Origin of the sequence: Sulfurospirillum halorespirans DSM 13726, assembly GCF_001723605.1 — a bacterium.
GTDB classification, from domain to species: Bacteria; Campylobacterota; Campylobacteria; order Campylobacterales; family Sulfurospirillaceae; genus Sulfurospirillum; species Sulfurospirillum halorespirans.
On record NZ_CP017111.1, the window covers coordinates 286,914 to 344,584 of the forward strand.

Annotated in this window: 54 protein-coding genes and 1 riboswitch (2 of these 55 cut by a window edge); of the genes, 39 read left to right on the forward strand and 15 right to left on the reverse strand. The window is 41.2% G+C overall.

Translation table 11 applies throughout. The features are described from left to right. The 7 genes from lpxC to ribD form a co-directional block, all read left to right on the forward strand. On the forward strand, positions 1-513 hold the 3' portion of the coding sequence (gene lpxC, locus SHALO_RS01465; RefSeq protein WP_069477054.1) for a UDP-3-O-acyl-N-acetylglucosamine deacetylase. The gene continues 372 nt to the left of window position 1, outside the view; 513 of the gene's 885 nt are visible here — the last part of the coding sequence; its start codon lies off the left edge, out of view; its stop codon occupies positions 511-513. A gap of 92 nt (positions 514-605) precedes the next feature. After that, positions 606-968 carry a hypothetical protein gene (locus SHALO_RS01470; RefSeq protein WP_238585270.1) on the forward strand — a complete coding sequence of 121 codons (363 nt, stop codon included), beginning with the start codon at positions 606-608 and terminating at the stop codon, positions 966-968. A 9-nt stretch (positions 969-977) separates the two neighbouring features. Then, positions 978-1,862, forward strand: coding sequence for a homoserine kinase (gene thrB, locus SHALO_RS01475; RefSeq protein ID WP_069477056.1), 885 nt, complete (start codon positions 978-980; stop codon positions 1,860-1,862). A 279-nt stretch (positions 1,863-2,141) separates the two neighbouring features. Continuing rightward, on the forward strand, positions 2,142-4,799 hold the full coding sequence (gene infB / locus SHALO_RS01485) for a translation initiation factor IF-2 (RefSeq protein WP_069477058.1): 2,658 nt from the start codon (positions 2,142-2,144) through the stop codon (positions 4,797-4,799). Then, entirely contained in the window at positions 4,796-5,173 is a 378-nt protein-coding gene (gene rbfA, locus SHALO_RS01490; protein WP_069477059.1) for a 30S ribosome-binding factor RbfA, read from the forward strand. Before infB ends, rbfA begins: the two co-directional genes overlap by 4 nt. Next, positions 5,166-5,594 carry an LSm family protein gene (locus SHALO_RS01495; protein WP_069477060.1) on the forward strand — a complete coding sequence of 143 codons (429 nt, stop codon included), beginning with the start codon at positions 5,166-5,168 and terminating at the stop codon, positions 5,592-5,594. Before rbfA ends, SHALO_RS01495 begins: the two co-directional genes overlap by 8 nt. Next, positions 5,588-6,601 carry a bifunctional diaminohydroxyphosphoribosylaminopyrimidine deaminase/5-amino-6-(5-phosphoribosylamino)uracil reductase RibD gene (ribD, locus tag SHALO_RS01500; RefSeq protein ID WP_069477061.1) on the forward strand — a complete coding sequence of 338 codons (1,014 nt, stop codon included), beginning with the start codon at positions 5,588-5,590 and terminating at the stop codon, positions 6,599-6,601. The genes SHALO_RS01495 and ribD overlap by 7 nt, the downstream gene beginning before the upstream one ends. Positions 6,602-6,605: 4 nt before the next feature. Here ribD and SHALO_RS01505 read toward each other — a convergent pair whose 3' ends face one another. Both SHALO_RS01505 and SHALO_RS01510 read right to left on the reverse strand, forming a co-directional pair. Then, positions 6,606-6,920 carry a DUF309 domain-containing protein gene (locus tag SHALO_RS01505; protein ID WP_069477062.1) on the reverse strand — a complete coding sequence of 105 codons (315 nt, stop codon included), beginning with the start codon at positions 6,918-6,920 and terminating at the stop codon, positions 6,606-6,608. After that, the gene (locus tag SHALO_RS01510; protein WP_069477063.1) at positions 6,907-9,429 is read right to left on the reverse strand and encodes an EAL domain-containing protein; all 2,523 of its coding nucleotides are present in this window, start codon (positions 9,427-9,429) and stop codon (positions 6,907-6,909) included. Before SHALO_RS01510 ends, SHALO_RS01505 begins: the two co-directional genes overlap by 14 nt. Positions 9,430-9,616: 187 nt before the next feature. Here SHALO_RS01510 and SHALO_RS01515 point away from each other — a divergent pair, with 187 nt between their 5' ends. After that, entirely contained in the window at positions 9,617-9,832 is a 216-nt protein-coding gene (locus SHALO_RS01515; RefSeq protein ID WP_025343528.1) for a cold-shock protein, read from the forward strand. A 3-nt stretch (positions 9,833-9,835) separates the two neighbouring features. Here the strand turns inward: SHALO_RS01515 and SHALO_RS01520 are convergent, their stop codons facing one another. The 3 genes from SHALO_RS01520 to SHALO_RS01530 are packed head-to-tail and all read right to left on the reverse strand — an operon-like array spanning position 9,836 to position 12,637. Continuing rightward, positions 9,836-11,005, reverse strand: coding sequence for a sensor histidine kinase (locus SHALO_RS01520; protein ID WP_069477064.1), 1,170 nt, complete (start codon positions 11,003-11,005; stop codon positions 9,836-9,838). Then, positions 10,995-11,654: a response regulator transcription factor gene (locus tag SHALO_RS01525; RefSeq protein ID WP_025343530.1), complete on the reverse strand. Its 660-nt coding sequence runs from the start codon at positions 11,652-11,654 to the stop codon at positions 10,995-10,997. The genes SHALO_RS01520 and SHALO_RS01525 overlap by 11 nt, the downstream gene beginning before the upstream one ends. Further along, on the reverse strand, positions 11,651-12,637 hold the full coding sequence (locus SHALO_RS01530; protein ID WP_069477065.1) for a cache domain-containing protein: 987 nt from the start codon (positions 12,635-12,637) through the stop codon (positions 11,651-11,653). Before SHALO_RS01530 ends, SHALO_RS01525 begins: the two co-directional genes overlap by 4 nt. 80 nt (positions 12,638-12,717) lie before the next feature. Between SHALO_RS01530 and SHALO_RS01535 the strand changes: the two genes are divergently transcribed. From SHALO_RS01535 to mnmL, 3 genes are all read left to right on the forward strand, one after another. Then, positions 12,718-13,713, forward strand: a complete 996-nt coding sequence (locus SHALO_RS01535) for a c-type cytochrome (RefSeq protein ID WP_069477066.1) — start codon at positions 12,718-12,720, stop codon at positions 13,711-13,713. Between the two features lie 131 nt (positions 13,714-13,844). Beyond that, entirely contained in the window at positions 13,845-14,192 is a 348-nt protein-coding gene (locus SHALO_RS01540) for a nitrous oxide-stimulated promoter family protein (protein ID WP_069477067.1), read from the forward strand. Beyond that, entirely contained in the window at positions 14,081-15,880 is a 1,800-nt protein-coding gene (gene mnmL / locus SHALO_RS01545) for a tRNA modification radical SAM protein MnmL/YtqA (protein ID WP_238585271.1), read from the forward strand. Before SHALO_RS01540 ends, mnmL begins: the two co-directional genes overlap by 112 nt. 50 nt (positions 15,881-15,930) lie before the next feature. On the opposite strand, the gene SHALO_RS01550 is transcribed toward mnmL, so the two are convergent. Then, a complete protein-coding gene (locus tag SHALO_RS01550) occupies positions 15,931-16,791 on the reverse strand; it encodes a hypothetical protein (RefSeq protein ID WP_069477069.1) in 861 nt (286 codons plus the stop codon). A gap of 504 nt (positions 16,792-17,295) precedes the next feature. Here SHALO_RS01550 and phsA (SHALO_RS01555) point away from each other — a divergent pair. The 10 genes from phsA (SHALO_RS01555) (at position 17,296) to SHALO_RS01600 (ending at position 30,632) form a co-directional block, all read left to right on the forward strand. After that, positions 17,296-19,587, forward strand: coding sequence for a thiosulfate reductase PhsA (gene phsA / locus SHALO_RS01555; protein WP_069477070.1), 2,292 nt, complete (start codon positions 17,296-17,298; stop codon positions 19,585-19,587). A gap of 15 nt (positions 19,588-19,602) precedes the next feature. Beyond that, positions 19,603-20,175 (forward strand): 4Fe-4S dicluster domain-containing protein, encoded by a 573-nt coding sequence (locus SHALO_RS01560; RefSeq protein WP_025343539.1) that lies wholly within the window; start codon positions 19,603-19,605, stop codon positions 20,173-20,175. Beyond that, the gene (gene nrfD, locus SHALO_RS01565) at positions 20,172-21,137 is read left to right on the forward strand and encodes an NrfD/PsrC family molybdoenzyme membrane anchor subunit (RefSeq protein ID WP_069477071.1); all 966 of its coding nucleotides are present in this window, start codon (positions 20,172-20,174) and stop codon (positions 21,135-21,137) included. Before SHALO_RS01560 ends, nrfD (SHALO_RS01565) begins: the two co-directional genes overlap by 4 nt. Before the next feature lie 129 nt (positions 21,138-21,266). Beyond that, positions 21,267-24,068 carry an EAL domain-containing protein gene (locus SHALO_RS01570; protein WP_069477072.1) on the forward strand — a complete coding sequence of 934 codons (2,802 nt, stop codon included), beginning with the start codon at positions 21,267-21,269 and terminating at the stop codon, positions 24,066-24,068. Between the two features lie 45 nt (positions 24,069-24,113). Next, positions 24,114-26,399 carry a thiosulfate reductase PhsA gene (gene phsA / locus SHALO_RS01575; protein WP_069477073.1) on the forward strand — a complete coding sequence of 762 codons (2,286 nt, stop codon included), beginning with the start codon at positions 24,114-24,116 and terminating at the stop codon, positions 26,397-26,399. 9 nt (positions 26,400-26,408) lie between these two features. Further along, positions 26,409-26,975, forward strand: a complete 567-nt coding sequence (locus SHALO_RS01580; protein WP_069477074.1) for a 4Fe-4S dicluster domain-containing protein — start codon at positions 26,409-26,411, stop codon at positions 26,973-26,975. Next, positions 26,972-27,940 (forward strand): NrfD/PsrC family molybdoenzyme membrane anchor subunit, encoded by a 969-nt coding sequence (gene nrfD / locus SHALO_RS01585; RefSeq protein ID WP_069477075.1) that lies wholly within the window; start codon positions 26,972-26,974, stop codon positions 27,938-27,940. Before SHALO_RS01580 ends, nrfD (SHALO_RS01585) begins: the two co-directional genes overlap by 4 nt. A gap of 10 nt (positions 27,941-27,950) precedes the next feature. Beyond that, positions 27,951-28,619 (forward strand): response regulator transcription factor, encoded by a 669-nt coding sequence (locus SHALO_RS01590; protein ID WP_069477076.1) that lies wholly within the window; start codon positions 27,951-27,953, stop codon positions 28,617-28,619. Further along, the gene (locus SHALO_RS01595; RefSeq protein ID WP_069477077.1) at positions 28,606-29,787 is read left to right on the forward strand and encodes a sensor histidine kinase; all 1,182 of its coding nucleotides are present in this window, start codon (positions 28,606-28,608) and stop codon (positions 29,785-29,787) included. Before SHALO_RS01590 ends, SHALO_RS01595 begins: the two co-directional genes overlap by 14 nt. Next, a complete protein-coding gene (locus SHALO_RS01600; RefSeq protein WP_069477078.1) occupies positions 29,784-30,632 on the forward strand; it encodes a cache domain-containing protein in 849 nt (282 codons plus the stop codon). The genes SHALO_RS01595 and SHALO_RS01600 overlap by 4 nt, the downstream gene beginning before the upstream one ends. Here the strand turns inward: SHALO_RS01600 and SHALO_RS01605 are convergent. After that, positions 30,622-31,887, reverse strand: coding sequence for a coproporphyrinogen III oxidase family protein (locus SHALO_RS01605; RefSeq protein ID WP_069477079.1), 1,266 nt, complete (start codon positions 31,885-31,887; stop codon positions 30,622-30,624). The genes SHALO_RS01600 and SHALO_RS01605 overlap by 11 nt on opposite strands. Positions 31,888-32,304: 417 nt before the next feature. On the opposite strand from SHALO_RS01605, the gene SHALO_RS01610 reads away from it, so the two are divergent. The 6 genes from SHALO_RS01610 (at position 32,305) to xseA (ending at position 37,576) form a co-directional block, all read left to right on the forward strand. Continuing rightward, a complete protein-coding gene (locus tag SHALO_RS01610) occupies positions 32,305-32,781 on the forward strand; it encodes a hypothetical protein (RefSeq protein ID WP_145923210.1) in 477 nt (158 codons plus the stop codon). Positions 32,782-32,885: 104 nt separating this feature from the next. After that, entirely contained in the window at positions 32,886-33,803 is a 918-nt protein-coding gene (locus SHALO_RS01615) for a manganese-dependent inorganic pyrophosphatase (RefSeq protein WP_069477081.1), read from the forward strand. 10 nt (positions 33,804-33,813) lie between these two features. Further along, positions 33,814-34,593: a hypothetical protein gene (locus SHALO_RS01620; protein WP_069477082.1), complete on the forward strand. Its 780-nt coding sequence runs from the start codon at positions 33,814-33,816 to the stop codon at positions 34,591-34,593. An 89-nt stretch (positions 34,594-34,682) separates the two neighbouring features. Continuing rightward, positions 34,683-35,453: a complement resistance protein TraT gene (gene traT, locus SHALO_RS01625; RefSeq protein WP_069477083.1), complete on the forward strand. Its 771-nt coding sequence runs from the start codon at positions 34,683-34,685 to the stop codon at positions 35,451-35,453. Between the two features lie 189 nt (positions 35,454-35,642). After that, the gene (ubiE, locus tag SHALO_RS01630) at positions 35,643-36,323 is read left to right on the forward strand and encodes a bifunctional demethylmenaquinone methyltransferase/2-methoxy-6-polyprenyl-1,4-benzoquinol methylase UbiE (protein WP_069479282.1); all 681 of its coding nucleotides are present in this window, start codon (positions 35,643-35,645) and stop codon (positions 36,321-36,323) included. Next, positions 36,323-37,576: an exodeoxyribonuclease VII large subunit gene (gene xseA / locus SHALO_RS01635; protein WP_069477084.1), complete on the forward strand. Its 1,254-nt coding sequence runs from the start codon at positions 36,323-36,325 to the stop codon at positions 37,574-37,576. The genes ubiE and xseA overlap by 1 nt, the downstream gene beginning before the upstream one ends. Here xseA and SHALO_RS01640 read toward each other — a convergent pair. Next, the gene (locus tag SHALO_RS01640; protein WP_069477085.1) at positions 37,573-37,761 is read right to left on the reverse strand and encodes a CCE_0567 family metalloprotein; all 189 of its coding nucleotides are present in this window, start codon (positions 37,759-37,761) and stop codon (positions 37,573-37,575) included. The two genes, xseA and SHALO_RS01640, sit on opposite strands and share 4 nt — an antisense overlap. Before the next feature lie 159 nt (positions 37,762-37,920). On the opposite strand from SHALO_RS01640, the gene SHALO_RS01645 reads away from it, so the two are divergent. Then, entirely contained in the window at positions 37,921-38,973 is a 1,053-nt protein-coding gene (locus SHALO_RS01645) for a GGDEF domain-containing protein (protein WP_069477086.1), read from the forward strand. 103 nt (positions 38,974-39,076) lie between these two features. Next, complete coding sequence (locus SHALO_RS01650; RefSeq protein ID WP_069477087.1) at positions 39,077-41,455, forward strand: diguanylate cyclase domain-containing protein; 2,379 nt, start codon at positions 39,077-39,079, stop codon at positions 41,453-41,455. Here the strand turns inward: SHALO_RS01650 and SHALO_RS01655 are convergent. Further along, positions 41,452-42,444, reverse strand: coding sequence for an adenosine deaminase (locus SHALO_RS01655; RefSeq protein WP_069477088.1), 993 nt, complete (start codon positions 42,442-42,444; stop codon positions 41,452-41,454). The genes SHALO_RS01650 and SHALO_RS01655 overlap by 4 nt on opposite strands. Positions 42,445-42,579: 135 nt before the next feature. Here SHALO_RS01655 and SHALO_RS01660 point away from each other — a divergent pair, with 135 nt between their 5' ends. The 3 genes from SHALO_RS01660 to ribB all read left to right on the forward strand — a co-directional run bounded on the left by SHALO_RS01660 (position 42,580) and on the right by ribB (position 45,322). Next, positions 42,580-43,332, forward strand: a complete 753-nt coding sequence (locus SHALO_RS01660) for an SDR family NAD(P)-dependent oxidoreductase (protein WP_069477089.1) — start codon at positions 42,580-42,582, stop codon at positions 43,330-43,332. 36 nt (positions 43,333-43,368) lie between these two features. Beyond that, positions 43,369-44,268: an AraC family transcriptional regulator gene (locus tag SHALO_RS01665; RefSeq protein WP_069477090.1), complete on the forward strand. Its 900-nt coding sequence runs from the start codon at positions 43,369-43,371 to the stop codon at positions 44,266-44,268. Positions 44,269-44,441: 173 nt separating this feature from the next. Then, positions 44,442-44,595: riboswitch (FMN riboswitch) on the forward strand. Between the two features lie 91 nt (positions 44,596-44,686). After that, positions 44,687-45,322: a 3,4-dihydroxy-2-butanone-4-phosphate synthase gene (gene ribB / locus SHALO_RS01670; RefSeq protein WP_069477091.1), complete on the forward strand. Its 636-nt coding sequence runs from the start codon at positions 44,687-44,689 to the stop codon at positions 45,320-45,322. 19 nt (positions 45,323-45,341) lie between these two features. On the opposite strand, the gene SHALO_RS01675 is transcribed toward ribB, so the two are convergent. Further along, complete coding sequence (locus tag SHALO_RS01675; protein ID WP_069477092.1) at positions 45,342-46,232, reverse strand: LysR family transcriptional regulator; 891 nt, start codon at positions 46,230-46,232, stop codon at positions 45,342-45,344. Between the two features lie 103 nt (positions 46,233-46,335). Here SHALO_RS01675 and SHALO_RS01680 point away from each other — a divergent pair, with 103 nt between their 5' ends. Further along, the gene (locus SHALO_RS01680) at positions 46,336-47,364 is read left to right on the forward strand and encodes a YeiH family protein (RefSeq protein WP_069477093.1); all 1,029 of its coding nucleotides are present in this window, start codon (positions 46,336-46,338) and stop codon (positions 47,362-47,364) included. On the opposite strand, the gene SHALO_RS01685 is transcribed toward SHALO_RS01680, so the two are convergent. The 4 genes from SHALO_RS01685 to SHALO_RS01700 form a co-directional block, all read right to left on the reverse strand. Beyond that, entirely contained in the window at positions 47,359-47,637 is a 279-nt protein-coding gene (locus tag SHALO_RS01685) for a hypothetical protein (RefSeq protein ID WP_084010650.1), read from the reverse strand. The two genes, SHALO_RS01680 and SHALO_RS01685, sit on opposite strands and share 6 nt — an antisense overlap. An 801-nt stretch (positions 47,638-48,438) precedes the next feature. Beyond that, positions 48,439-49,299, reverse strand: coding sequence for a metallophosphoesterase (locus SHALO_RS01690; RefSeq protein ID WP_069477094.1), 861 nt, complete (start codon positions 49,297-49,299; stop codon positions 48,439-48,441). A 27-nt stretch (positions 49,300-49,326) separates the two neighbouring features. Beyond that, positions 49,327-49,941: a metallophosphoesterase family protein gene (locus tag SHALO_RS01695; protein WP_069477095.1), complete on the reverse strand. Its 615-nt coding sequence runs from the start codon at positions 49,939-49,941 to the stop codon at positions 49,327-49,329. A gap of 120 nt (positions 49,942-50,061) precedes the next feature. Next, complete coding sequence (locus tag SHALO_RS01700) at positions 50,062-50,760, reverse strand: type 1 glutamine amidotransferase (protein ID WP_069477096.1); 699 nt, start codon at positions 50,758-50,760, stop codon at positions 50,062-50,064. A 208-nt stretch (positions 50,761-50,968) separates the two neighbouring features. Here SHALO_RS01700 and SHALO_RS01705 point away from each other — a divergent pair, with 208 nt between their 5' ends. Genes SHALO_RS01705 through SHALO_RS01730 form a run of 6 tightly spaced genes read left to right on the forward strand, consistent with a single transcriptional unit; the run spans position 50,969 to position 57,240 of the window. Next, complete coding sequence (locus SHALO_RS01705; protein WP_069477097.1) at positions 50,969-53,113, forward strand: TonB-dependent receptor plug domain-containing protein; 2,145 nt, start codon at positions 50,969-50,971, stop codon at positions 53,111-53,113. Beyond that, positions 53,110-54,093, forward strand: coding sequence for an ABC transporter substrate-binding protein (locus SHALO_RS01710; protein WP_069477098.1), 984 nt, complete (start codon positions 53,110-53,112; stop codon positions 54,091-54,093). Before SHALO_RS01705 ends, SHALO_RS01710 begins: the two co-directional genes overlap by 4 nt. Further along, positions 54,090-54,494, forward strand: a complete 405-nt coding sequence (locus tag SHALO_RS01715) for a hypothetical protein (RefSeq protein WP_069477099.1) — start codon at positions 54,090-54,092, stop codon at positions 54,492-54,494. Before SHALO_RS01710 ends, SHALO_RS01715 begins: the two co-directional genes overlap by 4 nt. A 9-nt stretch (positions 54,495-54,503) precedes the next feature. Beyond that, on the forward strand, positions 54,504-55,286 hold the full coding sequence (locus tag SHALO_RS01720; protein ID WP_069477100.1) for an ABC transporter permease: 783 nt from the start codon (positions 54,504-54,506) through the stop codon (positions 55,284-55,286). After that, positions 55,274-56,011, forward strand: a complete 738-nt coding sequence (locus SHALO_RS01725) for an ABC transporter ATP-binding protein (protein WP_069477101.1) — start codon at positions 55,274-55,276, stop codon at positions 56,009-56,011. The genes SHALO_RS01720 and SHALO_RS01725 overlap by 13 nt, the downstream gene beginning before the upstream one ends. Beyond that, positions 56,008-57,240, forward strand: a complete 1,233-nt coding sequence (locus SHALO_RS01730) for an NnrS family protein (RefSeq protein WP_069477102.1) — start codon at positions 56,008-56,010, stop codon at positions 57,238-57,240. Before SHALO_RS01725 ends, SHALO_RS01730 begins: the two co-directional genes overlap by 4 nt. Positions 57,241-57,296: 56 nt before the next feature. Here SHALO_RS01730 and SHALO_RS01735 read toward each other — a convergent pair whose 3' ends face one another. Beyond that, a protein-coding gene (locus SHALO_RS01735) for a nitrous oxide reductase accessory protein NosL (RefSeq protein WP_069477103.1) crosses the window boundary here: on the reverse strand, positions 57,297-57,671 show its 3' portion. Its footprint extends 96 nt past the window's final position; 375 of the gene's 471 nt are visible here — the last part of the coding sequence; its start codon lies beyond the right edge, outside the window; its stop codon occupies positions 57,297-57,299.

The window sequence follows — 57,671 nt, forward strand, 5'->3', positions numbered from 1 at the left end:
GTCTTGATCATCAAAAAAGAGGTTGAAGTTGCCGATGGTAAAAAATTTGCACGCGTAACGCCGAGTCTGAAACCTACCTATAACTTTATGATTGAATTTGCGCATCCTTCCATTGGAAAACAAGAGTATCACTTTGAATTTAGCAAGAAAAATTTTATTGAAGAGATAGCGCGTGCACGTACGTTTGGTTTTATGAAAGATGTACAAATGCTACGTGCTCGCGGCCTTGGGCTTGGAGGCTCTTTGGATAACGCGGTTGTTTTGGATGAGACGAAGATTCTCAATCCTGAGGGGTTACGTTTTACCAATGAATTTGTCAGACACAAGATTTTAGATGCGATTGGCGATTTATCACTCCTCGGAGCTCCTTTTTTAGGAGACTACACCTCCTTTGCAGGAAGTCATAACTTAAATCATGAACTAACCAAAGCGATTTTAAGAGATCCAAGCAATTATGAAATTCGCACGCTAAGTGTTGAGAGAGCCCAAGAGTTTGAGAAGGTGTACGCATAAAAACTGCTGTTGATATTGTTGTTATAACGCTTACTTCGCCTTTACATGTAGGCATTTATGAAAATAACCAACTCATTAAAACGTATGAGACAGTGGATCAAACAAGTGAAGTTTTGCCCTTGCTTTTTGAGACTATTTTAAAAGAGTATCACCTTGTACGTCTCTTTTTTGCGAGAGGTCCTGGAAGTTTTATGGCGATTAAAATTACCTACATTTTTTTAAAAACGCTGAGTATTACACTGAACATTCCTCTTTTAGCCTGCGATGGATTTGCTTTTAATGAAGGAAGAGCGATTCGTGCGATGCGCAATCTCTATTTTATAAAAGAAGCAGAAGCGATTACCACGGTGCGTTTGGAAAGTCCTGTGGAGCAACATTTTACATTACCGAAAGTTTTAGATGAAACCCTTTTTACGAACGAAATTGAACCACTTTATATGTTACCAGCAGTTTAGGAGCGATGTGTGAAGATAAAGATACCAGCGACTAGTGCCAATTTAGGACCCGGATTTGATTGTTTAGGTCTTGCCATCGCACTGTACAATGAAGTTTGCATTAAGCCTTCAAGTTACCAAAGTATCTCTGTTAAAGGAGAGGGTGAAGAGAATGCAAAACTGAAAAAAAACAATATTTTTGTCTCCATTTTTTACGATATTTATCAAGAATTAGCGGGTAAAAAAGATCCTTTCAGGTTTGAGTTTTTTAATGCAATCCCTTTTTCAAGAGGGCTTGGAAGCAGTTCCGCCGTCATTGTTGGCGCCATTGCCAGTGCTTATGAGATGGCGGGTGTGAAAGCAAGTCGTGAGACTATTTTAAACAAAGCCATCTTATATGAAACGCATCCTGATAACATTGCCCCAGCCGTTTTTGGAGGCTTTACCAGCTCAGTAGTTGAAAGTGGAAGAGTAAAAACATTGAAAAAAGTGCTTGGAGAGAAGCTTAAAGTGGTGATGGTGATTCCTGATCGCCCTATGTCCACAGCGCATTCGAGGACACTACTTCCTAAATCGTACCCCATGAAAAATGTGGTGTACAATCTTTCGCGTGCATCTTTGCTAACGGCAGCATTTTTTAGCGAAAATTGGGAGTTTTTAAGAGTGGCATCCAAAGATTGTATGCACGAACATCGTCGTATGAAGCAGATGAAAGAACTTTTTGAAGTACGTGAGATTGCTTTAAGAAGTGGTGCCTTAATGAGTACACTCTCAGGAAGTGGCTCATCGTTTTTCAATCTCGTTAAGGCGGAAGATGCTCCAAAGGTTGCAATAGCCCTTAAAAATGCGTTTGGAATGTTTAGAGTAGAAATCTTTGAATTAGATAATAACGGTTTTGAAATCGTAAAAAGCTGAAAGACAGCTAAAATTTGATATAATCAGGCGCAAAAATGAGTCAACCCATACGAATGTGCATTGTTTGTAGAGAAAGATCTTTACAACACAGTTTACAAAGATTGCAGATTGTAGATGGAGAGCTCATGCTCTTTTCCAAAGTTGGAAGAAGCTTTTATATCTGCAAGGCATGTATGACAAACAATGAAAAGAAAGTTGTAAAAATACTCAACAATAAATGCAAAACAAATCACAAAGCAATGATGGAATTTGGTAAAATTTTTAAGGAGATAGGGTCGAATGGATAAAGTTCGTATAACCGAAATAGCAAAAGAACTGGGCATGAAGAACAAAGAGATCGTTGATAAAGCGGTAGATCTTGGTCTTGATGTCAAAGGGCACTCAAGTTCAATTAGTACAGAAGATGCCGAAAAACTCATGAATTACGTCTTAAGCGGAGAGACTGCACAAGCAAGTAAGCCGTCCCCTCAACCTAAAGCTCCAGAGATTAAAAAAGTTGAAGTCGTAGAGACTCCACCGCCTGTCGTTGAAAAACCAAAAGTACCTGAAGTTGCTGCTCCTAAAACAAAGACATTGAAAGAAAAAGAGCTTGAAACGGGTCATACCGCTCAAACTCCCCCTCAAAAAGAGCTGGTTGAGAATACAGTATCAGATGTAGCTGAAGATAAAGCAGACACAGTAGACAAAGTAGATCCAACCAATGTACAAAAGCGCAGAGGTTTGGTTATTGTTAAAAAGAAACGACCTGAAGTCAAAGAGGTCGAAGTTGAAGTAAGACAAAGCCCATCGTCGTTTTATGGTTCACGCGAGAGTACACCTTCAAGAAGTATGGAGTCCATGTTTGCTACGTCTAACAGTGCAAGCGAACTTCAGAAAAAGAAAAAGAAGCTTAAAAAAATACCTGCTGAGAAAAAATCCACGACAGAAAAATTGGATATTGCTTTAAATATTGAGATGGCAGATAACCGTATTGATACGGAAGAAGAGGATATGATTGTCCTTCCCGATCTTAATGTTGGTCTCTTGGTGAATGAAGAAGCCAAAAAGAAAAAACAGATCGATCCAAGCCAAATTAGAACCACTAAAAAAACCAATTTCGTCATGCAAGGTATTCAAAGAGTTGGTCGAAAGCGTAGACGCCGTCCAGTGCAAGTGCAAGAATCCGAAGCGATTAGTGCGATTGAAATTCCTGAAGAGATTAGGGTGTATGAGTTTGCTGAAAAGATCAATAAACCGGTGAGTGAAGTCATTAAAGAGCTTTTCTCGTTAGGTGTTATGTTTACCAAGAACGACTTTTTAGATAAAGATTCGATTGAAATTTTAGCAGAGACCTTTGGCATCAATGTGACAACGGTTAATGATCAAGAAGCGTTTGATTATGTTAAAGCGTACGATGATGAAGGTGAAGCTAGCGATCAAATTCTTGTTGAGCGTGCTCCTGTTATCACCATCATGGGTCACGTTGATCATGGTAAAACATCCCTCTTAGATTACATCAGAAGTGCCAAAGTCGCTGCAGGTGAAGCAGGTGGCATTACCCAACACGTGGGTGCTTATATGGTAGAGAAAAATGGTCGAAACATTACCTTTATCGATACTCCAGGTCACGAAGCCTTTACTGAAATGCGTTCACGTGGTGCGAAAGTGACCGACATTGTTATTGTTGTTGTCGCTGCAGATGATGGTGTTAAACCTCAAACCAAAGAGGCGATTGAACATGCAAAAGCGGCCAATGTTCCTATTATTATTGCCGTCAACAAAATGGATAAAGAAGCCGCCAATCCTGATCTTGTCAAAGCACAACTCGCAGAGCTTGGTATTACCCCTGTTGATTGGGGTGGAGAGCATGAATTTGTACCTGTATCTGCTAAAACAGGTATGGGTATCGAAGACTTGCTTGAGACTATTTTATTGCAAGCAGATCTTTTAGAGCTCAAAGCAGATCCTAGTCGTGAAGTGAAAGCCACCGTTATTGAAAGCTCCCTCGAAAAAGGGCGCGGTCCTGTCGCAACCGTTGTTGTTGAAGATGGTACGATGCGTGTGGGCGACATTGTGGTTGCTGGTGTTGCCTTTGGTAAAGTTAAAGCATTGCTCGATGATCTTGGACGCTCTGTCAAAGAAGCACTTCCTGGTGAGCCAGTTGTTGTTCTTGGACTGAGTGAAGTACCAGGTGCAGGCGATACGCTGATTAGCGTTAAGACAGATAAAATTGCACGTGAATATGCGAAGAAAAAAGCAGAATACCTCCGTCAAAAAGAGCTTTCTAAAACGACTAAAGTAAGTCTTGATGATCTAAGCGCGATGATTGCAGAGGGTGCTTTAAAAACACTACCTGTTATTATCAAAGCAGATGTTCAAGGAAGTCTTGAAGCGATCAAGGGAAGTTTGGAAAAAATCAGAAACTCTGAAACCAAAGTTAACATCGTGAGTGCAGGTATTGGTGGCATTACGGAGAGTGATGTCGCGATCGCGAGTGCGAGTTCAGACTGTATCATTTTAGGTTTCCATGTACGACCTACAGGTGTGGTTAAAGAGAAAGCAAAAAGTGCTGGTGTTGAGATTAAAACGTACAATATCATCTATGATTTGATTGATGATGTCACCAACATTGTAACAGGCCTTATGGCTCCTGTTATTCGTGAAGAGAATATCGGTCAAGCAATGGTTAGAGAAGTATTCCCTGTGCCAAAATTGGGACACATTGCGGGTTGTATCGTAACGGATGGAACCATTAACCGTGGTGTTAAAATCAGGGTTATTCGTGATGGCGTTATCATCTATGAAGGCAGTGTTTCATCCCTTAAACGTTTCAAAGAGGACGTTAAAGAGGTGGGTAAAGGGTTTGAGTGTGGTGTAGGTATCACAGGATACACGGATATTAAAGTGGGCGATTATATCGAGAGCTTTAAAGAGGTTGAAGAAAAAGCGAAACTATGATAGACAAAAGTATTAAAATCCAGAGAACCCAAAGCGTTTTAAGAGAACTTATTCCTGAAGCGCTTTCAACATTAGAAGATGAACTGCTTCGTGGGGTTTGTGTGATCGATGTTGAGTGTAGCCGTGGAAAATACGATGCGAACGTCTATTTAGATGGTTCTGTGTATGATGAAAAAGAGAAAAATTACATTCTTTCACGATTGGATCGCGTTCAGCGTCATATTCAAACCCACTGCATGCAAGCAGAAGGTTGGTTTCGCTGTCCCCATTTCACATTTTATTTCGATGATAGCTTAGAGCGCCAAAATAAGATGGATGCTCTGTTTGCAAAAGTGGAAGAAGAGCTCAAAAAAGGTAAGAATAACGATGCTTGATCAAGAAAAAATTGTAAAAATTGTAGAGAGCTGCGGTGTCTCTTTCTACGATACCGAAGTAGCAAACGAATTTGATAAAAGAATTTTTCGTCTTTACATTACGTCAAAAGAGGGCATTAGCCTTGATAAATGCGCAGAGATTAGCCGTATTTTATCCCCTATTTTTGATTTAGAGCCACCACTTGAGGGTGAGTATCTTTTCGAAGTCAGTTCTCCTGGCATTGAGCGAAAACTCACTAAGCCTGAGCATTTTACAGCTTCTATTGGTGAAAAAGTCAAAGTCAAGCTGAACAGTAAAGAGAAATTCATCGGGCTTCTTGAGAGCTTCGCTGACAATGTTGCCTTTGTTCGCGTTGAAAATGAACTCAAACAGATTTCACTGAATGAGATAGAAAGTATCCGAACTTATTTTGAATGGTAAGCGCGTTTGACACTCTTTTAATGCAAAAAGCACTTGATGCCGCTTGGGCGTATCAGGTGCTAACGTTTCCAAACCCTGCGGTTGGAGCAGTTGTGAGCAATGACCAAGGCGATATTTTGGGGGTTGCGGCACACCAAAAAGCGGGATATGCTCATGCTGAAGTGCTTGCAATTAAAGCAGCTTACGAAATACTCACAGAAGATAGACGCATCAGCGACATCGAAGATGCGAGCGAACTCCACACCTTTTTAAAAAAACATCACACCCATCTTTTCCACAATCTCTCTTTACATGTAACCCTAGAGCCGTGTCATCATTTTGGCAAAACTCCTCCATGCTCCTCCTTGATTGAAGCGCTTCATTTTAAACGGATTGTTATTGGCTCGTATGATGAAACTCAAGCACAAGGCGGTGGGGCGTATCTTCAAAGCAAAGGGATGGAGGTGCATTTTGGATGTCTGAAAAAGGCATGCGATCTGCTTTTATCTCCTTTTACATGTAAGGAAAACAAAGAGCCGTTTCTCTTTTTTAAACTCGCACTGAGTGCGAATGGTGTGGCTACGGGTGGGATAATTACGTCGCTTGATTCACGCGTTATGGTGCACCGTTTACGAGATCGCTGCGATCTTTTAGTTATCGGAGGCAATACGGTTCGAGTTGATCGTCCCATTTTAGATGCAAGGCTGTGTGATGGTAAAGCACCTGATGTGCTTATTTACTCTCATCACAACGATTTTGATCGCACCATTCCTCTGTTTGATATCCCTCATCGCTCGATCACGGTTGCTTCTGATCTTAATCATGTCAATGAGTACGAAATGGTGATGGTTGAAGGAGGGCAAGGGCTTTTGGATGCTCTTTCAAATGAAATCAAGTGGTATTTGATCTTTGAATCACCGCATGAAAAAGAGGGGAAGACGATCGTTTTACCCACAGGATTGCAAAAGATTTTTTCTCAAAGAGTGGGCGAAGATACGATGAGTTGGTATTTTAAACACACCGTCTAAACGGTTACATGTAAAGTACGTATTTGCGTAACAAAAGTGCCTGAGCCTCTTCGTAGCGTGCGGTGAGCGATGAAGGTGTTGAGGCAATCAGTGGGGCGTATTTTTCATACGTTTGCCACACGCGTAAAGCGCCCTCTTTTTTCCCTTTGCACGCCAAAGCTAAAGCGGTAGAGGCGTTGATCAGTCCTTTAAGGATTTTGGCTTCATCGGTGTGCTCTGGAAGTTTTTTCAAACGATGCCACTCCACTTCCAATACTTCGTGTCCTTCAACAAACTCATCACGTTCAACGACGTTCAAAAATGCTTCAATGGCTAACATAGTGACTCTTTATTTTTGTTTTTGGGGAAGGCTCATGCAGATAGAACCCTTGTGCAAAGTCAATGTCAAGCTCTTTGACTTTTTCCAAGATCTCTTTTTTATGAACAAATTCAGCTACGACTAAAATGCCTAAGTTTTTAGCAAAATGGGTAATCGTTTTCACCGTTGCATACGCATTGGCATCGGTGTCAAGGTTTTTAATCAGTGAACCATCGATTTTGATGAAATCCACATTGAGGCGCAGTAAGTATTCAAAGTTAGAATACCCTGCACCAAAATCATCAATCGCAAGCAAACAACCGTATGTGCGTATCTGTTGCAAAAACGTTTGCACTTCTGTGGAGTCTTCAATGCCCTCTGATTCGACGAGTTCTAGGGTGATGTGCCCTTGCAGTGTGGGGTATTGGTGCAACATATCCATCAAAAATGCCGTTGTTTCTTGGTTCATAATATCTTCTTTGGTGATGTTGATCGAAATATCACAATGCAGCTCCAAAGCGGCTCGCAACCCCTCTTGAATGACAAAACGCGTCAGTTGATCGTACAAGTGCATGCGTTTGGAGAGGTCAATAAAATGAAAAGGCGAGATAATGCGTCCATCGGTATCAATGAGGCGAATCAGTACCTCATACTTTTTGCGCGCGTTCTTCTTTACATGTAAAGGAACAATTTCCTGCAAAAAGATCGTAAAACGGTTCTCTTTAAGCGCACTCATAATGGTTTCATTCCACTGAATGTCTTTTTGCAAACGTTCTTCAAAGCCTTTATTGTCATCGTAAACCACGAAATTTTTGCGAGATTCGCGTGCCTCTTTCATGGCGATCTCCGCACGGTTGTAAAGATACCCAACCCCGTTGGCAATGCCAAAACGAAGGGTGAGTGGGTAATATGTCTGTTGAATGAAAAGCCCTTCATGCGAGAGAATGGCAAGAATGTGTTGGCATTCATTGTTAAAGGCTTGGTCAAGAAGTGGTGCGTCGCAAAAGAGGGCAAATTCATCGCTTTGGAGATGAAAGAATTGCCATGTTTTTGGCATAAGCTGTTTGATTTTAAGGGTTAAATGGCGCAGATAGAGGTCTCCAAAGGCTTGCCCATGCAGAGTATTGATGTCACGAAACCCACAAATATTAAGAATGGCTAAGTGCGGTGCTTGGGTGCGTTCAATGGCTTCAAAGAGAAACTTGCGACTGGGAAGCTCAGTGAGCTTCTCTTTGCGCAGGTGTTCCACTTGTTCAAACAGCTCACTGACATCGTAACGAATTGCAATGTACTCATGAATCGCTCCTTGCTCGTCAAATAGTGGCATAATCACCGATTTAACGTAGTAAGCACTGCCGTCTTTGCGGCGGTTTTTCACAACACCTTTCCAAGTATTTCCCTCTTTTAGGGTTTCCCACATCTCTTTAAAGAAGTTTTGAGGGTTGTCTGGATGGCGGACAATGTTATGGGGTTTGCCTAAAAGTTCCATTTCGGTGTAGCCTGAGATAGCCATAAATTGAGTATTGGCATAGGTAATAATGCCTTTAGCATCGGTTTTGGAGACAATCGTATTTTCATCAATCGCCTCTTTGTAGTGTTCTAAGAGGTGAGATTGTTTTTCATGCTCACAAATCAGATGCGCAATTTCACCCAGTTCATGTTCTTGACGTGAAAGTGCTGCAATGTAATTGAGATTGTGGCTTTTAAGTGCCATAGAGATGTATCGAATTGGTGTGAAGATAATCTTATAGGTAAGGGAATGAAACAGTACAATGCCCCCTAAAACAATGATAAATCCTGCAAAGAGTAGAAAGTTTTGCATTTCAGCCATAAAAAGAAGCATCGAGGAGGTGTAGTAAAAATCAAGATAACCGATCACGTCATCCTGCAAAGAGTGAAGTGGAATCTCAAAGTGCTCTTCTAAGGTAGGATGATCACTCGCAGAAAAAAGTGACGCTGTTCCAAGGCTCACATGTCCCATACTTTTTAGAAAAGCATCATCAAAAAGTCGTCCTAAAACCAAAAAGCCCTTTGGTTCACCCGTACGTTTCAAATCAGCCGAGGTATGAATGGGCGCTAAAAAAAATTGGATAAACGCACCATCTTCGTAGTGGTAAAATTCTTTAAAAGAGGACTTTGAGGCATCAAAAGAGGATAAATCAAAATTTATGGTTTGAACGTCGTTACTTTTATGGCGATAAACCAGCTTTTTAGAAGCATCAAAGATAAAAATATAATGAAGCCCAAATGTGGGAAGCAGAGGCTCTAAATTATCCTTGCTCCAGCTTAAATCTTGGGTGTTCACAAACGTTGCCATTTCATCCCAGCGCGAGTAGTTAAGGCTCATTTGCCTCAGAGGAGTCTTTTCAAGATTTAAGACGGCTTTGTAGCGTTCAAACACACTACTTTGCTCGTGTGCGATCTGTCTTTGCTCTTGCGTTTTTTTACTAAACCAGACACTTGTCATTAAGATCAGTGTGCAAGAGAGGATGATTGTGCTGTAAAGTGCATATGTTTTTGCTATTTTCATGTCTCAGTATAGTTAAAAGCGATTTAAATTTGCTTTATTTTAAAAAATAAGATACACTATTTTCCTAGAAAGATGAGGTTCGAGTTCATCTTTGGTAGTTTTTTGATACGTGACCTTTAGTTAGCATCCTAAAATACTCCAAAAATACTCAATTTTCTACTTTTCGATTTTATAACAGGAGCATACGATGGCTTTATTAGAGGGAACCGTTAAATGGTTTAACAATGAAAAAGGTTTTGGATTTATCCAACCAAACGATGGCGGAAAAGATGTATTCGTACACTTTCGTCAAGTAAATAGATCAGGTTATGGTCGTGTATCTTTGGCAGAAGGCCAAAAAGTCACTTATGAACTAGGCGAAGGTCCAAAAGGCCCACAAGCTGAGAACGTAACAGCACTATAATTTTTAGGAGGAGATTTTCTCCTCCTTTTCCTCTTTTCTAAACCAATAGCTAAATTCACTTCCTTTTTTCTCTTCTGATTGCACTTCAATCACAACACCATACTTATCACAAATACTTTTCACAATACTAAGCCCAATTCCAAAGCCACCTTTGTAGATGTCCCCTCGGTAATGGCGCTCAAAAATCTTTTCGACCTCCTTAATTCCCACCCCTTGATCTTTGACTTTAAAACAGAGTCTATCGTTGTCTGCGTTTAATGTGACTTCGATGATGGTTTGCGTGGGCGAATATTTGATTGCATTGGTGATATTGTTATCAATAATGCGTTGAAGCTCAATACGGTTGATGCGCACATAAAGTTGAGACTCGATGTGTGAACAAATCGTAATCTCTTTTGAAGCGCTTAGGGCTTCAAAGTACGCAATGCGATCTTCCAAAAACGTCGAAAAATTGAGTAGTTCGGTTGTGTAGGTGATCGTTTTGTTTTTGATGAGGTATTCCAAATCATCGTACAATGTTGCAAGGGTAGAGAGTGCCGCAAGGGTGCGACCGAGGCGTTTGTCTTTGTATTTTTGCACCAGCCCTTCGATATTGAGCTGCATAATGCCCAAAGGTGTTTTAAGTTCGTGCATCACATCGGTAAAAAAGAGATTCATACGCGTGGACGTTTCGATGTAAGGCTTGAGCAAGAGTTTCAAAAGAAGGTACGAAAAAAGTAACATCCCCATCAAAACGACGCCAATAATGACCAAAATATCAAAAATAACTTGCGAATGCGAGATCTCTTTTTGCACGATTAAATACTTTACATGTAAAGCATTTGAAGCCAGAGGATGTTTGTAAAAAAGAGAACTCTCATTGGTGACGAATTCATCGCTAAAGCTTGGAATAGGCTCTTCGATCAGTGAAAAAACGATGCGGTTGTTGGCATCTAAAAGCGTACTTTTAAAGAGGATGGAGCGTGGAAACAAGAAAGTTTTTTGAAGTGGCAAAATGCCTTGAATGGTTGCTTCAATCTCTTTGGCATAACTGCGCAGTTGCGTCTCTTGATTGACTTGGCTGAGGCGCAGTGAAACGGAGAGGTAATTTAAAATGGGAAATGAGACGAGTAAGAGCGTCAAGAAAGTGAGAATGATGGCGAAAATAAACGCATTTTTAGTCTCACTTTTCAATTTTGTATCCTATGCCTTTCGCAGTGATGATAAAATCCTTATCAGTCTTGTCGCGCAGTTTTTTAATCAGCATGCGTATATCATTATCGCCGACTTCTTTACCTTCCCAAACGTATTCGTGGATGAGCTCTGTGGAGATAAAATTGCCCCTATTTTTTACCAAAACAAAGAGCAATTTGCGTTCATAATTGCTGAGATTGACCTGCATCTCTTCAAACCAGAGGCTTTGGTCGTCACTATGGTAGGAAAAACCATGCGTGAGGGGAATGACATCGAGTGTCGTATGCAGATGGTAACTTTTGAGCGTTTGCGAGACACGGTATTGAAGCTCTTTGAGTGAAAATGGTTTACGCAAATAGTCATTACAGCCAAGTTCGTACCCCAAAGAGAGGTTGTTAATGTCCGTCAAAGAGGTGATAAAAATGATCGGAAGATCGAGTTTTGCTTTACGAATCTCTTTGAGGATTTCATAGCCGTCCAGATGCGGAACTCGAATGTCCAAAAGGGCAAGATGATACTGCTTTTCAAAGAGTGCATCAAGCGCAACAAGCCCATCTTCAAAGGCATCAACTGCATAGCCCATCTCTTCCAAAGAGTCTTTGATACTCTCATTATAGGTGTGGTCATCTTCCAGCAGCAAAATCTTCATCGAATCAGTACTTCACGTTTCTGCGAGTCTTCAATTGCAGGCTCCAAGGTCTTTACATGTAAAGGTGTTGCGCGAGGGGTGAGGGAAGCTCGAAGGAGCAACGACTCTTTGAGCAAGGACTCTCCAAACCAAATTCCAATGTAACCTACCTGTTTGGCTTCGATGTCAAACAGCGGCGTAAAGCCAAACAGGGCATCGTTAGAGCGCGCAAACCCTTTCTCCAATGTTGAGGTCGAGATGATGGCATTTAAGGCATTGATGCACCCGCTAGGACAGCTGTTGCTCACAATAACGTAGTTATCGATTTGGGTCAGCTCTTTCATCCATTCACCAATCTCTAAAAGCTCTTTGTCCATCAAAATCACAAAATTGATCTTTTTAGCGTTCAGCTTTTGGGCGATTTCATCAAAACTGATGATGATTTCCAAAGAGCCGATAAACTCATTTTTAGCATAAATCGGGCAGAGTGCTTTGATGTTGAGACGTTTTCCTAGCTCAATCGCCACCAGAGGCATTTTGGTTTGATGCAAAAGTGTTATGCCTTTGCGAAACGTGGAGAGATCGTCGCCATAATCATCAAAATCCCAGCTTCGCACGTACGCCTTTGCCTCTTTGGTATGGAGTTGCACTTCAAGGTTTTCAATCTGTAAATAGTGTTTGATTTTAGAAATTTCGCTCTGTAAGGTTTCAAAAAGTAACGCACGATCGTTTTTAAGGTACCCCTCTTTGAGTGTCTCATTTTGAGAGAGCATTAGCGCGATGCTAAGGGCGAGTTGTTTTTCATGGGAAATCAGCTCTTGGGTGAGGCCTAGCACACTCTCCACACTGTTTTTGGCATCTTCGATGTAAAGGTTGTGGTTAGCGCGATAGATCAAAAAGCCAAGGGTAAGGATGAGGACGAAAAAGAGTCCAAAAAAGAGTGCAAATGCACGAAATGTTTTGATGGGAAATCCTTTGTAATCATTACGTGAATTATAGCTCAAAAGGGCGAAGTGAAAATTGACGAAAAATTGACGTAGAAAAACTATGATGGTGGTTATAGAAAATTTTAAGGAGGTAAGAGATGAAAAAAGTATCGATTCTTGGAATGGCACTACTACTTTTGGGTGCAAGCGGGCTTTTTGCATTTGATGTGGCGGAGCTTGCTAAACGCTCAGATAAAGGGTTTAAACCGGTTGTGGTGAAAGATTGGAAGGCGCCTGATGAGAGCACCATTCCTAATAATCTTTTTGGAGAGACCGTGCGTTATGGAAAAGCACTGGTGCATGAAACCTACAAATACATCGGTCCCGAAGTTGCGGATGCTAAAATGCGTTACGCGGGTAACAACCTCGCCTGTTCTTCGTGTCACCAAGATGCAGGCACCAAGCGATGGTCAGCACCTTTTATGGCAACGTTTGGAACGTTTCCTCAATACCGTAATCGCGATGAGAACATCGGTAGCATTGAAGAGCGTGTCAATGGGTGTATGAATCGCAGTATGAATGGCAAATCGCTTCCTGAAAATGGAAAAGAGATGCGTGCTATCGTGACGTATATGTACTGGTTAGCGCAAGGCATTCCTGTTGGAGCCAAAGTCGAAGGCGCTGAGTTTCCTCAGGTCAATCGCAAAATGGTCATGAGCCAAGCGGCCGATCCGATCAAGGGTGAAAAAGTGTACAAAGAGCATTGTGCTTCGTGCCATGGTGAAAATGGAGAAGGCGTGAAACGTGAAGGCAAAGCCAATGGATACGAGTTTCCTCCACTTTGGGGCAAAGATACGTACAATACAGGTGCTGGAATGTACCGTGTGCTTCGCGCGGCAGACTGGATCGTAGCCAATATGCCTTTGGGTGCGGACAATCACAACCGTATTCTCACCGACGAGCAAGCCTACAATGTCGCAGCGTACATCAATAATTACGATAAACCACGCGACGTCAAAGCCAATCGTGAAAAAGATTTTCCTGATCTTAGCATGAAAGTGCCTGATAGCGATGTTGGACCTTATGATGATAACAAAACACGTCACCAACACAAATTTGGTCCGTACAAAGGGATCATTATTCCTGCAAAATAAACACCCTGTGGCAAATTTCGGTTTGCCACAGACTTCAACTCCTGCTTTAAAAATTGACACTGCTTTGCTGTAATAACGTTAGGTTTAGACTATTTCTTTATAATACGGTATAAAATCAGAAAAGAGCCTCCATGACCAAAGAAAAACTCATCTCCGACACGCAAACCTTGCACCGTTTTATTCAACTGCATTGCGACAAAAAGCATCACGATATTCCCAAAAAGAAGGGCGCTTTGCAGGTGAGTTTTAAAGAAGAGTCCTTGTGCGATCTTCCCTATCATATCTGCGAAGAGTGCGAGACGCTTTTTCTCTACGCGTATGGCAAACTGAAAAATTGTCCGCACGAAAATAAACCGAGTTGTCGCAAATGTCCCGATCCGTGTTATGCAAAGCCGATGTGGAAAAAGATGGCGAGCGTGATGATGTTCAGCGGTATGCAGTTTGGACTGACCAAAATACGCAAAATCTTTTCCAAATAATGCTCCCCTACCTCAGTCACAAAGCCTTTATGCGCTCGCATTACGGCGAAGCACTGTTTAGCATTCCTGTCAATTTAGAGTTTGGTTGCCCTAACCGTGAAAAAGATGGAAGTGGCGGCTGCTCTTTTTGCCCCGAACATGGAGCGCGTGCAGCGCAGATCGCCGATGCAAAGAGCGTGGAAGAGCAGATCGAAAAAGCGCTCTTATTTGCCAAAAGACGGTACAAAGCCTCGTCATTTGCGCTCTACATTCAAGCCTACACAGGAACCTTTGCTTCGTTGGTCACGCAAAAAGAGGCGTATGGAAAACTGCTGTCGCTCTATCCCTTTCGTGCTTTACATGTAGGTACACGTCCTGATTGTCTCAGTGAATCGACGCTGGAGTATTTGCGTGAATTAAACCAAAAAATAGACGTCGTGGTCGAACTAGGCGTGCAAACTTTACACGATGCAAGCTTAGCGCACATGAATCGAGGACACGATGCCGCCTGTTCGCTGGATGCGATTAGACGTTTACATGTAAAAGGGTTGAAAGTCTATGCGCATCTCATTATCGGCTTGCCAAATGAGAATTTAGAGATGTGGAAACAGAGTTTGAAAGGCTTGGTGGACGCGGGCATTGATGGCATTAAATTTCACAATTTGCATATCATCGAAAACACCGATTTGGCGCGCGAATTTTCTCAAAGCCCTTTTGCACTTTTAAGCGAGTACGAATACGCCGAAGCGCTCATCGAGCTGTTGCGTTATGTTCCTTCTACCATTCCCATCTTACGCCTTGCAACCGACACGCCAGCGCATGAACTCATCGCTCCAAAATGGCACATGGCAAAAGGGCAGTTTGGCGAATACGTCGCCCAAACGATGCGTTATCGTGGTATCAAACAGGGCGATTTGGTTGAATCTAAGCGCGAAGAAAGTTATGAAATACCACAAAAAATCGATCTAAAAGATGGAAGTTCGACTTTGTGGAGTGAAACGTACCATGATTATTACCATCCCAAAGCAGGTGCGTACATACAAGCCAAAGAGCTTTTCATTGAAAAATCAGACCTCAAAGCACGTCTTGAAAAAGGCGACGTGAACCTTTTAGAGATCGGTTTTGGGATGGGTTACACCACCTTTAAAGCGTTAGAATTAGCCCAAACCTTAGCCAAAAATCGTTTACATGTAAACGCCATCGACCAAGACCGCATGCTCTTAAAAACGGCTTCTGCCATCGTCCCCAATACTTTACATGTAAAGATGTTGAACGCGCTTTTTACATGTAAAACCTACGAAGATGATTTTGCGAGGATCGACTTCCACACTATCGAAGCGCGCTATGGTGTCACACTTTTAAGCGAGACATTTGATGTCATCTTTTTAGACCCCTTTATCGAGAGCAATAACGCTTCGCTCGTCACGTTAGAATTTTCCCAAAACCTGCGAAAACTGCTTAAACCAAATGGCGTTTTGGTCACCTCAACCGCTTTACATGTAAGCCAAATCGGACTCACTCTCGCAGGCTTTGACGTCAGCGTCGCCAATGATGAAAACAGCGACATCAAAGGTGTTGTCGCCAAACATTCTACGGCTTCAAAATCGTTACATGTAAAAGAGCCGTACAGCGATCCTTATGGTGTTTGGAGTGATAAAATGATAGAAAGTGAGCATCAAAAAGTCTTTACATGTAAAGGCAAAAGTTAAAAGTTTAACCCTTTAGTGTAGTTAGATTACAGTCTCTTAATTTTTGAAATTCATTCTTTATATAGCGGATATTGTTTTCCAAAATATTTACATGCTATGTAACTTGTGATATTTGCGGCTAAGTTATGGTTACTATTGTCTTTTGCCAGCTCATCATAAAAACTAGTATGAAAATGTTGTCCAATCTTTTCATTATTTCTAAAAAATTCTAACTTAACGCTCTTCATCCTTGCCATGACTACAGTCGTATCAAATCTTCCAGTTTGTGGTTTATCTGGGAACGATATTTGTATAGTCAAATCATCCCCTTTGGGAATAGAGAGTTGTTGGAAATTATCTCCAACAATTTTTTGAAGTTTAATAAGCTCTTTATTATCGGTAGGCACAATTTCTATATTTGCTGAATTAAGTTTACCATTGAACCCAAAAGTAGATGGAATTTCATTTACTTTTTGCTTGATTTGTGAGCGAGGATATCCTCCGACACCCGAATTTGTTATATCCATATCTGATGCAGTTACATTTTTCATTGGGTGTGCAAGATCTACAATTTCTTTTGTTCCTGCTAGCATATTTTTACATGTATAATAGCTCATTGTTGAAATATGATCTTTAACGGTAATCCAATGTAAACCTGGTTCTACTTGGAAGTAAAGGTAATATGAAAATGACAAAGATTCATAAATAGATGCATTGTCATCAATAAAAATAGTGGCACTTGTCGTATATAAAGCTCTACTCATAAAGAGAAAAAGATCAACTTTTTCTGGATTACTTACTGTATCACTTTTGTAATCTTTAAGGTTGACAGTTTCTTTTGGCATTCTAGCATCACTTATAGCGGCAGCTATACAGCCTGTAAAAAGAAAACTAATGAGACAAAATAAGCTTGATAATAATAATTTTTTCATATTTTAGCCTTAGATTTGACGTTTGTATTCTTGATTTATCTAAGAGTAACTAGATATTACTTATATAGTTATTAAAATTATTTTATATGGGCAACTGGTTATTGTAATATTCTTTACAAAGACTATGAATTTTAACCTTTCTCTGTTAATATTAATGCTATAGAAATGTTATAGATCAAATTTTAGCTAAATTTCGTCTGCAAATCTTTACATGTAAAGATTTTTCACGTATCAAAAAACCAACCATCCTTTTTATTCTATGAAAAAAAGCTTTATTTGTAACGCTTACGACTTCTTTTTAAACAAAGCATCTTTACATGTAAACGTAAAAACATCAAAATTTACGTTATTTTTACGTCATATAATGCCCTCAAGTACGCTAAAAAGCCTATTTATCTAAAATCTTCTACAAAAATAGTATTTAAAAGTCGTCTTTAAAGTTTACATAAAATTTACATAGCTTTTCTAAGATACCACTATGAAATCTTATGAAAAGGATGAAAGATGACTCAAATGCTTAGCCGAAGAGGATTTTTAAAACTCTCTTCTACTGCAGCGGCCGTTGCAAGTCTCTCTTCGATACCAGGGACTCTTGGGGCGATTGAAGAGAGTAAAAAGCACTACAAAGGTACTACGAAGTTTACACCGAGTATTTGCGAGATGTGTACGAGTTCGTGTACCATTGAAGCGCGTGTGGAAGAGGGGAAGGGAATGTTTATTCGCGGTAATCCTGCGGATAAAAGTCGAGGTGGCAAAGTCTGCGCTCGTGGTAGTGCAGGGTTCAATCAGCTCTACGATCCACAACGTTTGGTCAAACCGATTATGCGTGTGGGTGAGCGTGGTGAAGGAAAGTGGAAAGAGGTCAGTTGGGACGAAGCATACACTTTCATAGCCAAAAAACTGGATGAGATCAAACAAAAACATGGAGCACATACGGTTGCATTTACAGCGCGCAGTGGTTGGACGAAAACATGGTTTCACCATTTAGCACAAGCGTATGGTTCACACAACCTTTTTGGGCACGAAGCGACCTGTCCACTCGCGTATGGTATGGCAGGTAAAGATGTATTTGGCGCAGGCGCTAACCGTGATTTTGCGAAAGCGAAATACATCATCAATATGGGCCACAATGTCTTTGAAGGTATTGTTATCTCTTACGCTCGTCAATACATGGATGCCCTTGCAAACGGTGCAAAACTGGTAACTTTGGAGCCAAGACTCTCTGTCATGGCAGCAAAGTCAACCGAATGGCATGCGATCAAACCAGGGCACGATCTTCCGTTTGTTTTAGCATTTATGCACACACTGATCCATGAAAATCTTTACGATAAAAAGTTTGTTGAAAAGTATTGTGAAGGCTTTGAAGAGCTTAAAGCGAGCATTGCAGAATATACCCCTGAAAAAATGGCAACGGAATGTGACATCCCTGCTGATACGATTAAACGATTGGCACGAGAGTTTGCAAAAGCGGCTCCAAAAGCGATCTTTGACTTTGGTCACAGAGTTACTTTTACACCACAAGAGTTGGAACTTCGCCGCGCGATGATGATGATCAACGTTCTTGTGGGTGCGGTGGAGAGAGATGGTGGTTATTACCTCTCTAAGGGAGCAGATTATTACAACCAATTTATTGGAGAGGGTGATCCAAAAGCCTTTAAACTTAAAAAACCAAAAACACCAGCGTATCCAAAAGTCGAAGTACCACGCATTGACCGCATCGGTGAGAAAGACAGTGAATTTTTCCTTGCAGGCAAAGGTGAAGGCATCGTTACATTGATTCCTCATGCGACACTGACAGAACTTCCAGGGGTTGGTTATAAACTGCATGGATGGTTCATCGCACGAAACAATCCTGTTATGACACAGTCCAATATGGAAAATGTGATCAAAGCGATTAAAGCGATGGATTTGGTGGTGGTTGTGGATATTCAAGTCTCCGATACCGCATGGTACGCCGATGTGGTACTTCCAGATACGACTTATTTAGAAAGAGATGAAGAGTTTACTGCCAGTGGTAGTAAAAATCCAAGTTACGGGGTCGGTCGCCAAAAAGTGGTTGAGCCAATTGGAGAGAGTAGAGCACCATGGCGTATTGCTAAAGAGCTCGCTGAAAAAATGGGACTCAGTGCGTATTTCCCTTACAAAGATATTGAAGATTATCGTTTGCAACAAGTGGGTGATAACATTGATTTACTCGCTAAACTTAAAGCGACGGGTTCAGCTAGCTTTGGTGTGCCTTTGATGCTTCAAGAGAAAAAGAGTGTGGCTGAGTTTGTGAAAAAATTCCCAAGTGCCGCAGTCAAAGTGAACGAAGAGGGAACGATTGATTTTCCACAAAAAATCCAACTCTTTAGTAAAAAGCTTCAAGAGATCTCCCAAAAAGGTGGACTGAGCTACGAGCCTTATAAGTACAAAGAAGCCGATGAACTCTATTTCGTCAATGGCAAATCAGCGGTGCGCTCAAACAGCCACAATGGTAACAACGCATGGCTTAACAACCTTTTGGATGATGCAGCCGTATGGATTCACCCAAAAACTGCTGAACGTCTCGGCATTAAAAATGGTGACAAGATCGATGTTTATAACAAATACAGCACTCAAAAAGGCAAAGCGCTTGTCACCAAAGGGGTAAGAGAAGATACGATCTTTGCTTACTTCGGATTTGGTCACATCAGCAAAGAGCTCAAACGAGCTTACGGCAAAGGTGTTAACAGCAATTCGCTTTATTCGCCTTTGGTATCGCCAAATTCAGGTATGAACCTGCATGTCGTTGGCGTCAAAGTCAAAAAAGCGTAAGGGGAGGAGAGAACAATGGCAAAAAAATATGGAATGATCCACGATAACAATCTTTGCATCGGCTGTCAAGCGTGCAACGTTGCGTGTAGATCGGAAAATCAAATACCAGAATCCGTGTACCGTTTACAAGTATGGGTCAAACAAGAAGAGTACCCCAATGGAACGCTTGGCTATGAATACCACCGCCAATCCTGTGTCCAATGTGAAAACACACCGTGTGTGAGTGTTTGCCCAACTAAAGCGTCTTATGTCAATGACGAGGGCATCGTTTTAGTCGATGTTGATTTGTGTGTGGGCTGTTTGTACTGTGTTGCAGCGTGCCCTTACCAAGCGCGTTATGTGCATCCAATTACCAAAGCGCCTGACAAATGTACTTTCTGCCATGAATCACGATTGGCAAGAGGTGAAGAGCCAGCGTGTGTCACCGTGTGCCCAACAGACGCACTTATTTTCGGTGATCTCAATGATCCGAAAAGCAAGATCAATAAAGCACTCTCAGAGCGCGTCACGTATCGTCAAAAAGAGTCTTTAGGCACTCAACCAAAAATGTTTATTGTACCAAACCACAAAGGAGGGATCAGATCATGAATCAGATATGGGGCTCAATGGAGCAATACTCAACACTCGTATGGCATTGGCCAATTGCGATCTATCTCTTCTTAGCAGGTCTTTCAGCAGGTGCGGCGATGACGTCGTTAATCGTTAAATGGATAGAGGGTAATGGCAAGCCTCCTTGGGATGGTCTTATCAAAGCAGGAGCAATTCTTGCACCTGTGACGATTTGTTTAGGTCTTTTCTTGCTTATTTTTGACCTTACACGACCGCTTATGTTTTGGAAATTGTTGATTCATTACAACTTTGGATCGGTTATGACACTGGGTGTTTTAGCGCTTTTTATCTATACACCGCTCAGTTTTATCTATACAGCCATCAAATTTAAACCGTGGTTGTTTGAAACAGGACCGTTTGCAGGACTGCTCAAACCGTTCCGTGGCATTATTGAGAGTATAGGCGATAATCCTGCATGGTTGGAGAGAACACTGTTTTTGTTTGCGGTGATCATCGGTATTTATACAGGATTCTTGCTCTCCGCAATGTACAGTTATCCGTTGTTTAATACACCGTTATTGCCGATTCTTTTCTTGGCGTCTGGTCTTTCATCGGGTGTGGCAGCGTCTATTCTCTTTGGACTTCTTTTCTTCAAATCAGAAGTAAACGAGAAAAATGCTAAATACCTCCTTGAACTCGACCTTCGGGTTGTGCCAATGGAGCTGTTACTTCTTTTTGCTCTCTTTGTGGGTATGTACTTTCAAGGTGGCGATAAAGCGATTATTGCTATTCAAGCGATGACAACAGGTATTTGGGCGTTTGTTTTTTGGTTCGGTGTGATTGGTGTGGGCATTGCTACGCCACTTCTTATCGCCGTTACAGCGCTTAAACACCATGCGTACCGCGTAGGGTATATTTTACTAAACTCCGTGGTGGTTCTTATCGGTGTTATCTTCTTACGCCTTTACATTCTCTACGCAGGACAAACCTTCGTAGGATAAGCTTTCATCCTAAAGCTCCCTTTTTTAAGGGGGCTTGCCTTCTTTTTATGTTTCACTTTGTAAAATACTTCTTATAATAATTTTTTATTAGGGTTTTTTACATGTAACACTTCAAAATAAGGTAACAGAGTGAAGTTAGTTAATTATACATACGAAACACTTGATGCATTAGAGCACTTTTCACGAACCTATTTTAGACCGAACGAACATCTTTTTATCCAGCTTTTCTGTGGCAATACAGACAAAGCAATCCTAACCGAAATCCTCCATTTTCTCAAAAAAACGTTTCCCAAATGTGTCATCATTGGTGCAAGTACGGCAGGCGAAATCAAATCGGGTCGCATCAAAACAGGTACCATTCAAATCAGCTTTTGCCAGCTTGAAAAAAGCAGAGCCAAGGCCTATTATTTTGAAACGGTAAACTTTGAAAGTGGTCAAAAAGCGGCTGCAACGATTCTCGAAGAGGATACCAAAGTGTGTATAGCCCTTGCACATCCTTTTGGCGAGGATGACAGCGAAGATTTTGTGGAAGGGTTTAATACACTCAAAGCCGATATGCCCCTCTCTGGCGGCAATGCAGCGGATGATTTTTTCTTCCAAAGTGCATTTGTTATTTATGAAGAGCAGCTATTTTCCCAAGGCATCGTGCTCGTAACTCTAAGTGGAAAAAGCTTACATGTAAACACCAATTACTCTCTTGCATGGACGCAAGTTGGTAAAGAACTCAGCATTACTAAAGTCGATAAAGGCACCATTTACGAGATCGACCATCAGCCGATTCAAGAGGTGTATCAGCACTATTTAGGAAAGGATGTGATTCAAAACCTTCCGAGCAGTGCGATGGAGTTTCCCTTTGTCAAAATCTCAGATGATGTTGATGTGTGTCGCTCTCTGATTAGCGCTAATGGGGATGGTTCATTAACCTTTGCAGGGCATTTTGAAGAGGGTGAAAAGGTACGGTTTGCGATTGGCAATATCGAAGCGATTATTGACAGAGCTATTGTGATGCAAGATGAGATCAATGAAAAACCCTCCGACGCTATTTTTATCTATTCGTGCAGTGCGCGCAAACTGTTTCTTGAAAAACAGCTCAATTACGAGTTTGGACTCTTACAGCAAATCGCTCCCACAGCAGGCTTTTTCACCTACGGAGAATTTTTTCACTCACACCATAAAAACCAACTGCTTAATGTGACTACAACGGTCTTGGCGCTGGGTGAATCGGATTATATTATCACCCATCCTTTGGGTGAAAAACCAGCCCTTAACTGCTCCACACTCAAATCCCTCACCCATTTGGTCAACACAACGCAACATGAGCTCGACGTCAATATCAATTTTTTGAACCAGTACAAGATGGCATTAGATGAGTGTTGTATTGTCTCTAAGATGAATTTGGAAGGGGAGCTTACCTATGTGAGTGAACCTTTTTGTGAGGTAGCAGGGTATTCACGCGAAGAACTTTTAGGTCAAACACACCGTATGTTTAGACCAAATGACGCGGATATTACTATTTATACGACACTTTGGAAGACACTGAAAGCGAAAAAAATTTGGAAAGGAATTGTTCAAGGTGTCGATAAAAAAGGAAAAATACATTACTTACAAAATACAGTCATGCCTATTTTTGATGAAGCAGGCACTACACTAGAGTACATCTGTGCCCATTTTGACATTACCGATCTGATTTTGAAAGAACAGTTGATCGAACAGCATTTTAAAGACGAGCTCACAGGGTATGGGAACCGCGAAGCCCTCTTTCATCGCATGCGTTTGGATGAGAGTGCGAAGCTGTTGATTTTGCTCAATTTAGTCGAATTCTCGGAGATCAATGACTATTTAGGGTACGACGTCGGTGATGAACTTTTACAACAAGTGGCGCATTTTTTAGTGGAGACTTTTGATGGTCATCCTGACGTTGTTTTTCGCATTAACGGCGATGAATTTGCCATTTTGTTGATGGATCAAGATCCTAAAAGTTTCCGAAACGTGCGCGATAAAGTCAAACGCTTGATTCATCATTTAGAGAAAAAAGTCTTCACTATCAAAGGTTATGAAGTTGTGGTAAGGCTGAATGTGGGCGTTGCTGAGGGAAATACCGACGCGATTTACATGCAGTCACACATTGCCCTCAAAGAGGCAAAAATGGAGCATAAAGCGGTGGTGTTTTATGACATTAATCCAGCTCTCAAAGCCAAAACAGAAGAGAACCTTCAGGTCATTCACAAAATCCGCACGGCGATTGAAAATGACCGAATTGTTCCCTTTTTTCAAGGTATTTACGACAATGAACTGCGTAAAATCACCAAATACGAAGTGCTGATGCGTCTGCAAGAAGAAGACGGCAGTTATCTGAGTCCTTACTACTTCCTAGATCAAGCAAAAAAGACGAGGCTATATGAAAAATTGACCAAAATCATGATTCACAAATCGTTTGAATATCTGAAAGATTTTGAAGTGGATTTTTCGATCAACCTGACCAAGGGCGATATTTTATCGCTTTCGGTTAAAGAGTGTTTGTACGAAGCGATCAAAAAATACAACTGCGCACACCGCGTTATTTTGGAGATCGTCGAGTCTGAGGGCATTGAAAATTTTGGCGAAATTACCGCGTTTATTCATGAAGTCAAAAAGCTAGGATGTCGCATCGCCATCGATGACTTTGGTACAGGTTATTCCAATTTTGCCTACCTTACAAAGCTTGAGGTCGATATAATCAAGATTGATGGCTCTTTGATTAAAGATATTGACACCAACGAAATCAGTGCCATGACCGTGGAGACCATCATCTCGTTTGCGCAAAAAATGGGCTATACGATTGTCGCTGAATTTGTCGATCGTGAAGCGATTCAAGAGAAGCTTTTGGGTTTACATGTAAACTTCTCGCAAGGCTACCTTTTCAGCAAACCAAGCCCTACTATTTCGCTTTAAAGCCAAATTATCATAGAATAATAACAAACTAGGAAAGGGCGAAGTATGGCATATCTCCAAGCGCGAAGAGACTTCTTAAAACTCGCAACAACGGGTGCAACTGCAACAGTGTTGATACCTGGAAGCTTGGGCGCTTTGGGCGAAGTCGCACTTCGGGGCGAAGATAAATTTGTTCGCTCCATTTGTGAGATGTGCAGTAGCAGATGCCCTATGGAAGCACGCGTCATCAATGGCAAAACCGTCTTGCTTCAAGGCAATGCCTTTGCCAAAGAGATGGGAACCTCTTTGTGTGCCAAAGGCGTTGCCGGCTCTTCCCAACTTTACGACTCCCAACGGCTTGTGAGTCCCTTGATTCGCGTGGGAAAACGTGGTGAAAATAAGTGGAGAGAAGCGAGTTGGGAAGAGGCATTAAACCTTGTCTCCACCAAACTCTCCGCGCTAAAAGAGCGGTATGGTGCGCGTAGTGTCATCTTTTCGTCTAAAACAGGTGAACATTACGACCTTTTGCGCTCCTTCGCCTCGGCGTTTGGTTCCCCCAATGTCTTCTCCCATTGGAGCTCCTGTCCCATCGCCATTGAGAGTGCGTTTACGCAGACCTTTGGCGAAAAACTTCACCGTGATTTTGAAAATGCGACGTACATTCTCAATTTTGGGCACAACCTTTTTGAGGGCTTAGACATTCCCCTTACCAAAGCGATGGCACATTTTTGCGCCAATCCTTCTAAAAAATTGGTGGTGCTCGATCCTCGCTTTTCCATCATCGCAGCCAAAGCCGATGAGTGGCATCCCATCAAGCCAGGCAGTGATCTTGCCTTTGTTCTTGCGCTTTTACATGTATGGATCAGGGATGGCAAATTCGATCATACTTTTGTTGAACAGTACACCATTGGCTTTGATAATTTAGTGGATGCAGTCAAAGAGACAACGCCTCAATGGCAACAAACACTCAGCGGTATTGACGCCAACGTGGTAGAGCGTATCGCCTCCGAACTGTACGCGGCAGCGCCTCGGTGTATTATTGATTGGGGGCACAAAGCGACTACGACGCAGGCGGAGTATCAGCGATCGCGGGCGATTTTGATCGCCAATAGTTTGATGGGCAATGTGGAAAAAGAGGGCGGTATCTATTTTACAAAGAGTGCAAAGCGTGTCAATGCACTGGCAAAAGAGAGTATTGTTCCCGAATTAAATAACCCATATCCTCGTCCACAGATTAACGAACCACGCATCGATGGGGCAGGAGAAGAGGGCGCGTACCGTTTTGTCTCAAAACAACACGGTGTTTTAACCTCGATCCCTGAAGCCATACTCTCTCAAAAACCGTATGAAATTAAGGGATGGTTTTTAACCCGTCACAATCCGCTCATCACCGTAGCCGATCCGCAAAAGATGAAAGAGGCGATGGAACAGCTTGAATTCATCGTAGTCAATGATATTTATCTCTCCGACACCGCTATGATGGCAGATGTCATCTTGCCTGAGTGCACCTATTTGGAGCGCGATGAGGGTATTAGCACGCTTACATGTAAAGTTCCCACCTATGCCATGCGAAACCGTATAGTTGCTCCTTTGCATGAGAATAAAAGTGCGATTGAGATCATTCGAGCATTGGCGGAGCGTATGGGATTTGGAAGCCATTACGCGTGGAAAAACAGTAGTGAGCTTCGGGCATTTCAAGCCAAAGGCAATGCGGAGCTTTTACAAACCTTGCTCTTGCGGGGTGTCGCGTCGTTTGATGTGCCATATTTTTGTGCGCTTGAACCCTCTTTGGTGGAACGTTTTTGTGAACGCTACCCCAAAAGCCGTGTTTGGGTAGATGCACAGGGCTGTTTTGGGCATCTTTTGGAGCATCTCAAAACACCTTCGGGAAAAATTGAGATCTATTGCGATGCCGTTGAAAAAGTGTTTAAAGGTTATGGCGTGCCCAGAAGTGTTGATATGGACGTCACACAAGGATTTCCTTATGTGCTCACCAGTGGTAAAAGTGCGGTGCACACCAATGGGCACACGCAAAATGTTCCCTACCTTGCGATGCTCCTCTCTTCCAACCCCATTTGGATGCACCCCTCAACCGCAAAGGCGCATGGACTGAAGATGGGCGATACCTTTTACCTTCAAAACGCTATTGCTAAGGAGAAGGCGACCGTTTTTATCACCGAGGGCATTCGCCCCGATACACTGTTTGCCTACATGGGCTTTGGTCATGATGCACCTTCTCTGAAACGAACCCATGGTAAAGGGACAAACCCTTCAACGTTTCTCTCCTTGGAGTCTGCACCGCTTTGTGGCGCCATGATCACCAATGTTGGTGTGAACATCATCAAGGCATAGGACACAACGATGGAAAAACAGTACCGACTGCTTTACGACGAGAATCTCTGCATCGGGTGTCAAGCCTGCAGTGTGGCATGTCGTGTGGAAAACAGCGTGCCTGATGAGGTTTACAGATTGCAAGTCCATCTTCACACCAAAGGCGAATTTCCCAATCTGGGGATGAATTACGAGCGACTCTCCTGTGTCATGTGCGAAAATCCTCCCTGTGTGAGTGTTTGCCCGACCAACGCTTCATTTCAGAGCAAAGATGGTTTGGTGCATATTGATGAGAGAGCGTGCATTACATGTAAATACTGCATCCTCGCCTGTCCTTACCATGCACGTTTTATCAATCCCCTTAAAAACGTCGTGGAGAAGTGTAATTTTTGCTATGAAACACGTGTTTCCAAAGAGCTTCTGCCCTCATGTGTCAGCATCTGTCCGACCGATGCACTGAGCTTTGGCGATATGCGACACAAACATTCTCTCGTGCATCAAAAATCGCACAAAGAGGTTCTGGTGTTTCCCAAAGCGCATCTTGGAACGAAGCCCAAAGTGGCATTTATTCCCAATCGCAAAGGGATGAAATCATGAGTCCAATGTGGGGAAGTGTGGCGCAGTACAGTACCATTCATTGGTCGTGGGCGATTGCGATTTATCTCTTTTTAGCGGGACTGAGTTCGGGTTCCATCATCGTGGCACTTTTGGTCAAATGGAACCGTCATGAGCGCAGTAACTCCTCCATTTGGGATGCGATGATTAAAGCGGGCTCTGTCGTAGCGCCTGTGGCAATCTTCTTGGGGTTAATTGTTTTGGTCATTGATTTAGGACGTCCTCTTTCATTTTATTGGTTACTGATTCGCTACAATATCACTTCCGTCATGAGTTTGGGAGTGCTTTTTTTGCTCATTTACACGCCCATCGTGGTGGTCTTTATGCTGCTTGTTTTTGAGCGCAGTGTGATCAAATATCCGTTTTTTGCCCCACTGGAAAGTTTGATCAATTTGGTCAAAAGCTTTCATTCGTACGCGAAAATCATTGAGTATTTTCTCTTTGCAGCAGCTCTTTGTGTAGGCTCCTACACGGGGTTTTTACTCTCAGCTTTGTATGCGATTCCGCTGTGGAACAGCCCGCTTTTACCGATTTTATTTTTAACCTCAAGCCTCTCTTCAGGCGTTGCGGTGAACATTCTCATCGGACTTCTCTTTTTTAAAAGCACTATTAATGCAGAGAGCATCAAATACCTTTTGGTGCTGGATACCAGAGTTATTTTAACGGAACTTCCTCTTTTAGGGCTCTTTTTTATCGGTCTGTTTTACGCAGGAGGTGACGCTCCAAGTGCTGCTAAAATGGCACTGACGGAAGGTTTTTGGGCAGGTATCTTTTGGCTTGGAGTCATTGGTGTGGGGCTTGGGCTTCCTCTTTTGACGGTCATTATCGCTTTGCGCAGTCATGTGTACCGTGTGGGTTATGTTGTGATTAACTCAATGGTGGTTATTTTAGGCGTATTGATGCTGCGGTACTACATCATTTACGCAGGACAAATTTATCTTGGTTAAGGAAAAAGGCATGAAGATTTTACTCTTAGAAGATGACTACAATTACAATGAGAGCATTAAAGAATATTTGGAGCTCTTAGGGTACGAAGTCGATGCCTTTTTTGATGGAGAGAGTGCGCTGGATGCGATTATGGAAAAGTGCTATTATCTCTTTTTACTCGATGTTAAAGTGCCAAAGCTCAATGGGCATGAGCTGATCAAATACATCAAAGAGGCGAACATCACGACGCCAATTATCATCATGACCTCCTTGGTCGACATTGACAACATTGAAATTGGGTATCAGCTTGGGTGTAATGATTACCTCAAAAAACCTTTTGAGCTCAAAGAGTTGGAGCTTCGAGTACGTGAGCTTATTAAAAAGCACTATCAAACGAGCAGTGATGGCGAGTTTCGCCTCAGTTGCGGGTTTGTCTTTAACTTTGAGTCGGGAGAGCTTAAAAACGAGGAAAAAACCGTTTCACTTACCTCCAAAGAGCTCGATTTGGTGCGCTTTTTGATTCGTCGTAAAAACACCTTTTGCGACATTGAGTTGATTCGTGAAAATGTGTGGGAAGGCAAAGAGATCAGCTATGCCGATATTCGCATGTACATCAGGAAGATCAGGCTCAAAGTGGGTGAAGATGAGTTTATCAAATCCTCACGTGGTTTAGGATACCGCATCGATGTTATCGCTTAACCCCTTTCGCTCGGTTTTAATCTATACGCTTATCGTGATGGCACTCTTTTGCGTGCCCAGTTATTTTGCGATTCAAAGCACGATCATGGAGGAAAAATACAAAGCAACGCAGGAGATTTTGGAGTGGGTGGATGCCCACGAGAAGAGCATTTTTGAAAAAGAGCACTTTGAAATTCCACGAAGCGTGCGTTTTCATATCAACATCTACGATGCCTCTCACCAACTTCTGTACCGAGGTATCCACGAATCTTTAATGGATCTTGACTTTAAAGTGCATGTGATTTACCCCTTTTTGTATTTTCAAAAAAAAGTTCTTCACAAGAATGAGCTTTTATACCTTGTGGTAGAGTTGCAACTCAACTATGCCAAAATTATTTTTATTACAACGATGCTCTTCTTTATTGTCCTTTTTTTAATCTATTTGATGAGCAATGTTTTTATTCACTCCAGCATTTATCCCTACAAAAAGATGCAGCGCTATATGAATGACTTTTTTAATGACTCGATGCACGAACTTAAAACGCCTTTGGGGGTTATCAATATCAACGTTGAACTGCTTTCGAGTTATGTAAACTCCACAAAGCATCTTCAGCGCATTAAAGCTGCCACCAAACAGATGCAGATGACCTATGAAGATGTGGAGTACTACATCAAACATAAAAGAGTGACTTACAATAAAGAGAGGATGAATCTCTCCGAGTATCTAAACCAACGCATCGCATTTTTTGAAGATATTGCTGTTTCAAAGTCCATTGATTTGGAGCACAGCGTAGCGCCTGATATGATGATCTATATGAGTAAAGTGGAACTGCAACGCATCATCGACAACACTCTCTCCAATGCGATCAAATACTCCTTTTTTCAAGGCAAAGTGGAGATAAAACTTCTGCTTAAAGATGAAGAGCATTGTGTTCTTAGTTTTCACGATTACGGTCAAGGCATAAAAGATCTCTACAAAGTATTTCAGCGCTTTGAACGGGAAGATTCGGTGCAAGGTGGATTTGGTTTGGGACTTAATATCGTTCAAAATATTTGCAATAAAAGTGACATTGACATCAGCATCGAATCGTATGAAAACAAGGGTTCATGCTTTACGTATATCTTTAGGCTTGATAAAAAGAAGCTCTTAGACAGCGTCGATGATGGAACACTAAAGGGTGAAAAATGAAAGAAAAACGGTTTTTTCTCAGTGCGGCACTGATGCTTTTTTTTGGGCTTGTCATGCTTTTTTTGTACGACAAATCCATTGCGTATGAAGAGGAAGCAACGCTTAAAAAACAGATGGATGCTCTGCTGTTAACCTTGCACAATAAGATTGAAGAGACGACCAAGGTCTCTTTGGCAAGTTCGGTTATTTTGGCGAAAAGCCCGCATGTGGTGGCGTGTTTGAACCAACAAGAAAGAGAGCACTGTTTGCAATACTTGCTTGAAATCAGAAACAGTATGGCACAAGCCAACATCTTTGAGAATGCACGCCTGCATCTGCATACCAAGGATTTTAAAAGTTTTATGCGCTTATGGGATTACAGCAATCATACCAATGATGATCTTAGCACATTTCGTCATGCGTTAGAGAAGATCAAACAGAGTAAACAGCCGATTCATGGCATTGAGATTGGAAGACATGGCATGTTTATGCGTGCGATTGCCCCTGTTTTTAGCAAAAGTGATTATATCGGAACGATTGAAACTGTAGTAGATTTTAAAGACCTGAATGAATACTTTAAAAAAGATGGCATTGAACTGTATGTGCTGATGAAAAATGAGTACCTCCCTATCGCCAATGCGGCAAGCTACGGTCAAAAACTGATGCTTGATAACTACACCATTGTCAATCAAGAAATCAACGGTCTGGGTTTCATTAAAGAGATCAATCTTCAAGGTACGGGGTATCTCAAACGCGGCGATTATTACGTGCTGTATACCCCAATTGTGGACATCAATGGGGAGCATATTGGTTTCTTTGTGCTTACTTGGAGTGAGAGTCTCTCCCTCGCATCCTTTAAAGGATAAGTCCTTTGCGCGCATCGTTACGGATGCGATCCATGCCCATGTAAAACTCTTTCATCATTACCAAAAAGAGGTAGTCGCCAAACTCAGTCGTGGTGACACTCTCGTGATTCTCTTTGATCGCTTTGGCAAATTTAAGAAGCATCAGCTCCTTTCCAAGGACGTCGTTAATAGGTAATCCAAACATAGCGGCAAATTTTTTCTTGGAGAGTTTGCCATTGAAAAGATCCACCATCAAGCGATAATACATCCGAGAATTGGCAGGAAACGTGCGCTCTTTGGTCACGGCGGAGTGTTTTTCTTCAATTAAAGTGGCATATTTATCCAGAGCAAATTCATTGAGATAGAGGGTATCTTTAAGGAAACTAAACGAGCCTGAACCTACTCCCACATACTCTTCATTGTCGATGATATACTCATCGATAATCAGCTCGCTCTCTTTCGAAAAAGACCAACCATGACGCGCAGGATAGCGCTCTTTCAAAGACTCTTTGATGACACCAAAAAAGGCAAATTCGTTTTCAAGGCTGAATTCACCCAATGTTTTTTTCACACTGTTTTTCACTAAAGAGGAGGTCATCAGTGGATACACACTGGTTTGTTCAGGACTGAGTTTTTTCAAGAGATCCAAATCTTGAATCAATCCCTCTTTGGTTTGCGTTGGAAAATTAAAGATCAGATCCACGCTGGTGATGGGCAAGATTCCCAACATGGATGCAATCTTCGCATACACCTCTTCGCCTGAACCAAACTTTTCATAACGTCCCAGTTTTTTCAAAAGGGCATCATCAAAGGTTTGAACACCGATGGAGAGACGATCCACCAAACCATCCAATTGGAGTATGGTCTTGGGCTTGATATGGTTAGGATCGGTCTCGCACGAGACGTGTTCAATGGAGAAGAGTTTTCGAACCAACTCAATGGTTTTGAGAAGCTCCTCTTCATCAATCAGAGGTGTACCGCCACCGATCACCAAATAGTTAAAATCATACCCTAACGCCTTTACATGTAAAATCTCTTCACGTAAATGCGTGTAGTAGTGCGACGCAGCTTCTTTGGTGTAGGTGAATTTGTTAAAAGAGCAGTACGGGCAAAACATCGTACAAAACGGCACATGAATATACAGAAGATATTTTTTCTCTTCAGGTGGTGGTGGCAATCCTAAAGAGGGTTTTTCAACATGTAAATAGTGCTTGGTGTATTGGCTCATAAAATAGCTTGTCGCATTTATAATAAGCTTTGCTTGTCGGGTTTGCATACTAATCCTTATTTACTTTTCGTGCCAAATTAAAGTACATTATAGTGGTTCTATGTGACATTCAGAATGATATAAATTGTCTATAACAAACTTTTAGAAGTATTATAAACCTATGAACGTAATTTTTATGTAAACAAAAGGTTACGTAAATCAAAATGTTAAGAAATAAAAAAGGAATACTACATGTAAAAAAGGAGAAAATGAGGGGAAATGCTTTTCACAATGAATCCACGTTATTTAACTATAATAATGAGATCTATTAGAGTTCTTGCAGAACTTTTTACACGTCTTTAAAGCAAAGCTCTAAAGACTACGTTAACACTGTGTTTTGCTCGGCGCAATGCCCACGCACCTTTGGTGCTTTTTCTTCTTGCAAAATGAGTTTCGCAAGAAGTCTATTTAATGGCTCAAGGAGAGATGATGAAATGTATAAAAATAGTTTTTACCGCGTTTGGAATGATGATGCTTAGCGTATCCGCCCTCAGTGCCGCTGATTTTGATTGGATGGTCAATCTCAATCTTCGCTCAAACGCAGATCCTTACGCGTATAAATCAGGGCTTGTCTCACGTTTTGGCGTTCCTGAGTCACAGCTGAGCGTGATTCTTAAAAGTGTTGGTGCCCCTGCGGATGCCTATATGATTTTACGATTGTCTGAGCTTTCGGGAAGACCGCCTGAATATGTGCTTAAACACTATCATGCGAAAAAAGACCGTGGTTGGGGTTCTTTGGCACAAGATCTTGGTGTAAAACCTGGCTCAAATGAGTTTAAAACACTCAAAGGTGGGCATGATATGCGTGATATGAATGATGACCGTCATGACGATAAACGAGACGACAAAGGTGATGAGAGAGACCAAGGGCGTGAGAAAGAACACGGCAAAGGCAAACACTAATCGCTACGCTTCAAGCGCTTAGAGGGTTTTGCTTCTAAGCGTGATCCGTGGCTAAATTTTGAGCTAAATCGGTTATAATTACAGAAAAACTAAAGGAATTTTCCATGAAAACCTACGCATGTGGACATATTAATCCCGATTCTGATTCTGTCGTATCAGCCATTGCTCTCTCGTATCTCAAAACCCAATTAGGCGAGACGTGTATTCCCGCACGCCAAGGCGAACTTAGTCCTGAGACAGAGTTCATTTTAAAGACATTTAACCTCGAAAAACCGCTGTTAAAAAATGATTTTTCAGGCGAGAATCTTTACATTACTGACTATTCCGACCTTGCCCAAGCGCCACACAATCTTAAAGAGACGAACATCTTAGGGATTGTCGATCACCATAAACTGGGTGACATTACCACCACCACCCCCCTTGAGTGCTGGATTCGTCCTGTTGGGTGTACCAATACGATTGTTAAAGAGATGTTCGACCACTATAAAATTCAAATCCCAAAAGAGATTGCGGGTGCGATGATGCTAGCCATTCTCAGCGATACTGTTTTATTCAAATCTCCAACCTGCACCAAAGTCGATACCAAAGCGGTGAAAGAGTTAGCGATAATTGCAGGTGTGGTTGATTTTAAAGCACTAGGTATGGAGATGTTTTTAGCAAAATCTGCTGTCCAAGGATCAAGCCCACGTTCACTGCTGCTTCGTGATTACAAAGATTTTGAAATGAGTGGCAAGAAAATTGGTATTGGCCAGCTCGAAGTGGTTGATCTCAAAGTGTTTGATGGTATCAAAGAGGCACTTTTTGCTGAGATGAAAGCTTACAAAGAAGAGGGTGGACGTCATACGGTCATGCTTTTATTGACCGACATTATGATCGAAGGGTCTCAATTTTTAGTTGTGAGTGATGATGAAAGTGTGATTGAAAAAGCGATGAATACAAAACTTGTGAATCATGAAATGTGGGTTGATGGCGTATTGAGCCGTAAAAAACAGGTGATTCCTGTTATGGAAAAGCAGTTCTAAAAGCGTTTCTGTGAAAAAATTTACGCTGAAGCGACGCTATCTGATTCAAAACCCTAAGGAAGTGGTGAAGTCTATTCTCACCACGTTTCCTCTTTACAAAAAAAATCTTCAACAACTTTTTATCGAAAACCATCCCGATGCGTCTGCGCGGTTGGCAGTGCTTGGAACACGGTTTCATTCATTGGGTGAAATGGAAGATTTTGAAGAGGCTTTGAAATCGTTTTTATGCGCGGATGTGAGTGGCGATAAACGTTACAAAAGCCGTTATCTCTCTTTGTTTGGACTGCCTCAAACGTATGATTTTTCACTCTATGCAGTCTATAAAAAATGCGACAGAATCGGCATAAAACCCTTTGAATTTGCTTTTGCTTCAGGGATGAGCACACAAAAGGTGCTCAAAGTGCTTCTCTATCGAGAGATGCAATTTTTAGAATACGAAGTGGCACTGCTTTTGGAAGATCACGCTAAAGCGCCTAAAACGATTGCCAAGCGAGCGGAAAATATTGGTTATCTTTTGAAGGTTTCAACGGTGATTTTCGATGAGGTGATGAGCAAAAAAATGCTCAAAACATTCGCACCCCTGCTAAGTCAAGACAGAGCGTGTCTGCTGCCTTTTGTGCAAAGTAGGGCCTATGCAACCTTGCTTTTAGATATGCGTTTTTTTCTGCGTGAACAGAGTGGTTTTTACCTTTTAAAAAAGAGCGAAATGCCACTGCTTTTTTTTGTGAAAAAGTACCTCAAAAAAGAGGAATTTCGCATCGCCAAAAGGCTTAAAAAGGCACTTTATTAACATTTTATTGTAATTTTTCGGATAAGATTTTAGCAATACTTTGGGATATTTCGATACAATATCACACTCTTTTTAAGAAAGGATAGACAATGAAAAAAATAGTACATGTAAGCCTTGCACTCAGTGCTGCGCTTGTTTTTATGACAGGATGTGCGACGAGTGAACTGCAAACAAGTGCACGTATGACACAGAGCGTTTTTATTAATCCTGTGGCGAAAGATAAACGAACCATTTTTGTTTCAACTAAAAATACCAGTGGCGCACCGATTAACCTTGAAAACCGCATGGTTCAAGCCCTTTATGCCAAAGGCTATACAATTGTGGATGATCCTGAAATGGCAACGTATGTGCTGATGACGAACATTTTATTTTGTAACAAAAAAAGTGAGAACAATGTCGTTGCAGGAGCTGTAATGGGTGGTGCTGCAGGTGCGATCGCCAATTCAGGATCGAGTGGAAGAGGCATGGCAGCAGCAGGACTGGGTGGTGCACTTGTGGGTGGACTCATTGGAAAAGCGACCGAAGATACCATCTTCCAAATGCAAGTGGACATCGTGATTCGTGAAAAAGCCAAAGGTAAAGTGATGGCAAATACGGGTAATGTGGGTGGACAAGCTGGCATTAGAGATGGTCAAAAATCGGGTACCATGAACAGCTTTGGCGGACCAATTCACGATGCGGATGCAAGTGGAAAAATGTACAGCAACACCTACTCATCTGCTTCCCAATCGTATGAGAGTGACTACATCGAACACCGTACGATGATGTTTGCCGAAGCTACGAAAATGGATCTAACACTGTCCGAAGCAACACCGATTTTAGAAGATAAAATCGCACAACAAGTCGCAGGACTGTTTTAACTTTAACATTATTACACGCCCCAAAAGCAAAGCTCTTGGGGCTACGTTACACTAGGTACTGAAGCTTGCCTCTTGCGAGGCAGAATCGTTTGATATGTTTTTAAGCAAAGCTCGCCAATTTTGGCAAGTATTTTACATGTAGGAATTGTTTTGGAGAATAACGACAACAAGCAACAAAAAATTGTTCAGATGTTTGATGAGATCGCAGGTACATACGATACGGCTAACCGCGTTTTAAGCATGGGAATTGACATTCAGTGGCGTAAAACGGCGTGTGATGAGACCTTTGCACGCTACACTAAACCGATCGATCTTATTGTCGATGTCGCATGTGGTACGGGCGATATGATGGGCTATTGGGCAAAGCAAGCGAAAAAAGCAGGACGCCAGATCGGCAAAATTTTAGGTGTTGATCCCTCCGTTGGAATGACCGACGTGGGCAAACAAAAATTTCCCGCGTTTGAATTTGTCATCTCTGAAGCCACACAGATTCCTCTGCCAAACGAAAGTGCCGATATTTTAAGTATCAGCTACGGTATTCGCAATGTTGTCCGTCGAGGGGAAGCATTTAGTGAGTTTGCGCGTGTTGTGAAACAAGGCGGTTATGTCGTCATTTTAGAATTTACCAAAGATGAGAAAAAGGGCTTTTTCTTCACGATCAAAGATTTTTATCTTAACAAGGTGCTTCCAATTTTAGGTGGCATTATCTCTAAAAACAGAGCGGCGTATGAGTACCTGCCAACCTCTATCGAAGGGTTTTTAACCGCTTCGATGCTTCAAAAAGAGTTGGATGTCGCGGGCTTTGAAACGGAATTTGTTAAAAGCTTTTCGATGGATATCTCGACCTTGGTCATTGCTAAAAAACGCTAATGAGCCAAACGCTTAGTGTTTCAAGTTTAAACAATCAAGTCAAGTCTCTGCTTGAGACCACCTTTTTACATGTAAGCGTGGAAGGTGAGGTCTCAAGACCCACCTATCACAGCTCAGGACATCTCTACTTTACCCTCAAAGATGCTGACTCTTCCATCTCGTGCGTGATGTTTAAAGGCAATACCAAAGCGTTAAAATTTCAAGTCGAAGAGGGCATGGCGGTGGTTGTTCATGGCTCGATTTCTGTTTTTTCACCGCGCGGAACCTATCAAATCAACTGTACGATGATGGAACCTTCTGGCAGTGGTGCTTTGGCAAAAGCGTATGAACAGCTTAAAGTCAAACTCGGAGCCAAGGGCTATTTTGAAGCGGAGCGTAAAAAGCCACTGCCTCGTTTTATCAATCACATTGCGTTAGTCACTTCGGGTACGGGTGCGGCGCTGCAAGATATGCTGCGTGTTGCGACAAAACGTTGGCCATTGGTGAAGATCACACTGCTTGACACACTCGTTCAAGGTGAGGGCGCAAAGTTTTCCATTGCGACGAACATTGCACGTGCTGACGCTCTTGGGGCGGATGTCATTATCGTTGGGCGTGGTGGCGGAAGTGTGGAGGATTTGTGGGCGTTTAACGAAGAGATCGTCGCCGATTCGATCTTTACATGTAAGACTCCTATCGTCTCAGCCGTAGGGCATGAGATAGACTATGTCATCAGTGATTTTGTAGCCGATTTGAGAGCTCCAACGCCCTCCGCTGCGATGGAGATGATACTACCTGATAGCGTGGAGATGTTGCAACGCATCGATGGTTTGATGGAGCGCTACACGCTTGTCTTTGGACGAATCTTACGCTCCAAAGAGGAGAGTTTAACACATCTTTCACGCCTTTTTGCCAAACGCTCCATCGATGAGAAACTCTCGTTATGGAAAAATGAAATCGGCATTTTACAGAGTCAATACAACGATAAAATAGCACTTCTCTACCGTGAAAAATCGCGCCAAGTAAATCTTTTCAAAGAGCAAATTGGCTTTCAAACCAGACAAAATATCGCCAAAAAAGAGCAACTGCTCTCCTCTTACACGATAGCCCTTCATTCCAAAGAGCCTACACGTGAACAAAAAGAGTGTTATGCACAAATTGTTCAATCAGGTAAAAAAATTGCTCTTGAAAAAATCATAGAGGGTGATATTTTTGAACTGCAAACACCCCATACCATTGTAAAAGCAAAGGCATTAGAAAAAAAAGTGCTTTAGAGATTGTGTTGCGCTTTAAACGCTTCTGCCTCGTGAATCGCTTCAACGATTTTGGCGGAGAGTATGGGTAAGTCGTTGTATTTAACCCACAAAGTATCTTCGACAATATCGTGAATTTCGCCTGCGATCTCAACGGCTAAACGTTTAAGTCTTGCTAACTCTTTTTTGAGCTCTTTTTCATCCATGGGGCACTCCTTACGTGACATTAGTGTTTCATTTGCAAGGAGTATTCCGCATGAGAGAATATTTTTTATATTTTTTTGCATACACCATGACAGTTTTGAAACGTTTAACCGATATAGTGGCTGGTGCTTTTATTATGAGGATTATTGGGAGTAGGTGTAATGCTAAACTTTTTTTACCACTTTTTTATCTCTAACCGCATGCCACTGAGTTCGTATGCAAGCAGGCAATATTCATTGGTGATGATATTTGCCACATTGGGTGCCGCCACATTTGGCTTTTTCTTTTTTTACAACCTTTTGGTTCTGCACTATTACACAATCGCTCTAATCGATACGATCTGCTTTGCAACGTCGGTTGGTTCCATATTTTTTTTAAAGAAAACGCACAACATCGAGCTGAGTAGAGTTTTTGTAACTGCCTACTTTTTTGTTTTCTTTGTTGCGTTTACCTACATTAACAAAAATGAGAGCTTTGGGCTCATTTGGAATATCTTTTTTTGTATGATTGCCATCAATCTCAATGGGCATAAAAAAGGGCTTTTCTATACGTTTGTACTTTATGGCTATATCTTTTTGATGGCACATGAGGGCATTGGTGTGTGGCAAAATGGTCTTTGGGATAAGGTCGCTTTTTTTCGCTATGCTTTTTCAATGGTTTTACTCACCTTCGTGGTGTATGTGATGGAATTAGCCCTCTATCGCTCCTACACAAAGCTTCAAAAATTGGCCGAAGAGGATGAGTTGACCCAGACATATAATCGTCATAAATTACGCGAAATCTTACAAGCGGAGATCGAGCGTGCAGGGCGCCATGATACGCCTTTATGCGTTGTCTTGTTTGATGTGGATAATTTTAAAAGCATCAATGATACGCATGGGCATAATACAGGCGATGCGATGCTTCAACTCCTTGCGAAAATTGTTAAAAACTCCATACGGGTGAATGACACCTTTGGGCGTTGGGGTGGAGAGGAGTTTTTGTTGGTACTGCCTCATATGAGCATAGAACAGGCGCAAAAGGCGTGTGAAAAGGTACGTCTTTTAATCGCGCAAAGTGTGTTTGAAAACGTGAGTGCGCTGACCTGCAGTTTTGGGTTGTGTGCGTATGAAAAGGGTATGAGTTTGGATGCGTTGGTTAACCGTTGCGATAAGGCAATGTACCAAGCGAAGTTGTTAGGCAAAAATTGTGTTAACGTTTTTGCTCAGTCGTAACCGCTTGCATCTTCTTATAAATATCATTCAGTTTTCTATTATTATTCGCACAGTAGAATTGAGTAGGCATTTTTTGACGAATCGAGCCAAAAAAAGGCGTAAAATGATAAAGGTTCTCCTGAGCTCCATACTTCTTTTTTTAATGGCATCCGTACCTCTTTTTGCGCTTTCTGATCTTACCTCACAACCAAATATTGTAGCACTCAGTGAAACAGAAAAAGCATGGCTACGCGAACATCCAACGATCAAAGTGGGGATGGATTCCACGTATGCGCCCTATGAGTGGATGAACCAAAACGGAACGTATGTAGGTATGGCGGTGGATTATCTGCATCTTTTGGAGAGAAAATTGGGTGTTCACTTTGAAATTATCAAAGGAAAATCGTGGAGTCAAATCATCGAAATGGGCAAAAAAGGTGAAATTGACATGATTACAAGCATTGTTCAAACACCTGAGCGTTTAAAATATTTTACATTTTCTGACCCTTATCGAGAGACACAAACGATGATTGTTGACAAGGGAGAGGGAGCGTTTATCGGTAGTTTAGAGCATCTAACCCACAAACGTGTTGCCGTTGAAAAAGGGTACTTTACCCAAGAAGCGCTTGCAAAAAAATACTCCACAATCCAGCTGGTATTAGCCAATAACATTCTAGAAGCATTGACATTTGTGATGGAAGGAAAAGCCGATGCCTACGTTGGTGATCTAAGCGCCATTAATTATGCCATTAAAAATAACGGCTTAGAAACACTTCGTTTTTCAGGGCATACTGAATTCTCAAGCCAACATCGCTTCGCCTTTCCTAAAAGCCATACTGAATTTGCTTCAATCATAACAAAAGCAATGGCTTCCATCTCGAAGGAGGAGTCCGACGCGATTTTTAACCGTTGGCTGGGTATGCGAATCGAGCGAGGCATTCGTGCCGAAACATTGATAAAATACAGTGCTGGTGTTGTCTGTTTGTTCCTGCTTTTTGGGTATTGGTATTATCGATTGCACTGCGAAATCAAGTACCGTAAAGCCGTTGAATTGCGTGAATGTCGCAGGAACAGTGTTTTAGAGATGATAGCAAAAATGCTCCCTTTACCGGTCATTCTTGAATCCATCGTCAAAGAAGTGGAAGAACAAAATCCACATATGATCTGCAGTATTTTGCTGTTGGATGAAGAGAAAAAATACTTTTGCGATATTATTGGCCCCAGTCTGCCTGATTTTTACAATGAAGCTATCAAAGGAGTTTTGATAGGGGAAAGTGTTGGCTCTTGCGGAACGGCGGCGTACCGTAAAGAGCGAGTGATTGTCGAAAATATTGCAACTCATCCTTATTGGGAAGCGTACAAAGAGATAGCCCTTCGTGCAGGGGTGCAGTCGTGCTGGTCCGAGCCCATTTTTGCATCGGACGAGACCGTTTTAGGCACGTTTGCGATCTACCATGCGAAACCTCAAACGCCAAGCTTAGCCGATAATATGCTTATAGAGCAGTCTGCCAATCTTGCAAGGATCGCGATTGAAAAAAGCAGAGTGGCGACACAACTCAAAGCGAGTGAAGAGCTGTATCGGCATTTGACTGAGGAGGTAAGCGATGTGATTTGGAAGACGAATCGTGATCTGATCATTACCTACATCAGCCCCTCGGATGAGCATTTAAGAGGGTATGAAGCTTCTGAAGTGATAGGACATCATGTTTTTGAGATGTTTACACAAGAGGGTATTTCGATCATTTTAGACAATATGAAACGAAGAGCAGAAGCGGAAAAAAACGGCATTCGTACCAATTTTGCGACGTATGAGGTGCAACATCGATGCAAGGATGGCAAGTTGATTTGGGGTGAGATTATCTCAAAACCTGAGCGCAATGAAAAGGGTGAAATCACCGGCTATCATGGCATTACCAGAGAGGTCAGTGAGCGCAAAGCGATGCAAGATCGTGTGCAACAGTTGGCATTTTACGATCCACTGACAAAATTGCCCAATCGCCTACTGCTCAAAGAGCGTCTTAACCATGTGATGTACGAAATGAAACGTACGAAAAAATACAGCGCACTCTTTTTCATTGATCTGGACAATTTCAAATCGCTCAACGATACCCAAGGACACAGTGTTGGCGATATATTGCTCTGTCAGGTTGCAGATAGGCTTATGCGTTGCGTTCGCGAAGTCGATACGGTGGCTCGTTTTGGTGGCGATGAATTTGTGGTGATTCTCGACGCGCTTCATGAAGATAAAGAGAGCTCAACGAAGCAAGCCCAGACCATTGCCGAAAAAATGCGCCTCAGTGTTTCAGCCCTTTATCTGCTGAGTATTCCGGGTGAAGAAAACGAGCACGTGGTTGAGCATCGCTGTACCGCAAGCATTGGCGTGCTGGTTTTTAACAGCGAAGAGGGAAGTCAAGACGATCTGCTTAAACGAGCCGATACAGCGATGTACAACGCCAAAGAGGCAGGGCGCGATCAGATCTGTTTTTACGATCGTGAGGCTTAGAGAAGAGCGATCATCTGCGAAAAATGCTGCTTTTGTACTTCGCTCAAAAAAGAGGCTTTGAAACTGTTTTGAGCTAAGGTTTTGAGCTCTTCTTGGCTTACATGTAAACTGTTCGCAACCGCTTCATAATTCTCATTGATATACCCACCAAAGTAGGCTGGATCATCCGAATTGATGGTCACCAAAACCCCTTTGCGCAGTAAATTTATAATGTTGTGTTCACGCATGCTTGAAACAGCTCTTAGTTTGACATTGGAGAGTGGGCAGACGGTGAGCGGTATCTGTTTTTCGATGAGAAACTCGACCAATGTTGCATCTTCATCACAGCGAATCCCATGGTCAATTCGCTTTACATGTAAAAGATTAATCGCCTCCCAAATATACGAGCTATCGCCTTCTTCGCCTGCATGAGCAACGATCTTATAGCCCACGTTTTCACACGCTGCAAAGACGCGCTCAAACTTGGAAGGCGGATGACCCACTTCGCTAGAGTCTAGTCCGACGCCTAAAATTTTATCTTTGAACAGCAAGGACTCTTGAAGCGTCTTAAAGGCTTCCTCTTCACTGAGATGGCGTAAAAAGCACATAATGAGAAACGAGCTAATGCCGAGCTCAATTTCACCTTTTTGAAGTGCTTGTGTGATACCATCCACTACAGTTTTAAACGAAATGCCTCTTTGCGTATGCGTTTGCGGATCGAAAAAAATCTCTACATGTAAGACATTTTGCGCTTTACATGTAAGCAAATACGCCCACGTCAAATCAAAAAAATCAGACTCAGTGATTAACACGTTGGCACCCGCATAATAGATGTCTAAGAACGATTGTAACGAGGTAAAGTTATAGGCGTGTTTGACTTCTTCGATCGTTTTATAAGGAATTACGATGTTGTTTTTTTGTGCAAGGGTAAACATCAATTCAGGCTCCAGCGTGCCTTCAATATGGAGGTGCAGTTCAGCTTTAGGAAGTTTTTGAATGAGTTCTTTCATAGATTCTCTTTTTGAAAATTATAGCAAAATTATAGTATTGAATAGAAATAGGCAAAGTTAAAAGCGTTCTATGCTAACACTATTTTAGAGCATATGATAGAATTTTAGTTAAGAAATATCTTCTTAGGAGTTACCATGAAAATAGCATTAATTACCGGTGGAAGTAGAGGTTTAGGCAAAAGTATGGCATTGCATTTGGCGCAAAAAGGGCATGATGTTATCATTACCTATCAGCATTCAAAAATTGAAGCACAAAAGGTGGTGGATGAGATAGTACAAGGCGGTCAAAAAGCAGCTTTACTGCAATTGGATATTGCTCAAACAAAAACGTTTCCTCTGTTTTTAGAAGCGCTCAAAGCGTTGCTTTCTTCACAGTGGCAAACCGATCGTTTTGACATTCTCATCAACAATGCAGGTATCGGGATCAACACGCCTTTTATGGAGACAACCGAAGAGCAGTTTGATACCTTGATGAACATTCATCTCAAAGGAACGTTCTTTTTTATTCAAACAATGCTACCCATACTGAATGATGGCGGTAGAATTCTCAATATCTCATCAGGTTTAGCTCGTTTTACTATGCCAGGATTTGCAGCGTATGCGATGATGAAAGGTGGCATTGAAGTTTTGACGCGTTACTTAGCGTTTGAATTGGGAAAACGTAACATCACCGTGAATGTTATAGCCCCCGGTGCGATTGCGACAGATTTTGGTGGCGGTGTGGTAAGAGACAATGCAAACGCAAATGCTTATATCGCGTCGCAAATTGCACTTGGTCGTGTAGGACTTGCCGATGACATTGGTGCGGCGGTTTCCATGCTCGTATCGGATGATGCGCATTGGATCAATGGCGAACGCATCGAAGTTTCGGGTGGAATGCGTTTGTAGTACAATAACACTCAAAAAGAGTCAAAAGGGTATTTCGTGCAAGTAAAACTAAGAGAACTCGCTGATTTACTTCAAAAAGAGACTTTACACGAAGGGCTTAATGAGACACGCATCGTTAATGTCAAGTTTTTTAAAGCCTCAAGTGTTACCGAAGCGTTGCATACGGTGTATGAGCCTTCACTCTTTATCATTGCTCAAGGGGCTAAAATCGTAATCTTGGGCGCTACTACTTATCGTTATGATGCTTCTTCGTATTTAGTCTCTTCGATGAATTTACCCATATCGGGGCAAATCATCGAGGCGTCTTTGGAAAAGCCTTTTTTGTCGATGCAACTGTGTTTTACGCCTGAGTCTATTTTTGACCTTGTATCTCAGTTGCCTTCTCACAAAGAAGAGGTAGCACAAAGCCCTTTGGCAATGAGTGTTCATCACGTTACCGAAGAGCTGATTGATGCGGCATTAAGACTTGTAAAACTCCTTCACAAACATGAAGAGATTCCCATCTTAGCACCGCTGATTATCAAAGAGATTCTCTATCGATTGTTGCAAGGCGAGTATGGTGCTCGTTTGAGACAATTTGCGTTGCATGGCTCTAATGCAAACCGCATTGCTCAGTCGATTGAGCTGATAACCTCGGATATTTCAGAGCCTTTACATGTAGAGGTATTGTCGCAAAAAGTAGGCATGAGTGTTTCGGCTTTTCACAAACATTTTAAACATGTAACCGCGATGAGTCCCATTCAGTACCAAAAACAGTTACGCTTGCAAAAAGCTCGCGAGCTGTTATTTACCAAGACACATGAAGTCGGTGAAGTGGCGTTTAATGTAGGCTATGAAAGTCCTTCGCAATTTAGCAGAGAGTATGCGCGATTTTTTGGTCTTTCGCCTCAAAAAGACCTTATGAAATTTAAAATGGAAAGTTCTTGCAAAACTTAATTTTGCAAGAAAAAAGCACCAAAGGTGCGTGGGCTTTCAGCCGATGAAAACCCAGTGTTAACGTAGTCTTTAGAGCTTTGCTTTAAAGATGTGTCGAGAGTTCTGTAAGAACTTTATAGATACAAGGGCGTGTGACATTTTTTAAGAAAAGTAGGGTTATACTTTCATTGAAACTTATTTCTCAGGGCAGGGTGCAACTCCCTACTGGCGGTAATCTTGTAACAAAGAGAGTCCGCGAGCGCTTTTACATGTAAAACGGTAAAAGGTCAAGCAGATTTGGTGTGATTCCAAAACCAACGGTTAAAGTCCGGATGAGAGAGAATGTAGTGCATTATTGCCATTGTTGATGACAAAATCGTGTGTCTATATTTAAAGATGCCCTGATTCTGGTAAGTTTACTCATTCCTAGGAGTAACCCATGAATCAAATCTGTCGGGAATTTTCCCTTCACCACAATGTTAAGCAAGCCATCGCTTCGCTTCAAAACCACAACGGCGTGATCGTTATGGACAACTTCAACCGCGAAAACGAAGCGGACATCATCTTTGGTGCAGAATCTCTTACTACGGAGCAAACGGCACTGCTAATTCGCGAATGCAGTGGCATTGTCTGCCTCTGTTTACCTCATGAAAAAGTTGATGCACTCGATCTTCCGATGATGGTCACGCATAATCAGTCCAAATTTCAAACCGGTTTTACCATCTCCATCGAAGCCAAAGAGGGTGTCACCACGGGTGTGAGTGCAAAAGATCGCCTGGCTACGATTCAAGCGGCGATTCATCCTGATGGAAAAACGAAGATCGTTTCGCCTGGGCATGTTTTTCCGCTTCGCGCGAAAGAGGGTGGCGTGTTAGAGCGTGATGGACACACGGAGGCTTCGGTGGATCTAATGCGTCTTTCTAATCTTTCACCCTATGCTGTTTTGTGTGAACTCACCAATCCGGATGGCACGATGATGGTGGGTGATGCGATTGATGAGTTTGCTGCAAAGCATGGATTGCCCATGGTGAGCATTGATGAGATTATTGCGTACCGAAAAGCGCATACACTCTAAGCGTTTTGCCGACATAGATTTATGTATCTATGTCGGAGCTCATCTTTGAATGCACAAAATTTCTAAACTCCGTAAAAAGTCTGCTTTGGTATTTGCTCTTGTGGTAAATGAGGTAAAACGACCGATCAATTTTTAAATTGACAAGTTTCACCTCAAAAAGTTCGCCACGTTTAAGCTCAGTGGCAACGGCAACTTTGGAGAGACAGGTGATGGTTTGAGGATTGTTCAGCAGAATCGTTTTTGCCTCTTCAAACTCGGAAAACTCCATAAAAATCGTTAAATCTTTGACGATTTCTCCCAAAGCTTCTAAAAAAACTTCTCTCGTGCCTGAACCTTTTTCCCGTAAAATCCATTTTTTATGAAACAGCTCATCAATAAAAAAAGTCCCCTCCGCAAGGCAAGGATCACTACTCACAACGATCAGTTGGTCATCGCCTATCACTTCTTTGTGCAGCTCTAGTTCATCACACGAAGACTCGATAAAACCGATGTCGATAGTAGCATTTTTAACCATTTGGATGATCTGCGCCGAGTTTTGAATATCTTTGTGAATCTTCACATGCTCATGCTCTGCTAAAAAATCAAACACCATCTGTGGAGTAATAAAATCTCCAATCGTTTTACTCGAAGCGATCGTTAAAATACCCGATATTTTGGTATTTTTAAAAAAATCTTCCGCATCATTGAGCGCTAAAAAATGGGGTTGGGTTTTCTCTCGAAACAATTTCCCCGTCTCACTAAGCACCAGTTTTTTGCCGATGCGATCAAAAAGAGGCTCACCGATGTTTGCTTCAAGCGATTTGATCGCTAACGAGATCGCTGATTGCGTGATGCCAAGCTTTTGTGCCAAATTGGAGATGTGCGAATCTTCACAGAGATAATAAAAGAGTCTGAGTTCTTGAAAGGTCATAGCGCCTCATTGATTAAAAATATTTATGATTATAACGAATATAATTTATTTTACTTGTGAAAAGAATCGTTTTATAATCTCTAAAATCGTTTCAAGGATAACTATGTTTCAAAAAGAGAATCGCACCAATACGCTTAGTGGTATTTTATTGGTTGCACTTTTTGCGATGAGTGCGACCTATTTGGCGGAGTTTTCATTGTTTCAACGCCTTGGCATCAGTCCTTTGATTATTGGCATCGTTCTTGGGATGATCTATGCCAACACACTTCGTACAAAATTTCCTAAAGAGTGGGTTTCTGGCATTCAATTTTGCACTAAAACCATTCTTCGAGTGGGCATCGTTTTATACGGTTTTCGCATCACCTTTCAAAATATCGAAGCCGTAGGTCTTGCAGGCATTGCAACGAGTGGCTTGGTGGTGAGCTCAACGTTTATTATCGGTTATTTTGTAGGAACACGATGGCTTAAACTAGATAAAGAGACAACGATCTTAACCAGTGCTGGAAGCTCCATTTGTGGCGCTGCTGCAGTACTTGCAACGGAGCCTGTGCTGAACGCAGAGCCTTACAAAAGTGCTATCGCGGTTTCAACTGTCGTGGTGTTTGGAACGCTTGCGATGTTTTTCTACCCTTTTGCCTACAAATTTGGGGTCATTCCTTTTACTCCTGAGCAGATGGGCATTTACATCGGAGGAACCTTGCATGAAGTTGCACACGTTGTAGCCGCAGGAAATGCCGTAGGCGTTGAAGCTTCAAAAACAGCAGTTATCGTCAAAATGATACGGGTTATGATGTTAGCTCCTTTTTTGGTGATTTTAGGATTTTGGTTGGTTCAAACATCGCACGCTGTGAGTCAAAAACAAAAGAAAAAAATCACAATTCCTTGGTTTGCGGTGTTTTTTATCGTTGTTGCAGGGTTTAACTCGTTAAATCTTGTGCCACTCAATGCAGTAGCTACTATCAACGCGATCGATACCTTTTTACTGACGATGGCGATGAGCGCTTTGGGAATGGAGACGAGCATCGACAAATTTAAACATGTGGGCATGAAGCCGATCTATTTGGCAAGTATTTTATTTGCATGGTTGACGGTTGGAGGTTTTTACATCGTCAAATTTTCGTTGATGTTATAAGTAGAGAAGAATGTCCACTTCCAAAGATTCTGGTTTGGTTGCTGGGGCAAAACGGTTGATGACGACCCCATTTTTATCGACTAAAAATTTGGTGAAATTCCATTTAATCGCTTCAATTCCCAAAAGCCCCTTTTGCGCCTCTTTGAGGTATTTAAAGAGTGGGTGAGCCTCTTCACCGTTGACATCAATTTTAGCAAACATAGGAAAAGTAACACCATAATTGAGTGAGCAAAAGCTCTGGATCTCCTCTTCGCTCAAAGGCTCTTGATTCATAAATTGATTGCACGGACTATCTTTTCTAAAATCAATAAATAGTATAATTAGCCTATAACACCTATAATAACGATTGTTTGAATGATTAAATTACCCTAAATAGTATAATTAGAAATTTTGTAAAAAAGTACAATTATTTTTCATGTTTTTAATTATCACAACAATAAAAAAAGTATAATTAAAATAGATGTATATTTAAGTATTATTGATATGACCAAAGATGAGAACTTTGTCTAATAAACTTACAATATGATCTGATATTCTAATCGTTTCTTGTAAGTTAACATCATTGACTTATAAATGTGATATTTAACTTATAAAAAAAGCCCTTAAATTAGGCTCTTTATATACCTTCCTTAAAAATGTGATATTTATATGGTTGGATTATAGGTTCAGAAATAAGAAATAAAAAGTGAAAGTAGTAAGGCCCGAGCCTTTAGAGCTCCGACCTTAGCATCATTATGAAAAGATAGTACATGTGAGAAGTGGAAGGACACGGGAATGTCCAACTAAAAGGGGGCATACATCACACTACTTTTGAGATGAAAATTGTAGCACAATTTATGATTACTCTTTGACATATTATATTTAATGCCAAATCAACCTTTTAACTTCTGATAGTCAATGCCTTTTTTTGCAAGCCAAAGATTGTATTGATTTTGTATTGCTAACCAACTCTCATGTGATCTGCCAAGTGTTGTGAACATTCAAAGTATTTTGTACTCATTCATACTATAATGAACCAATGTACACATCAGCTTCAAACTCGTTACTCATAAAATAGTCTTGATATAAATATTCCTATACCTCAATCGTCACAATCTTCATCTCTTTAGCTTCCCCTTTATAACCTAATGCATTGGTGATAAAGCGTTTATTATTACGAGTGTAGTCATAAGAGGTATGATTATGCCCATAGATCCAAAGATTGGCACGCATCGTTTGAATAAGTTCTTCTGCATCAAAGCAAAAAAAGGATGTTGTAGGATTCTTCTCCCAACCAGATATTTGATATTTCATCTCAATGCTTGGATTGTAATGACTAATCATAACATCGCAGTGTTGATGAATACTTTCTAATTTGGCATATTCTTCTTTGTACAGGGCATCGAAATAATCAATCTTCATATGTTTTTTGTCATTAATGGCATCACCCCAAAGATCTTGTAAGAAAGCTTCAGTATCACCATAGTAATAGGCTAATGTTTGCATAGCTTTAAGAGAGTGTAGGTTTCTTTGAACATACGCACTGTTATACCAACCCATAGCACCACCAAAGGTGATTTCCTCTAAGGTCACTGTTGTGCCATCGAGGACAATAAAACCATTATTGCGATACGCTTCTTTGGCAGCTTCTGCTTTTTGCAGTCCACCTTTTGTATAGGTGGTGATGTATTCATGCCCAATGAGATAATAGTCATGATTGCCTAAGACCAGAATAATCTCTTGATAAAAAGCTTCTTTGAGATGTTTGAGAATATGAATATTTTGCTCAATGCTGTGTCCAATATCTCCTGCTAAAACTAAATAATCCCCTTTTGGTTTAAATGTACGCCAAAAACCAATAACGGTATCTTTGGAAGGAAAAAAGGTAGGGCTTTGGGTATGAGGGTAGCCAAACCAGCTATCAAAATGGGTATCACTGAGAATATCAATTTTCATGAGAAGTCATTTCCTTATTTAAACACTCTAGCAGAGCTTTAAAGGCATAAACCGTGTGTGTTCCACACCAACATTCACACAACGCTTATCTTCGTTGATTTTAGAGTGAATATGCCCATGATAATTTAAATCACAGTGGCACCAATCAAACAATGTTTCTAATACTGCTTTGCGTTCATTCTCGATCTCTTGTGCATACACATCATGATAAAAGCAGGGGTAATGGGAGAATAAGATACGTTTGCCTTGAAAGTCTTGAATCCAACAAATGCACGATGACAAAAGTTCTTGCGAGAACGTATCATGCAAGCGTTGTTCAATCACCTGTTTTTCTTCCAAAGGGATATCAAGTATAATGGAATCAATCACTCTTTCAAAACCATGTTCTTTTAAAAACGCGGTACTCTTTTTAAAATCATGATTGCCTTTGAGAAGTGTAATCTTTCCTTTAAGCACTTTGGCATAATCCCAACCTTTGGATTTAAATGCAAAATCACCTAAATGCCAAACTTCATCTTCATCACAAACAACACTATTCCATAAGTCAATCATCATTTCATCATCAATACTCTCACGTAATGGCTCATACAGTTTAATATTGTCATGACCAAAATGGGTATCAGCAATAATGAATAATGACACAAAGGTACCTTTAAAATAAACGAAATGAATTAGCAGTTATTTTAACGAGGATATGATGAGTGGAAGATTAACCTTAAATTTGTGATAGTTAGAACTAAGAATTATATGTCTTTACAGCATTTATGAGAATTTTTGTCTCAAAAGAAATAATAGAAGATTATCAATAAGCTGATTTATTGATAAGTAGTGTGTGTTACTTATAGATAAAATTTCATCTTCTGATTGAACAAAAGGAGATATAATTAATTCATCTTTACCATTTAAAACCATTTCATGTAAAGTTTGCTTTGTCATTTCGAGATGAAACTGCAATCCTATAATATGACCGCCTAATTGAAATGCTTGATTATAACAAGCTTTGCTCTTAGCAAGGCAAATAGCATTTTTCGGTAAATCAAAAGTTTCCCCATGCCAATGAAAGACGGTTGTAGACATCGGGAAATGAAATGTTATTTTCTCATCAGAAGTTACTGCTTCTATAGGAAACCAACCAATCTCTTTATCAGTATTAGGATAAACTTTTGCTCCCATTGATGATGCGATTAACTGAGCACCAAGGCATATTCCCAATACGGGTTTATTTGTTTCAATAAAAGCTCTAATGAACTCTTTTTCCTTTTTTAACCATGAAAATTTATCTTCATCATTAACGCTCATAGGGCCGCCCATGATGATAAGAAAATCAATTTCTTCAAGATTTGGTATTTTAGCATCTTCATAAAATCGTGTATATGAAATCTCAAAATGACGAGATTTTAGGAATATTTCAATGCTACCAAGTCCTTCAAATGAAACATGTTGGCAACAATGTGCGCGCATAGTCAAGCCTTATACTATCAATTTTCCAAAGTTGTATATTGCGCACTATAGCTCTATGTAGATAATGTTGTTCTAAAGATTTTAATTTATAGTTTAAATAATTCAAATTATATAACATGAAAAAAAGAATTTCAGCATATTGATTTATATCAATGATAATCGTAATCATAAATAGTATAGTTCTCCAAATTAATCTGGAGGATTTTGTATGAATTATAGAGGCTTATGTTTATCGCTTGCAACTGCAAGTTTTTTGATGGCAAATGAGAGTACTGTTTTAGAAGAAATTACAACCATCTCTACCGCAACAAAGTCTGAAAAGAGCATTGATGGGGTGAGTGCGAGTGTTATTATCATTGATGAAAAAGATATAGCAATATTAGGGGCAGAATCTCTTAAAGACATCATTAACCAAACCCCAGGTCTTAATATTCAATATGGCACATTCCCTAGCGCAAGCAGTGTTTCTAAGGGATCCTTGGTTTTAAGAGGGATGGGTGCAAAAGGGACATTACTTTTGGTAGATGGTAGGCGTTTGAGTGGAGAAGTGGCAAATCCGTATGATTTAGAGAGAATCCCAGCTTCGCAGATTGAGCGTATTGAAATTGTTAAAGGTCCTATGAGCACGCTTTATGGAGCAGATGCAACGGGTGGTGTTGTAAACATTATCACAAAAAAACCAAAAAATGAACCTCAGGTGGATGTTGGTGTTCGTTATGGTGCCAATGGGGATGGCGATGATGAAAACAAAAATGCCAACATTTCGATTCGTGGAAAAGTAGATAAATTAGGGTATAGCTTCTATGCAAATGAGACCCACACTACGCCTTACACACGAAAAGAAACAGGAGATGTCTATGCAAAAACTTCGACAGGAAAAGCAAAACCATCTGCATATCCAGCAGGTCAAAATGCGACTTTAAGTTCAACCTTGCAAGATAGTTATACTACCGATGTGACGTATCGTGATGAGAGTGATGTTTCGACACAAGGTGGACGTTTAACCTACGATATAAGCGATAATGTTGTAGCAGGTATTGAGTTTAATCACTTTACAGAAGAGCGTGATGGCACGTATCTTAGCTATTTTCACCCAACTAATTATAATTTAGGAGCATCTAGCAATAAAATCGCAGCTTACAATGTTCCTGTTAATTCTAAGGATGAAAATGAACGCCTTGACCTTGGGGCAGATATTAAAATCAAAGCTACCGATACGTTAAATATTATGCTACGAGCGTATAACAGCTCTTACGAAAAGCGAAGCACCATCACTGCGAAATACTGGGCCGATATGGGCTATTCTTCCGAAGCAGCATCTTCTCAAAATGGCATGGATGCTAATGTGGATACTACGACTTATGAAATAAGCGCAAACTATCTCATACATCCTGATCATCTCTTAACGTTTGGAGTAGACCGTCGTTTTGAAGAGCGTGAGGGCAGTGTTTTTACATTGGCAAATACGATGACTACCAAAAAAGTGGACTATGCTGCTGGTTATTTGCAAGATGAGTGGCAAGCCACTAAAGATTTAAGTATTACACTGGGTGGGCGTTTTGATGAAATTAGCAATGCCGATAGTAAAGCAACGTTTAAAATTGGAGCAGTGAACCGTTTTGATGAGGCGTTACATGTAAGAGCCAATTTTGCGCAAGGTTATCGCACACCCGATATTAGAGAACTGTACATCTATAAAAATACTGCTACAGGAGTACAGCGTGGTGCAACTATCATTGATGCGAGTGTTGGAAAAACAACGGCATATGATCTAAAGCCTGAATTCACCAACAGTTATGAAATAGGTGCGAGCGGAAAAGTAGGTGTTGGAAAGTATGATCTAGCACTTTTCTATAACGATATCGAAGATATGATTTCGGAGGTCAATACAGGGAATTATTATACATTTGTGAATATTCCAAAAACAAAAACTTACGGTATGGAAGCATCGTGGATGCAGCCTTTATTTGAGAAGCTGGATTTAGGTTTAGCATGGACAGAACTACGTAGCAAGAACAAAGAGAGCGGCAAAGATTTAGAATTTACACCAGAGCGAACCCTTGGTGCAAGACTTGATTATGCGTTTAGTAAACAGCTTTCAAGTTATATGGGTGTGAATTATATTGGGGAGCAATATTATCTCAAAACATTAAATCGCGGCACACCAACGCAAAGCCTTGTGGATGCAACAGCGGATGATTATGTGAGTGTGAATTGGGGTGTGAACTATGCCATCACTAAAACAGTTACACTTTATGGGGGTATTAACAACCTGACAGATGAAGGGGTGGATAATGTTCTAGGAAGCAGCAGTGGACGTTACTTCTTTGTGGGTGCGAAGGCGCGTCTATGAAAAAACTTCTTTTTGTGTTGCTAGGGCTTTTAAGCCTTGGCTTTGGAGGAGAAAAACTTGAAAAACTGGTCATTGCAGGTCCTTTTTCAAGCATCTCACATCCTATGTTACGACTTATTGAAACAGGAGCTTTAAGCGATGTCGCACACAAAGTAGAGTTTAAGCTCTGGCAGAATCCAGATGAATTGCGTGCACTTCTTTTGAAAAAAGAGGTGCAGTTTGTTGCCCTTCCAACCAATGTTGCGGCAAATCTTTACAATAAAAAAGAACCTATTCGTCTTTTAAATGTACCTGTTTGGGGTATTTTAGAGATTGTATCGCGGGATACAAACTTAAAGCGCATTGAGGATTTTAAAGGCAAAGAGATTATTGTCCCTTTTCGTGCAGATATGCCTGACATAGTGCTTCAAGCCCTTATTAAACAAGCAGGACTAGATGCTAAAAAAGATTTTACATTGAAGTACGTGCCAAACCCACCTGATGCGATGCAGATGCTGATTCTTCGCCGTGCCGACCATGTGCTTTTGGCAGAGCCTGCCACATCAATGGCGATGCGAAAAACAGGCTCGTTTCCTGTAAGCCTCATTGCTCCTGAACTGCATCGAAGTGTGAACCTTCAAAGTGAGTGGGGCAGACTCTTTAAGGCAGAGCCAAAAATTCCACAAGCAGGACTTAGCGTTGTAGGAGATGTTGATGCCCAAGTGGTGAAACGTTTTAATGAAGAGTATGCTAAAGCATTATCGTGGTATCAAAGCCATCCTCAAGAAGCAGGCGTTTTGGTCGAAAAAGAGCTGAAAACCTTTAAAGCCGAAGCGATTAGTGATTCCATCGCACATACACAGTTTGAACTCAAAAATGCTCAGCAAAGTAAAGAAGCGTTAGAACAGTTTTTTAATATTTTGATGCAAATAGAACCAAAGCTGATTGGCTCAAAAATTCCAGATGATGGTTTTTATTACCGTGAAGAAGGTATGAAATGAGTCTCTTCATTGTAGCAAAATTGGCGCATATTACCTCTGCGATTTTTTTTATAGGGTGCGTTTATTTTCGCACTCTTATTGTTCCTCGTATTAAACCTGTGGTGGGAGAAGCTGTACTACAACGTATTGAGATGGCACTGGTTAAACCCTCACGAGCTTTTGGTCGAGTGAACAATGCCATACTTTTGCTCAGTGGAAGTTATCTCTTTTACCACTATTTTGATGCGAGCAATTCCCTTTTACATGTAAAAGCAACGCTAGGTTTTTTGGTGATAGCGTTCTTTTACACTGCACCGTTCTTTGTTTTTAGATTGCCCCTTGCGTTGAGGCTTAAAGTGCATCATACGCTTCTGGCGTTTATGCTCGTCATTATCGTTTGTTCACAACTGATGTTTTATTAAGGATGGAAGATGCGATTTTTATTTAAAGTGATCAAAGATTTTCCATGGTTTTTATGGAGTGGATGGGGGTCTATTGCCTCTATTTTTCTCTTTTTAGCCCTTTGGGAATTAGGGTTTCAAACGTATGGAGAGCTTATCTTACCCTCGCCAAAAGTGGTGTTGGAGAGTATAGGAACGCTTTTTAGTGATGTGTCGTTTCATATAGACTTGTATTTAACGGTGAAGAGAGGTTTAATTGGCTTTAGCATATCGCTTCTTTTAGGAACATTTTTAGGACTTACTGCGGGTTGTTTTATTACCGCTTCAGTGATGAGTCGCCCTATTGTAACGATCTTAGTGGGCATTCCACCGATTGCGTGGATCGTTTTGGCGATGATCTGGTTTGGGCTTGGAGATGTGACAGTCATGTTCACTGTTGTTATCGCTTCTTTTCCTATCGTTTTTGTAGGAGCATTGCAAGGAAGTCGTACTATGGAGGGAGATTTAAAAGAGATGATGGACAGCTTTCACATCGGCTTTTTACAGAAAGTAAGAGATTTGTACTTTCCACATCTGTTCTCTTATCTTTTTCCCTCTTGGGTAAGTGCGCTTGGCATGAGCTGGAAAATAGTCATTATGGCAGAGCTTCTTAGTAGTAGTGATGGCATAGGTGCTGCTCTTGCGATTGCAAGGAGTCATTTGGACACACCTCTTGCCTTAGCGCTTGTGAGTGTCATCATAGGCGTGCTCTTTTTTGTAGAGTACATCATTTTAGAGCCAATGAAAAGGGAGATAGAATCATGGCGCAATTAAAAGTCAGTGAGCTTAGTTTTTATTATGGGTTTACGCAGATTTTAAAGAATCTTGACTTCGTTTTGGATGAGGGTAAAATCATCAGCATTGTTGGCCCAAGTGGAGGAGGAAAAACAACACTTCTCAAACTGTGTGCTAATCTTTTAGATGTTGTTGAAGGCGAAGTCATAAATAGTTTTAACAGCAGTGCCTTTGCCTTTCAAGACCCTCGTTTGCTTCCTTGGAAGAGTGCTTTAGAAAACATTATGATGCCTTTACATGTAAAGATGAAAGAGCGGGAACTGAAAGAAAAAGCAACCGCTTTGGCGCTGAAATTTGGACTAGAGCGAAACGACTTGGTGAAGTACCCTAAAGATTTGAGTGGTGGAATGAGACAAAGAGTAAGTTTTGCCAGAGCGCTCATTGGTGAGCCAAAGCTTCTGTTTTTGGATGAACCTTTTTCTGCTTTGGATATTGGGCTTAAAAAAGAGCTACAAAGTTTTGTCTTAGAAGCCTGTGAACAACAAAAGATGAGTGTGCTTTTCATCACGCATGATCTAATGGAAGCAATAAAACTAAGCGATACCATTTTGCTTTTAAAAAGTGACCCTGGAGAAATTGTCGCACGTTATGAGATAGAAACACCTCAAAAAGAGAGGGATGATGCCTTCGTTTTTGAGCAAACAAAAGCCTTTTTAGACGATGCGTTGATTCGTGAAATTTTTGAGATAAAGGTGAGTGCATGAGTGAGCCAACCAATGCAACCAAACATTATAAATACTACCCTGATGAAAAAAATGTACCTCCATTTTTAGCATACGGTTTTCGTCCAATTTTCTTGATATTACCGTGCTATATGGTTGCGTGTATGCTTCTGTGGGGACTTGTATTTCAAGGAAGCCTTAGTTTTTTGTGGATGCAAGATCCTCTTTCATGGCACATTTATGAGCTGGTGTTTGGAGTAGGGTATGCAGGAATTATGGCGTTTATTTTTACAGGGCTTCCTGAGCTTTTTCCTGGTCTTGTGCCTATTATAGGGAAACGCCTTGTGAATATTATGGCGCTGTGGATAGCAGGGCGAGTGAGCTTTTGGTTTATGGATGTTCTCTCCATTTGGGTCGTGGGCGCTTTAAACCTTACCCTCTCTTTGGTGATTATCGCTTGGGCGTTTAAGCCTGTTGTACTTGACCCACTGCAGCGTCATGCGAGCATTGCTTATACGATTGTCGTCATTACCTTTTTACAAGGAGCATTTTTTCTCTCTCATGGAGGCTACATCGCATGGGAAAGTATGGCGATTTTAAAGGCAGGTGTGGGTGCGTTTATGGTGCTCATTGTCTTAGCGCTTCGTCGGGTCAACATGGAGGCGCTTAACGAGATTTTGACACATGAACAGATTGATGATGTTTTTGTTGCAAAACCGTATCGTTACAATTTAGCGATTTTTTGTATTGCTTTGTTTAGCGTTGTGGAGTTTTTTTATCCACAAAATAGTGTCCTTGCGTGGCTTGCATTTGCTGCTGGGGCTTCGAGCCTTGGTATTATCAATGACTACAATTTACCGTATTCACGTATCTTACTAAAGCCCTTTACACTCTATCTTGCCTCCATTGTTCTGTTTATGGGTGTGGGCTATTTTGGCTTAGGATGGAGCCATTTGATGGGCTTAGGTATTGAAAATCATATGCGCCACTTGCTGACTTCTGGTGCTTTTGGTCTTAGTTTTTTTGTGATTATGGTGATTATTACGTATGTTCATACAGGGCGTGTACTTCGTTCGTATCCATGGATTGCATTAGGGGTTTTGATGTTATGTGTGTCAACATTTTTACGCGTAAGTGTTGCTTTTTACCCTCAATTTTATGGAGCATTGATGGGTAGTTCTATTCTTCTTTGGATAACACCTTTTATAATTTATTTTTTTAAAGTACGATTGTTTTTATTACAGCCAAGAGCTGATGGTGTGAAAGGATAACTATTTTCTTAAAGATTAGCGTAGAGAATAGCATATTCTCTACGCTAAGGATGATTTTAACGCAATCTATTATTTAAAAGATTAATAAGTCCATTTGAGACTTGCGGAAAATCAAGAACTCTTCTTCCTTCATATTGTTTGGCAAACTTTTCTGCTTTTTCTTTACTTGAAAATGCGGGTAGATCATCTCCTGAAGGGCTTGTTTTCTGGCTCCCATAGACATAAAAAGCTTCTCTTGCTGGAATTTTTTCTAATGTCTCATAGTCGGTTACATTGATACGCATATCATCATTATGTTTGACCTGATATTCTGGCCAACGAGATGGCTCAAAGTAAAATTCAAACATTGATTTTGGGCTTGAAAAATAAATAATTTCACCGCTTCTTACTTGAATAGTGGCTGCCCATTCTGGCGTTTGGTATATTTTAAT

What these genes read in the sequence shown, in the direction of transcription:
- infB (WP_069477058.1), top strand. Translation starts at nt 2,142, where the DNA reads ATGGATAAAGTTCGTATAACCGAAATAGCAAAAGAACTGGGCATGAAG.
- rbfA (WP_069477059.1), top strand. Translation starts at nt 4,796, where the DNA reads ATGATAGACAAAAGTATTAAAATCCAGAGAACCCAAAGCGTTTTAAGA.
- SHALO_RS01495 (WP_069477060.1), top strand. Translation starts at nt 5,166, where the DNA reads ATGCTTGATCAAGAAAAAATTGTAAAAATTGTAGAGAGCTGCGGTGTC.
- ribD (WP_069477061.1), top strand. Translation starts at nt 5,588, where the DNA reads ATGGTAAGCGCGTTTGACACTCTTTTAATGCAAAAAGCACTTGATGCC.
- SHALO_RS01505 (WP_069477062.1), bottom strand. Translation starts at nt 6,920, where the DNA reads ATGTTAGCCATTGAAGCATTTTTGAACGTCGTTGAACGTGATGAGTTT.
- SHALO_RS01510 (WP_069477063.1), bottom strand. Translation starts at nt 9,429, where the DNA reads ATGAAAATAGCAAAAACATATGCACTTTACAGCACAATCATCCTCTCT.
- SHALO_RS01515 (WP_025343528.1), top strand. Translation starts at nt 9,617, where the DNA reads ATGGCTTTATTAGAGGGAACCGTTAAATGGTTTAACAATGAAAAAGGT.
- SHALO_RS01525 (WP_025343530.1), bottom strand. Translation starts at nt 11,654, where the DNA reads ATGAAGATTTTGCTGCTGGAAGATGACCACACCTATAATGAGAGTATC.
- SHALO_RS01535 (WP_069477066.1), top strand. Translation starts at nt 12,718, where the DNA reads ATGAAAAAAGTATCGATTCTTGGAATGGCACTACTACTTTTGGGTGCA.
- SHALO_RS01540 (WP_069477067.1), top strand. Translation starts at nt 13,845, where the DNA reads ATGACCAAAGAAAAACTCATCTCCGACACGCAAACCTTGCACCGTTTT.
- mnmL (WP_238585271.1), top strand. Translation starts at nt 14,081, where the DNA reads ATGTCCCGATCCGTGTTATGCAAAGCCGATGTGGAAAAAGATGGCGAG.
- SHALO_RS01550 (WP_069477069.1), bottom strand. Translation starts at nt 16,791, where the DNA reads ATGAAAAAATTATTATTATCAAGCTTATTTTGTCTCATTAGTTTTCTT.
- phsA (WP_069477070.1), top strand. Translation starts at nt 17,296, where the DNA reads ATGACTCAAATGCTTAGCCGAAGAGGATTTTTAAAACTCTCTTCTACT.
- SHALO_RS01560 (WP_025343539.1), top strand. Translation starts at nt 19,603, where the DNA reads ATGGCAAAAAAATATGGAATGATCCACGATAACAATCTTTGCATCGGC.
- nrfD (WP_069477071.1), top strand. Translation starts at nt 20,172, where the DNA reads ATGAATCAGATATGGGGCTCAATGGAGCAATACTCAACACTCGTATGG.
- phsA (WP_069477073.1), top strand. Translation starts at nt 24,114, where the DNA reads ATGGCATATCTCCAAGCGCGAAGAGACTTCTTAAAACTCGCAACAACG.
- SHALO_RS01580 (WP_069477074.1), top strand. Translation starts at nt 26,409, where the DNA reads ATGGAAAAACAGTACCGACTGCTTTACGACGAGAATCTCTGCATCGGG.
- nrfD (WP_069477075.1), top strand. Translation starts at nt 26,972, where the DNA reads ATGAGTCCAATGTGGGGAAGTGTGGCGCAGTACAGTACCATTCATTGG.
- SHALO_RS01590 (WP_069477076.1), top strand. Translation starts at nt 27,951, where the DNA reads ATGAAGATTTTACTCTTAGAAGATGACTACAATTACAATGAGAGCATT.
- SHALO_RS01595 (WP_069477077.1), top strand. Translation starts at nt 28,606, where the DNA reads ATGTTATCGCTTAACCCCTTTCGCTCGGTTTTAATCTATACGCTTATC.
- SHALO_RS01600 (WP_069477078.1), top strand. Translation starts at nt 29,784, where the DNA reads ATGAAAGAAAAACGGTTTTTTCTCAGTGCGGCACTGATGCTTTTTTTT.
- SHALO_RS01605 (WP_069477079.1), bottom strand. Translation starts at nt 31,887, where the DNA reads ATGCAAACCCGACAAGCAAAGCTTATTATAAATGCGACAAGCTATTTT.
- SHALO_RS01610 (WP_145923210.1), top strand. Translation starts at nt 32,305, where the DNA reads ATGATGAAATGTATAAAAATAGTTTTTACCGCGTTTGGAATGATGATG.
- SHALO_RS01615 (WP_069477081.1), top strand. Translation starts at nt 32,886, where the DNA reads ATGAAAACCTACGCATGTGGACATATTAATCCCGATTCTGATTCTGTC.
- traT (WP_069477083.1), top strand. Translation starts at nt 34,683, where the DNA reads ATGAAAAAAATAGTACATGTAAGCCTTGCACTCAGTGCTGCGCTTGTT.
- ubiE (WP_069479282.1), top strand. Translation starts at nt 35,643, where the DNA reads ATGTTTGATGAGATCGCAGGTACATACGATACGGCTAACCGCGTTTTA.
- xseA (WP_069477084.1), top strand. Translation starts at nt 36,323, where the DNA reads ATGAGCCAAACGCTTAGTGTTTCAAGTTTAAACAATCAAGTCAAGTCT.
- SHALO_RS01640 (WP_069477085.1), bottom strand. Translation starts at nt 37,761, where the DNA reads ATGGATGAAAAAGAGCTCAAAAAAGAGTTAGCAAGACTTAAACGTTTA.
- SHALO_RS01645 (WP_069477086.1), top strand. Translation starts at nt 37,921, where the DNA reads ATGCTAAACTTTTTTTACCACTTTTTTATCTCTAACCGCATGCCACTG.
- SHALO_RS01650 (WP_069477087.1), top strand. Translation starts at nt 39,077, where the DNA reads ATGATAAAGGTTCTCCTGAGCTCCATACTTCTTTTTTTAATGGCATCC.
- SHALO_RS01655 (WP_069477088.1), bottom strand. Translation starts at nt 42,444, where the DNA reads ATGAAAGAACTCATTCAAAAACTTCCTAAAGCTGAACTGCACCTCCAT.
- SHALO_RS01660 (WP_069477089.1), top strand. Translation starts at nt 42,580, where the DNA reads ATGAAAATAGCATTAATTACCGGTGGAAGTAGAGGTTTAGGCAAAAGT.
- ribB (WP_069477091.1), top strand. Translation starts at nt 44,687, where the DNA reads ATGAATCAAATCTGTCGGGAATTTTCCCTTCACCACAATGTTAAGCAA.
- SHALO_RS01675 (WP_069477092.1), bottom strand. Translation starts at nt 46,232, where the DNA reads ATGACCTTTCAAGAACTCAGACTCTTTTATTATCTCTGTGAAGATTCG.
- SHALO_RS01680 (WP_069477093.1), top strand. Translation starts at nt 46,336, where the DNA reads ATGTTTCAAAAAGAGAATCGCACCAATACGCTTAGTGGTATTTTATTG.
- SHALO_RS01685 (WP_084010650.1), bottom strand. Translation starts at nt 47,637, where the DNA reads ATGAATCAAGAGCCTTTGAGCGAAGAGGAGATCCAGAGCTTTTGCTCA.
- SHALO_RS01690 (WP_069477094.1), bottom strand. Translation starts at nt 49,299, where the DNA reads ATGAAAATTGATATTCTCAGTGATACCCATTTTGATAGCTGGTTTGGC.
- SHALO_RS01700 (WP_069477096.1), bottom strand. Translation starts at nt 50,760, where the DNA reads ATGCGCGCACATTGTTGCCAACATGTTTCATTTGAAGGACTTGGTAGC.
- SHALO_RS01705 (WP_069477097.1), top strand. Translation starts at nt 50,969, where the DNA reads ATGAATTATAGAGGCTTATGTTTATCGCTTGCAACTGCAAGTTTTTTG.
- SHALO_RS01710 (WP_069477098.1), top strand. Translation starts at nt 53,110, where the DNA reads ATGAAAAAACTTCTTTTTGTGTTGCTAGGGCTTTTAAGCCTTGGCTTT.
- SHALO_RS01715 (WP_069477099.1), top strand. Translation starts at nt 54,090, where the DNA reads ATGAGTCTCTTCATTGTAGCAAAATTGGCGCATATTACCTCTGCGATT.
- SHALO_RS01720 (WP_069477100.1), top strand. Translation starts at nt 54,504, where the DNA reads ATGCGATTTTTATTTAAAGTGATCAAAGATTTTCCATGGTTTTTATGG.
- SHALO_RS01725 (WP_069477101.1), top strand. Translation starts at nt 55,274, where the DNA reads ATGGCGCAATTAAAAGTCAGTGAGCTTAGTTTTTATTATGGGTTTACG.
- SHALO_RS01730 (WP_069477102.1), top strand. Translation starts at nt 56,008, where the DNA reads ATGAGTGAGCCAACCAATGCAACCAAACATTATAAATACTACCCTGAT.